At 41.9% G+C, this 57,671-nt stretch carries 49 protein-coding genes, 2 tRNA genes and 1 pseudogene (1 of these 52 running past the window's edge); 19 read left to right on the top strand and 33 right to left on the bottom strand.

Annotation, left to right across the window (positions count from 1 at the left end; translation table 11 throughout):
• The 18 genes from LZZ98_RS05805 to LZZ98_RS05710 all read right to left on the bottom strand — a co-directional run.
• Window positions 1–1,111 carry the 5' portion of a PglL family O-oligosaccharyltransferase gene (locus LZZ98_RS05805; protein WP_237787045.1) on the bottom strand. It extends 539 nt beyond the left edge of the window, so 1,111 of the gene's 1,650 nt are visible here — the first part of the coding sequence; the start codon lies at window positions 1,109–1,111; the stop codon falls past the left edge of the window.
• 75 nt (window positions 1,112–1,186) lie between these two features.
• Window positions 1,187–1,930 (bottom strand): TfpX/TfpZ family type IV pilin accessory protein, encoded by a 744-nt coding sequence (gene tfpZ, locus LZZ98_RS05800; RefSeq protein WP_237787044.1) that lies wholly within the window; start codon window positions 1,928–1,930, stop codon window positions 1,187–1,189.
• A gap of 25 nt (window positions 1,931–1,955) precedes the next feature.
• Entirely contained in the window at window positions 1,956–2,402 is a 447-nt protein-coding gene (locus tag LZZ98_RS05795) for a pilin (protein ID WP_330848192.1), read from the bottom strand.
• Between the two features lie 203 nt (window positions 2,403–2,605).
• The gene (locus LZZ98_RS05785; RefSeq protein ID WP_442862692.1) at window positions 2,606–3,070 is read right to left on the bottom strand and encodes a pilin; all 465 of its coding nucleotides are present in this window, start codon (window positions 3,068–3,070) and stop codon (window positions 2,606–2,608) included.
• Window positions 3,071–3,286: 216 nt separating this feature from the next.
• The gene (locus LZZ98_RS05775) at window positions 3,287–3,847 is read right to left on the bottom strand and encodes a TPM domain-containing protein (protein WP_237787043.1); all 561 of its coding nucleotides are present in this window, start codon (window positions 3,845–3,847) and stop codon (window positions 3,287–3,289) included.
• On the bottom strand, window positions 3,841–4,866 hold the full coding sequence (locus LZZ98_RS05770; protein ID WP_237787146.1) for a TPM domain-containing protein: 1,026 nt from the start codon (window positions 4,864–4,866) through the stop codon (window positions 3,841–3,843). Before LZZ98_RS05770 ends, LZZ98_RS05775 begins: the two co-directional genes overlap by 7 nt.
• 63 nt (window positions 4,867–4,929) lie before the next feature.
• Window positions 4,930–5,520, bottom strand: a complete 591-nt coding sequence (locus LZZ98_RS05765; protein ID WP_237787042.1) for a LemA family protein — start codon at window positions 5,518–5,520, stop codon at window positions 4,930–4,932.
• Window positions 5,521–5,684: 164 nt separating this feature from the next.
• Window positions 5,685–6,569 (bottom strand): metal-dependent hydrolase, encoded by an 885-nt coding sequence (locus tag LZZ98_RS05760; RefSeq protein ID WP_237787041.1) that lies wholly within the window; start codon window positions 6,567–6,569, stop codon window positions 5,685–5,687.
• A gap of 236 nt (window positions 6,570–6,805) precedes the next feature.
• Complete coding sequence (locus tag LZZ98_RS05755) at window positions 6,806–8,227, bottom strand: FAD-dependent oxidoreductase (protein WP_237787040.1); 1,422 nt, start codon at window positions 8,225–8,227, stop codon at window positions 6,806–6,808.
• Between the two features lie 74 nt (window positions 8,228–8,301).
• Complete coding sequence (gene gltB, locus LZZ98_RS05750) at window positions 8,302–12,777, bottom strand: glutamate synthase large subunit (protein WP_237787039.1); 4,476 nt, start codon at window positions 12,775–12,777, stop codon at window positions 8,302–8,304.
• Window positions 12,778–13,230: 453 nt separating this feature from the next.
• Window positions 13,231–14,076, bottom strand: a complete 846-nt coding sequence (locus LZZ98_RS05745; RefSeq protein WP_237787038.1) for a hypothetical protein — start codon at window positions 14,074–14,076, stop codon at window positions 13,231–13,233.
• A 3-nt stretch (window positions 14,077–14,079) separates the two neighbouring features.
• Window positions 14,080–15,165, bottom strand: coding sequence for a 3-dehydroquinate synthase (gene aroB / locus LZZ98_RS05740; RefSeq protein ID WP_237787037.1), 1,086 nt, complete (start codon window positions 15,163–15,165; stop codon window positions 14,080–14,082).
• Window positions 15,166–15,182: 17 nt separating this feature from the next.
• Window positions 15,183–15,731, bottom strand: a complete 549-nt coding sequence (aroK, locus tag LZZ98_RS05735; protein WP_086174554.1) for a shikimate kinase AroK — start codon at window positions 15,729–15,731, stop codon at window positions 15,183–15,185.
• Between the two features lie 36 nt (window positions 15,732–15,767).
• Entirely contained in the window at window positions 15,768–17,891 is a 2,124-nt protein-coding gene (pilQ, locus tag LZZ98_RS05730) for a type IV pilus secretin PilQ family protein (protein WP_237787036.1), read from the bottom strand.
• Window positions 17,892–17,953: 62 nt separating this feature from the next.
• The gene (locus tag LZZ98_RS05725) at window positions 17,954–18,481 is read right to left on the bottom strand and encodes a pilus assembly protein PilP (protein ID WP_237787035.1); all 528 of its coding nucleotides are present in this window, start codon (window positions 18,479–18,481) and stop codon (window positions 17,954–17,956) included.
• On the bottom strand, window positions 18,481–19,233 hold the full coding sequence (locus LZZ98_RS05720) for a type 4a pilus biogenesis protein PilO (protein WP_237787034.1): 753 nt from the start codon (window positions 19,231–19,233) through the stop codon (window positions 18,481–18,483). The genes LZZ98_RS05725 and LZZ98_RS05720 overlap by 1 nt, the downstream gene beginning before the upstream one ends.
• A complete protein-coding gene (locus tag LZZ98_RS05715) occupies window positions 19,230–19,883 on the bottom strand; it encodes a PilN domain-containing protein (RefSeq protein ID WP_237787033.1) in 654 nt (217 codons plus the stop codon). Before LZZ98_RS05715 ends, LZZ98_RS05720 begins: the two co-directional genes overlap by 4 nt.
• Window positions 19,883–20,944 carry a pilus assembly protein PilM gene (locus LZZ98_RS05710; protein ID WP_237787032.1) on the bottom strand — a complete coding sequence of 354 codons (1,062 nt, stop codon included), beginning with the start codon at window positions 20,942–20,944 and terminating at the stop codon, window positions 19,883–19,885. The genes LZZ98_RS05715 and LZZ98_RS05710 overlap by 1 nt, the downstream gene beginning before the upstream one ends.
• A 165-nt stretch (window positions 20,945–21,109) precedes the next feature.
• Here LZZ98_RS05710 and ponA point away from each other — a divergent pair, with 165 nt between their 5' ends.
• The gene (ponA, locus tag LZZ98_RS05705; protein WP_237787031.1) at window positions 21,110–23,638 is read left to right on the top strand and encodes a penicillin-binding protein PBP1a; all 2,529 of its coding nucleotides are present in this window, start codon (window positions 21,110–21,112) and stop codon (window positions 23,636–23,638) included.
• Between the two features lie 40 nt (window positions 23,639–23,678).
• On the opposite strand, the gene LZZ98_RS05700 is transcribed toward ponA, so the two are convergent.
• The 9 genes from LZZ98_RS05700 to LZZ98_RS05660 all read right to left on the bottom strand — a co-directional run bounded on the left by LZZ98_RS05700 (window position 23,679) and on the right by LZZ98_RS05660 (window position 34,399).
• Window positions 23,679–24,482: a putative RNA methyltransferase gene (locus LZZ98_RS05700; protein WP_237787030.1), complete on the bottom strand. Its 804-nt coding sequence runs from the start codon at window positions 24,480–24,482 to the stop codon at window positions 23,679–23,681.
• 80 nt (window positions 24,483–24,562) lie between these two features.
• The gene (mraY, locus tag LZZ98_RS05695; RefSeq protein WP_237787029.1) at window positions 24,563–25,681 is read right to left on the bottom strand and encodes a phospho-N-acetylmuramoyl-pentapeptide-transferase; all 1,119 of its coding nucleotides are present in this window, start codon (window positions 25,679–25,681) and stop codon (window positions 24,563–24,565) included.
• Window positions 25,681–27,090 (bottom strand): UDP-N-acetylmuramoyl-tripeptide--D-alanyl-D-alanine ligase, encoded by a 1,410-nt coding sequence (locus LZZ98_RS05690; RefSeq protein ID WP_237787028.1) that lies wholly within the window; start codon window positions 27,088–27,090, stop codon window positions 25,681–25,683. The genes mraY and LZZ98_RS05690 overlap by 1 nt, the downstream gene beginning before the upstream one ends.
• A gap of 9 nt (window positions 27,091–27,099) precedes the next feature.
• A complete protein-coding gene (locus LZZ98_RS05685) occupies window positions 27,100–28,596 on the bottom strand; it encodes a UDP-N-acetylmuramoyl-L-alanyl-D-glutamate--2,6-diaminopimelate ligase (RefSeq protein ID WP_237787027.1) in 1,497 nt (498 codons plus the stop codon).
• Between the two features lie 10 nt (window positions 28,597–28,606).
• Complete coding sequence (gene ftsI / locus LZZ98_RS05680) at window positions 28,607–30,433, bottom strand: penicillin-binding protein PBP3 (protein WP_237787026.1); 1,827 nt, start codon at window positions 30,431–30,433, stop codon at window positions 28,607–28,609.
• Between the two features lie 13 nt (window positions 30,434–30,446).
• On the bottom strand, window positions 30,447–30,779 hold the full coding sequence (ftsL, locus tag LZZ98_RS05675; protein WP_237787025.1) for a cell division protein FtsL: 333 nt from the start codon (window positions 30,777–30,779) through the stop codon (window positions 30,447–30,449).
• On the bottom strand, window positions 30,779–31,702 hold the full coding sequence (rsmH, locus tag LZZ98_RS05670; RefSeq protein ID WP_237787024.1) for a 16S rRNA (cytosine(1402)-N(4))-methyltransferase RsmH: 924 nt from the start codon (window positions 31,700–31,702) through the stop codon (window positions 30,779–30,781). Before rsmH ends, ftsL begins: the two co-directional genes overlap by 1 nt.
• Window positions 31,703–32,129: 427 nt before the next feature.
• Window positions 32,130–33,149: a sulfate ABC transporter substrate-binding protein gene (locus LZZ98_RS05665; RefSeq protein ID WP_237787023.1), complete on the bottom strand. Its 1,020-nt coding sequence runs from the start codon at window positions 33,147–33,149 to the stop codon at window positions 32,130–32,132.
• A gap of 248 nt (window positions 33,150–33,397) precedes the next feature.
• Window positions 33,398–34,399, bottom strand: coding sequence for a sulfate ABC transporter substrate-binding protein (locus LZZ98_RS05660; RefSeq protein WP_269091578.1), 1,002 nt, complete (start codon window positions 34,397–34,399; stop codon window positions 33,398–33,400).
• A 363-nt stretch (window positions 34,400–34,762) separates the two neighbouring features.
• Between LZZ98_RS05660 and LZZ98_RS05655 the strand changes: the two genes are divergently transcribed.
• The 5 genes from LZZ98_RS05655 to LZZ98_RS05635 all read left to right on the top strand — a co-directional run bounded on the left by LZZ98_RS05655 (window position 34,763) and on the right by LZZ98_RS05635 (window position 37,454).
• Window positions 34,763–35,065, top strand: coding sequence for a hypothetical protein (locus tag LZZ98_RS05655; RefSeq protein WP_237787022.1), 303 nt, complete (start codon window positions 34,763–34,765; stop codon window positions 35,063–35,065).
• 129 nt (window positions 35,066–35,194) lie between these two features.
• Entirely contained in the window at window positions 35,195–36,703 is a 1,509-nt protein-coding gene (gene gltX, locus LZZ98_RS05650; protein WP_237787021.1) for a glutamate--tRNA ligase, read from the top strand.
• A 57-nt stretch (window positions 36,704–36,760) separates the two neighbouring features.
• Window positions 36,761–36,836: transfer RNA gene (locus LZZ98_RS05645), tRNA-Ala, on the top strand.
• A 33-nt stretch (window positions 36,837–36,869) separates the two neighbouring features.
• Window positions 36,870–36,945 (top strand) — tRNA-Glu (locus LZZ98_RS05640).
• 167 nt (window positions 36,946–37,112) lie between these two features.
• Entirely contained in the window at window positions 37,113–37,454 is a 342-nt protein-coding gene (locus LZZ98_RS05635; RefSeq protein ID WP_237787020.1) for a zinc-ribbon domain-containing protein, read from the top strand.
• Window positions 37,455–37,478: 24 nt separating this feature from the next.
• Here LZZ98_RS05635 and LZZ98_RS05630 read toward each other — a convergent pair whose 3' ends face one another.
• Window positions 37,479–38,441: a cation diffusion facilitator family transporter gene (locus tag LZZ98_RS05630; protein ID WP_237787019.1), complete on the bottom strand. Its 963-nt coding sequence runs from the start codon at window positions 38,439–38,441 to the stop codon at window positions 37,479–37,481.
• A gap of 441 nt (window positions 38,442–38,882) precedes the next feature.
• Here LZZ98_RS05630 and LZZ98_RS05625 point away from each other — a divergent pair, with 441 nt between their 5' ends.
• Window positions 38,883–39,134, top strand: coding sequence for a hypothetical protein (locus tag LZZ98_RS05625; RefSeq protein ID WP_237787018.1), 252 nt, complete (start codon window positions 38,883–38,885; stop codon window positions 39,132–39,134).
• Between the two features lie 87 nt (window positions 39,135–39,221).
• Here the strand turns inward: LZZ98_RS05625 and ettA are convergent, their stop codons facing one another.
• Window positions 39,222–40,883: an energy-dependent translational throttle protein EttA gene (ettA, locus tag LZZ98_RS05620; protein ID WP_237787017.1), complete on the bottom strand. Its 1,662-nt coding sequence runs from the start codon at window positions 40,881–40,883 to the stop codon at window positions 39,222–39,224.
• Window positions 40,884–41,207: 324 nt separating this feature from the next.
• On the opposite strand from ettA, the gene LZZ98_RS05615 reads away from it, so the two are divergent.
• The 4 genes from LZZ98_RS05615 to LZZ98_RS05600 all read left to right on the top strand — a co-directional run bounded on the left by LZZ98_RS05615 (window position 41,208) and on the right by LZZ98_RS05600 (window position 45,145).
• Entirely contained in the window at window positions 41,208–42,485 is a 1,278-nt protein-coding gene (locus LZZ98_RS05615; RefSeq protein WP_237787016.1) for an O-acetylhomoserine aminocarboxypropyltransferase/cysteine synthase family protein, read from the top strand.
• 309 nt (window positions 42,486–42,794) lie between these two features.
• Window positions 42,795–43,682 carry an SDR family NAD(P)-dependent oxidoreductase gene (locus tag LZZ98_RS05610; RefSeq protein ID WP_086174580.1) on the top strand — a complete coding sequence of 296 codons (888 nt, stop codon included), beginning with the start codon at window positions 42,795–42,797 and terminating at the stop codon, window positions 43,680–43,682.
• Window positions 43,683–43,766: 84 nt separating this feature from the next.
• Window positions 43,767–44,084, top strand: coding sequence for a hypothetical protein (locus tag LZZ98_RS05605; RefSeq protein ID WP_237787015.1), 318 nt, complete (start codon window positions 43,767–43,769; stop codon window positions 44,082–44,084).
• Between the two features lie 68 nt (window positions 44,085–44,152).
• A complete protein-coding gene (locus LZZ98_RS05600; protein ID WP_237787014.1) occupies window positions 44,153–45,145 on the top strand; it encodes a DUF2806 domain-containing protein in 993 nt (330 codons plus the stop codon).
• 52 nt (window positions 45,146–45,197) lie between these two features.
• Here the strand turns inward: LZZ98_RS05600 and LZZ98_RS05595 are convergent, their stop codons facing one another.
• Complete coding sequence (locus LZZ98_RS05595) at window positions 45,198–47,567, bottom strand: Tex family protein (protein WP_237787013.1); 2,370 nt, start codon at window positions 47,565–47,567, stop codon at window positions 45,198–45,200.
• Window positions 47,568–47,902: 335 nt separating this feature from the next.
• Between LZZ98_RS05595 and ompR the strand changes: the two genes are divergently transcribed.
• The 3 genes from ompR (at window position 47,903) to LZZ98_RS05580 (ending at window position 52,105) form a co-directional block, all read left to right on the top strand.
• Complete coding sequence (ompR, locus tag LZZ98_RS05590; protein ID WP_086174583.1) at window positions 47,903–48,667, top strand: osmolarity response regulator transcription factor OmpR; 765 nt, start codon at window positions 47,903–47,905, stop codon at window positions 48,665–48,667.
• Window positions 48,668–48,921: 254 nt separating this feature from the next.
• On the top strand, window positions 48,922–50,382 hold the full coding sequence (locus LZZ98_RS05585; RefSeq protein ID WP_237787012.1) for an ATP-binding protein: 1,461 nt from the start codon (window positions 48,922–48,924) through the stop codon (window positions 50,380–50,382).
• 205 nt (window positions 50,383–50,587) lie between these two features.
• On the top strand, window positions 50,588–52,105 hold the full coding sequence (locus LZZ98_RS05580) for an acetyl-CoA hydrolase/transferase family protein (protein WP_237787011.1): 1,518 nt from the start codon (window positions 50,588–50,590) through the stop codon (window positions 52,103–52,105).
• A 107-nt stretch (window positions 52,106–52,212) separates the two neighbouring features.
• On the opposite strand, the gene LZZ98_RS05575 is transcribed toward LZZ98_RS05580, so the two are convergent.
• Both LZZ98_RS05575 and LZZ98_RS05570 read right to left on the bottom strand, forming a co-directional pair.
• Window positions 52,213–52,962 carry a hypothetical protein gene (locus tag LZZ98_RS05575; protein ID WP_237787010.1) on the bottom strand — a complete coding sequence of 250 codons (750 nt, stop codon included), beginning with the start codon at window positions 52,960–52,962 and terminating at the stop codon, window positions 52,213–52,215.
• Window positions 52,963–53,192: 230 nt separating this feature from the next.
• A complete protein-coding gene (locus LZZ98_RS05570) occupies window positions 53,193–54,452 on the bottom strand; it encodes an OmpP1/FadL family transporter (protein ID WP_237787009.1) in 1,260 nt (419 codons plus the stop codon).
• Window positions 54,453–54,696: 244 nt separating this feature from the next.
• Here LZZ98_RS05570 and LZZ98_RS05565 point away from each other — a divergent pair, with 244 nt between their 5' ends.
• Window positions 54,697–55,398, top strand: coding sequence for a DsbA family oxidoreductase (locus LZZ98_RS05565; protein ID WP_237787008.1), 702 nt, complete (start codon window positions 54,697–54,699; stop codon window positions 55,396–55,398).
• Between the two features lie 84 nt (window positions 55,399–55,482).
• Here the strand turns inward: LZZ98_RS05565 and LZZ98_RS05560 are convergent, their stop codons facing one another.
• Entirely contained in the window at window positions 55,483–55,683 is a 201-nt protein-coding gene (locus tag LZZ98_RS05560) for a dodecin family protein (RefSeq protein ID WP_086174588.1), read from the bottom strand.
• A 241-nt stretch (window positions 55,684–55,924) separates the two neighbouring features.
• Between LZZ98_RS05560 and LZZ98_RS05555 the strand changes: the two genes are divergently transcribed.
• From LZZ98_RS05555 to LZZ98_RS05540, 4 genes and pseudogenes are all read left to right on the top strand, one after another.
• Window positions 55,925–56,140 (top strand): glycine zipper domain-containing protein, encoded by a 216-nt coding sequence (locus tag LZZ98_RS05555; protein WP_086174589.1) that lies wholly within the window; start codon window positions 55,925–55,927, stop codon window positions 56,138–56,140.
• Window positions 56,141–56,383: 243 nt separating this feature from the next.
• On the top strand, window positions 56,384–56,572 hold the full coding sequence (locus tag LZZ98_RS05550; RefSeq protein WP_237787007.1) for a hypothetical protein: 189 nt from the start codon (window positions 56,384–56,386) through the stop codon (window positions 56,570–56,572).
• Between the two features lie 338 nt (window positions 56,573–56,910).
• Window positions 56,911–57,090 (top strand): hypothetical protein, encoded by a 180-nt coding sequence (locus LZZ98_RS05545; protein ID WP_237787006.1) that lies wholly within the window; start codon window positions 56,911–56,913, stop codon window positions 57,088–57,090.
• 10 nt (window positions 57,091–57,100) lie between these two features.
• Window positions 57,101–57,671: pseudogene (locus tag LZZ98_RS05540) on the top strand (hypothetical protein); the annotation flags it as partial.

Genomic DNA, 57,671 nt, shown 5'->3' with positions numbered 1-57,671 from the left:
TAGTACTTACCATAAGAATTGCTACAATAGATGCAATATCTTTGGCATTTTTATTAAGCCAAAAGAACCATATAACCATATAACCAATAATTAACAATCCCAATGGAATACCATTCCAAACTAATAAATCAAGCAAAACATTATGGGCACTTGCCACCCATGCATGTGTAGGATGCAGATGAAAAACTGACATTTGGGCAATGCTAGTTTGATTCCAACCATAACCAAACCAGCCCTGTTCTCTTAAAGCAAATAACATTTGGGTCCAAAAATCAAAACGCTCGTAACCAGAGCTAGCACGGTCAACAACAGATCGTACTTTAATCAGTTCTAGTTGCGTAAAATTATCTATTAAATACGTTAATATTTTTACTCCAGAAGCTGTAATTGCAAAGAACCCTAAACTCCAAGCAAATAATGTAGAGAATTTAAGTCGTGGGCTATTTTTATATTGTTTATAACCCCAATAAGCACAAATGAAGATACAAACTACCCAAGAGGTACGAGATTGACTTAATGCGATAGCAAATAGAATGAACAGATTTGAAGGAATAAGGATATACAAAGATATTTTATATTTTTCATATAAATACAATCCTCCAAGTATTCCCATTGTTAAAAATGTAGCCATATTATTAGGCTGACCAAAATTTGCATAAGGTCGACTACCTACAAGTTGCATGACCCCTTTAACTTCGATATTTAACCATTGAATGATTGCCATTAAACTACTTAATAAAGCAATACCAAATAGTAAATAACTAATATTTTGCATCAAACGTTCACGAGACTGTATTTGTAATGAAAGATTAAAACCCAATACAATCATTAACCAGAAACCTAATAGATATAAGGTACTTATTAATGCAACACTAAAATCAAATACTAACCCAAAAGCCCACTGTAATAATGGAATAAAGACAACTGGAAAAACCCATAATTGTATTTTTGGTATTTTTAATTGTTGGTTTAAAAATAAACCTAGCAATGCCAGCCCAGTACCAAAACTCAAAATTTCGCTAGAAAATGCAACCCATGGCTGATCATGAAATGGCGACAACCAAGCAAAACCCATCATAAATGCAGCAATAATAAAGTAAAATATTTTCATTTTTAAATAAGAAATAAAATAATTTCGATCAACTATACAGCTAAATCTCTATAAAATCTCCTACAAAACTGATGTTTATTTCCAAGGACGCAAATCAACAATTTTAATTATCTGACCACTTTCTTTATTTAAAAGAACCACCATATCAACTTCATTCGCCTTTAGCGGCAAAAAAGCATTCGCATTAGGATATTTTATTAAAGTCTTTTTTACTAAATTCTTCTCATTATAAGAAACTAATTCTGATAATGGACTGAGCTGTTTTTTTATTTGCTTTGATTGATTAAATATCGGTTCATATAGAGTCGGCTGCATACTTGGTGCAACCCCTGTTTGTAATTCCACAAAAGTACGATTTGACTTTTCTTTTTCATTTTTTGTTGGTATCACAGCAACAAATTGTGGTTTCCCCCAACTGAGAATATTGTAGGGTGCTTTTGCCTGTTTTAGATTCTCTATAGGAATGTTATTCGCCTGAGCCACATCAAACCTGAGCGTATCGAATGCAATCCATACTGGACGACCACTAGAAATACTATATAAGCCATAGGTTAATGCAGATATCTGAATTAAGAAAATAATCATCAAATCCAGTTTAAGTAATTTTTTCCCTTGTTCTGCGACAATTAAAGTTAATGTAGGACCTAGAATCACATCTACCACAAGCATAATAAAAAAGAGTGAGGTTACTCCCACAGCTTTTGCCAAAGGTGCTGGATACCAAATATAAAACACAAGAAATAGACAACAACAAGCAAGCAATAATGAAACACATAAATGTGCAATAAAATATTTTAATCTAAACTTAGTTAACCACATATAATACCGTTAATAAAATGATTCACTATTGACAAGAGGTCGGTAAAAATTTGGGTTCTATTGTACCACCACATTTCCATAATATAACTTGTTCATTATTTACCAAATTCAAAGTAGGCGTAAAAGTCATATTTGTGCCTGCTATATTGCCCGCGTCGAACAAAACTGTGATAACCCCAGTATCTGCCGCTACTGATACGCCATTCGTTTGAATATATTTACCATCAATGGTATTGGCAAAGCTACCAATATAGCCCGTTGTCGTAACCGCAGTTGCATCGGGGAATGCTTTATAATTAGCAAGCCAAATGGAAATTTCTGCACGAATCCCTTCAGTAGTTTTAAAACCTTCAGCTGCTTGCGCGCGCGCCATATAAGTCCTGTAAGCAGGAAGTGCAATAGACGCTAGAATACCAATAATTGCCACGACAATCATGAGTTCAACAAGTGTAAAACCTCGATTTTTTTTCATTGCACTTTATCCTTTTCTATATTTACATATAAATCAAAAATCATGCCATAAAAATTAAAGATAAAAATCAATTACTTATTTATTAAAATTAATTATTTTACATTTACACAGTCATTATATGACAATTTTTTGCATTAATTTACAAATTTCTAAAATAAAAAAAAGAGAGCCTAAACTCTCTTTTTTAAACCATCAATTAACTATTACTGACAGCTAGTTGGTAAACGTTTAGCCAAGATACCGTTACTAGTACCTGGAGCACATGTCCATTTCGAAATCTGACCTGTTGCTGCAACAATAGAAGGTGTTAAAGTCATTACTTTACCATTGTTTGTACCGTTGTTAAAAGTAACTTGAATAACTGAAGGTGTAGTCGGCGTAGTAATAGTAGAAGCATCACCACCCGTAATAACTACACCACCAGTAGTAAAATATTTACCTTGCAGTAATGCAGCAGCAACGCCTACATCATCAGAAGCTTTTGGCCAGCGGTTCTTATCAGCAACGAATGTACCGATATCCGACTGAACACCAGAAGTTGCTTTAAAACCTTCAGATGCTTGTGCACGTGCAGTATAATCTTGGTACGCAGGAAGTGCGATAGCAGCCAAAATACCGATAATCGCTACAACGATCATTAATTCAATAAGAGTAAAACCCTTTTGCATAGATTTCATAACATTCTCCACAAATGTTTTTGTTTATTTATAAGCTTTGTAAAGCTAAAGTAGCTTATTTTATATATAGCACTAAATGTGCCAAGACCGATTATAATAAAATTGACAGAAAAAACAGCACTTTAAAAAAATAAAATTGTTACAACGTAGTTTTAATGTTTTTTTTAGTAAAAAAGTGACAATTTATGTCATTATTCCACCTATTTTCTAACGCAAAATAATCGGACGATTGGCCAATTCATTATTTTTATCTTGAATTGATTGAGCATAAAACCGGTTGAGCACTTCACCAATGTTTATCACACCTGTCACTACCGCTTGCCTAAGCTGTTGTTTAACCAATTGCGTAATCATATTTTGACAAATTTCATCCCAAATCATTTGCTGAGTGGCTGTTTTTATTCCACGATCAATAATAATTTCAACTTTTCTTTCACATAAATTGATGTAAAGAAGCACACCACTATTATATTCCGTATCCCATACCCCAAGCTCTGCAAATAACTGACGCGCACGCATACGAGTTTCTTGGTAATATGCCTGATTTACAGGAAGATGACCTTCTATCACGACTTGAATTTCCCCGACATGTCCACACTCAGCCTCAGTCACTGCCTGGGCAATCGCAGCTTGATCGTGTTTGGAAAAATAGCGTTGTGTTGCAGGCATATATAGAAAATGCTTTAACCAACGCTTAAAACTGGGCTGACTTACTTCTGCTGTCTTAGGTTGTGTGACAATTTCTGTCGTATCTGTTGTTGTTACCATGATCCTGATGCCCCTCCTCCACCAAAGCCGCCACCGCCGCCACTAAATCCACCACCACCAAAGCCGCCACCGCGTCCACCACCACGACCAGCGGATGATAAAATCAATTGAAAAATGGTTTGCGCAATTGCAGTAATGAGTAAGAAAAAAATACCACCACCGATTAATAAACTGGTGAGCAGTCCGGCACCATTGACCAGACCAGCCACAGTTCCCGCAACAGCTGCTGTAGAAGCACTTAAAGGTTTACCTACAATAAATGAACCAATAATTCCTGCGATTAAAATAAATAAGGCTGTACTCAAGGTTTTCTCTTTCGCCTGTTGTTCATGCAAGGCTTTTTCCTGCCGTTCTTTCAACTCCTGCGCTGCATTCGCTGCAACTTCAGGATCCAGATTTAAAATCCGCTCAATTTCCGCAAGTCCAGCATCAATACCTTGTGCATATTGAGCCTGTTTAAAATAAGGTGTGATCTGATTACGAATGATTCGGCTTACGACAATATCAGGCAGTACACCTTCCAGACCATAGCCAGTTAAAATCTGGATACGCCGATCATTCACCGCAATCGCCATGAGCAGACCATTATCCTGTTTCGCAGATCCAAGTTGCCATTTCTCAGCCACCCGCATGGCGAAATCAAAAATATCTTCCTGTCCCGTCGTTGGCACGATCACTACACCAATTTGAGCCTTGCCCTGTTCATGCAAATTCAGAATCCGCTGACTTAACTCCTGCTTTTCACTGGCAGTTAATAGATTGGCCTGATCAACGATTGGCTCATTTAAAGTCGGCAGGCCGCGGATAGATTCGCCGTCCCCCATATCATTGGCAATTTTCGGCTGCTTAGCTTCTGCCTGTGCTGTCGGTTTTTGCTGAGTTTGATTTGCTTGTTGCTGCTCTTGAATCACCTTCCCTACGATAACCGCTTCTTCACGGTCACTGGCCGTGGCCACTTCACTCAAAGCAAATGAACTGGACAACATTGCAAAGCACAAGATCAGCACGTGTAAAATCATCGTGAACGTATTTTTATGTTCTGGAGCAAGCATATGCGCATCCTTTTTTATGCAGCCACCCGATTAATCAAATGAAACCTTAGGCGCTGTTTGTGCACCCTGTTCTGCACTGAAATTCGGTTTCGGATTCATGCCGATGACTTTAGCCGTCATCACTTGCGGGAACTGCCGTGAATAGGCATTAAAGTCTTGAACTGAGGCAATATAACGGTTACGGGCAACTGCAATGCGGTTTTCAGTCCCTTCCAGTTGTACCTGTAAATCACGGAACTGCTCATTGGCTTTTAAGTCCGGATAGTTTTCTGAAACCGCAATTAAACGGGATAATGCTGTAGTCATCTGTGCCTGAGCCTGCTGATATTTTTGGAATAAAGCAGGATCTTCCAGCACTTGTTTATCCACTTTTAGACCGGCAACATTGGCACGCGCCTGAGTCACTTCAGTCAATACCTGCTCTTCATGTTTTGCATAGCCTTTCACCACATTAACCAGATTAGGCACCAAATCTGCACGGCGTTGATACTGGTTTTGCACTTCTGCCCAAGAAGCTGTAACAGCCTCATCCTTCACCTGTAAAGTGTTATAGCCACAGCCGCTTAAGGTCAGCGTGCTCGCGAGTACGACTGTCGCTGCAGTTTTTTTCATAAAATTCATTCAGCTATTCCTCTATTATTTATTTGTATTTGTTTAACTAATTTTATTGTAAACATATTTAGCTGTAGTTTTGTTTAATTTATTTATTCAAGATGAAGTTCAATTTTTTGGAAGAAAATAAAAAAGCCCGATCATCAATCGAGCTTAATCCAGCAAAATTTCAATCAGCTATAAGCGACTATGGACAGCTCCTTTTGAAATTCCGGATGGAGATATTCGGCCGCCAGTCGCTGCTTCCACTCCTTGACGATCTCGCTATAGTCAATTTCAGAAGGATGAAAATCGGCTTTAAAATAAGATAAATATTCAGGCAATAACTGGACGAACATTTTCCCGATTAAATAGATTCCCAGAAGATTACCCGTCACTTTAGGCAAACTTTTTTTCTTATCTTGCCAAAATAACCGGGTGGCCGAATAGAAGGTCAAGCTGGCAAAACCTGTGGTCACACTACGCATAATCATACGCCGCACTTTATCATCCCCATATACATGCTGATAAACATCAAAGGCGACAGCGCGATGTTCAATTTCTTCAATGGCATGCCAGACCCAGAGTTTGATGGTATCTTCATCCAGGTTGGCCAATACTTCAGGATGTCGCAGAATATATCCTCCCAGCAAAGCGGTAAAATGCTCAAACGCACAGGTAATCGCCAGCTGGATTTTAGGATGCAGTCCTTTTATATAGCTGTCTTTACGTGCCAGCCAAGCCTGAAAACGGTCCAGATTATAGTCATCACGGCGCCAGGCAGCATTAAACTCGGCATGAGCTTTGGAATGCATGGCTTCCTGTCCAATAAAGGCTGCAATTTGAGCCTGCAATTTTTCATCTTTTACCTGATCACGAACATTACGCACGCTATGTACGAAAAACTGTTCTCCTACAGGAAATGTAGAAGATAGCGCGGTCAGCAAATGTGACATGATAGGGGAATTGGCGAAATAATGCCTGCGAATGGCTTGCGGATTAAATTGTGGTTTACGCACTGTAATCCCGATAGCCTTTGGACGATTTTGATATGATTTTTCTGTCGTCACTTGAGTCATCTGAGTATCTCTTAGCTAGAATACAGAAACTCAGTATGTGCAGGAATTCAGGCTTCACATATGGCAAAAATGCTTAGCCCATTTGCAAAATCAGCCATTTTTACAGCTAATTTACCTCTAAAATTATATATTTATCAGCAGATACACAAAACGTATCATTTCAGGCAATGCATAACGACAATAAAAAACCCGCCAAAGCGGGTTCTTAGAATGAATTCAATTCAGTTTATATCGAATTAAACATCCAAGTAATCTAGGATACCTTCTGCAGCTTGACGACCTTCCCAGATTGCAGTCACAACCAGGTCAGAACCGCGCACCATATCGCCACCAGCAAAGATTTTTGGATTTGAAGTCTGGAATTTAAACTCTTGCTGTTCCGGCGCAACAACACGGCCTGAACCATCCAAGTTAATTTTCACATTATTAAACCAATCAGCTGGGCTGGTACGGAAACCAAATGCAAGAAGTACGGCATCCGCTGGCAACACTTCTTCAGAACCTGGAATTGGCTCTGGGCTGCGGCGACCGCGGCTGTCTGGCTCGCTCAATTGTGTAGTCACAAATTTAACGCCAGTCACTTTGCCGTTTTCACCGACAATTTCAATTGGCTGACGGTTAAACTGGAATTCCACACCTTCTTCACGTGCGTTTTTCACTTCACGGCGAGAACCTGGCATGTTTTCTTCATCGCGACGGTAGGCACAGATCACTGATTCAGCACCCTGACGGATAGAAGTACGGTTACAGTCCATCGCAGTGTCACCACCACCCAGTACGATAACTTTTTGACCTTCTACACTGATGTATTCAGCCGCATCTTTTTCCCAGCCTTGGCAACGGTTGACGTTGGCAATCAGGAAATCAAGCGCGTCATAGACACCGTTCAGATCTTCACCGGCAAAACCGCCTTTCATGTAAGTGTATGTACCCATACCCATGAATACTGCATCGTAGTCTGCAAGTAGCTGATCAATCGTTACGTCTGTACCAATTTCAGTATTTAAACGGAATTCAACGCCCATACCGGTGAAAATTTCACGGCGACGTTTCATGACGTCTTTTTCCATTTTGAATTCAGGAATACCGAAAGTCAGCAAACCGCCAATTTCAGGACGCTTGTCAAATACCACCGGTTTTACACCATTACGTACCAGAATATCTGCACAACCTAGACCGGCAGGACCAGCACCAATGATTGCGACTTTTTTATCAGTCCATTTCACGTGTGACATGTCTGGACGCCAGCCCAAAGCAAAGGCGGTATCGTTAATGTATTTTTCTGCATTACCAATGGTCACTGCACCAAAACCATCATTCAGGGTACACGCCCCTTCACATAAACGGTCTTGCGGACATACACGGCCACAGACTTCCGGTAAAGTGTTGGTTTGATGGCACAGTTCTGCTGCCTGGAAAATACGGCCTTCAGCAATCAGTTTCAGCCAGTTTGGAATGTAGTTATGTACCGGACATTTCCATTCGCAATATGGGTTACCACAACCTAAACAACGGTGGGTTTGGTTAGCCGCAATTTCCGCTGTAAAAGGTTTATAAATTTCCACAAACTCTGCTTTGCGGACAGTTAGATCTTTTTTCTCTGGATCTTGGCGTGCTACATCCAGGAATTGAAAGTCATTGTTTAGGCGCTCTGCCATGTCTCTCTCCGTGGGTAGGTGTAACGGTTTCATCTTTTACCGCTACACCTGCCTATCAATCTGCAGTAGTGGAATTATTGTGGATCAGCTTTGGTTGTTTTCAAAAGCGTTTGCAAATTAGCAGCTTTTGGTTTTACAAGCCAGAATTTACGGCTGTAAAAATCAAACTCATTGCGGATCTTGTACGCCCAAGCACTACCTGTTTCAGCAATATGTTCATCTAAGATACGAAGCAAGAATTCTTGATGTTCTTCCATCGCCTCTGTAGAAATACGGTTCAATTCAATTAGCTCATGGTTGTAATGGTCAACGAAGTCGTTATCCAAATCAAGTACATAAGCAAAACCGCCCGTCATACCTGCACCGAAGTTATGACCCACTTTACCGAGTACAGTCACAATACCGCCGGTCATGTATTCACAGCAGTGATCGCCTGCACCTTCAATTACGGCAAAGGCACCTGAGTTACGTACCGCGAAACGCTCACCTGCAGTACCTGCAGCAAACAGTTTACCGCCAGTCGCACCATACAGACAGGTATTACCAATAATCGCCGTTTCTTGAGTTTGGAAAGGCGAACCTTTTGGTGGGAAGATCGATACGCGACCACCCGCCATACCTTTACCGACGTAATCGTTGGCATCGCCTTCAAGTTTGATATGCAAACCACCAGCATTCCAAACACCGAGTGACTGACCTGCAGTACCTTTCAAATTCATAACAACAGGATGTGCTTCCATGCTGAGGTTGCCATAACGGCGTGCAATTTCACCAGAAATACGTGCACCAATTGAACGGTCACAGTTCACCACATTAAAGCTAAACTCACCGCTCTTACCGGCTTCAATGGTCGGAAGCATCTCGAGAATCATTTTCTCTGCAAGCAGTCCTTTATCGAATGGCGCATTACCTTGTACTTGGCAATATTGCGCTTTACCTTCTGCAGATGGATGTGAAGTCAATAATGCACTTAAATCCAAGTGAGCATGTTTATCCGTTTCACCTGGCAATACTTCAAGCAGATCAGTACGGCCAATCAGGTCTTTCAGGCTTGATACACCAAGCGCGGCCAACCATTCACGTGTTTCTTCCGCAATAAAGTGGAAGAAATTGATCAGCATTTCAGGTTCACCGATGTAGTGTTCCTGACGTAAATGATCCTGTTGAGTTGCAACACCGGTCGCACAGTTGTTTAAGTGACAGATACGCAGGTATTTACAACCCAATGCAATCATTGGTGTTGAACCAAAACCGAAGCTTTCCGCACCAAGAATTGCCGCTTTCACCACGTCTAGACCAGTTTTCAAACCACCATCGGTTTGAACACGTACTTTGCCACGTAGGTCGTTCACACGAAGGGCTTGATGCGCTTCAGAAAGACCTAATTCCCAAGGCGAACCGGCATGGTGAATTGAAGATAATGGCGACGCTGCTGTACCGCCGTCATAACCTGAAATGGTAATGAAATCGGCATAAGCTTTCGCAACACCTGCAGCAATTGTACCCACACCCGGTTCAGATACCAGTTTCACTGATACCATCGCCTGAGGATTGACTTGTTTCAAGTCAAAGATCAGTTGTGACAAATCTTCAATTGAGTAGATGTCATGGTGCGGTGGAGGTGAAATTAAGGTCACACCTGGTACTGAATAACGTAAACGTGCAATTAAGCCATTCACTTTACCACCCGGTAACTGACCGCCTTCACCCGGTTTTGCACCTTGTGCGACTTTAATCTGCAACACTTCAGCAGAAGTTAAATACGCAGGCGTTACACCAAAACGACCAGAAGCGATCTGTTTGATTTTCGAATTACGGATTGTGCCATAACGCGCTGGATCTTCACCGCCCTCACCAGAGTTTGAACGACCACCGATGGTATTCATGGCAATGGCAATCGCTTCATGTGCTTCAGGAGACAATGCACCCAAAGACATCCCGGCAGAGTCGAAACGTGGCAGAATTTCTTCAACCGATTCCACTTGATCTAGTGCAATTGAATTGTCGGTTTTCAGCTTCAACAAGTCACGAATGGTAGCGACCGGACGGTTGTTTACCAGTTCAGCATATTCTTTAAAATCTGCATATTTGCCTGAACGAACTGATTTATGTAAGGCATTGATCACATCTGGGTTAAATGCATGATATTCCTTGTCGAATACAAATTTCAGCATGCCACCCTGATCGATTGGCTTACGTGATTTCCACGCTGTATCAGCCAGTTTTTTCAGATCATTTTCAAGATCAGCAAAAGTTGCACCTTTAATACGGCTTGGTACGCCAGTGAAGCATTTAGCAACCACTTCAGTCGACAGACCAACAGCTTCGAATAACTGGCCACCACGGTAAGAGGCAACAGTCGAAATACCCATTTTCGAAAGGACTTTCAATAAGCCTTTTTCAATCCCTTTACGGAAGTTGGCTTGTGCATGGATTGGGTCACCTAACAACTCGCCTTTCGCGATCAAGTCATTGATCACGTCATATGCCAAGTAAGGATAAATCGCAGTTGCACCAAAGCCCAATATCACCGCAAATTGGTGTGGATCACGTGCCAAACCTGTTTCAACAATAATGTTGGCATCAGTACGCAGACCCACATTGATTAAGTAGTGATGTACCGCACCTGTTGCCATGAGTGCATTAGCAGGCAAGAAACCTTGACGGATTTTCTTGTCTGAAAGCACCAATAAAGTTTTACCATCACGAATCGCTTGAGCAGCCTCGATGCAAATACGTGTAAGCGCAGCTTCCAGACCTTCAGTTTCTGCATAGTTCAAATCGATATCAGCAATTTCGTAACCCGGACGCCCAAGGGTACGAATCTGATGCATTTTTGAATTTGTAAGTACAGGACTAGAAATAATCAAGCGATCGGCATGTTCAGGGCTTTGCTCGAATACGTTTTGTTCGCGACCCAGGCAAGTTTCCAATGACATCACAATCGATTCACGCAATGGGTCGATTGGCGGATTAGTAACCTGTGCAAACTGTTGGCGGAAGTAATCTGACACATGGCGTACTTGACGAGACAATACTGCCATTGGCGTATCATCACCCATTGAACCTACTGCTTCCTGGCCACTTTCAGCGATTGGACGAAGCAACTGGTCACGCTCTTCAAAAGTCACCATGAACATTTTCTGTGATGCTTTCAGCTCATCGCCTTTCAAGCCTTGATCACATAAATATTCTTCCAGTTCCGGACTACCTTGAATGCGTACAGAATTCTCACGCAACCATTCACGGTAAGGACGCATTTTTTTCAAATGGTTGCTGACATCTTTGGTATCGAGCATTTTGCCAGTGAAAGTATCAATCACCAGAATTTGGCCCGGGCCAACACGACCTTTAGAAATCACATCTTCAGGCTGATAACCCCAAACCCCAATTTCTGATGCAAGCGTGATGTAGCCATTTTTAGTGATGACCCAACGTGCTGGACGCAAGCCATTACGATCCAGCATACAGATCGCATGACGACCATCTTGAATGACCAGACCCGCCGGACCATCCCAAGCTTCCATATGCTTAGAGTTGAATTCATAGAATGCACGAAGATCTGCATCTAAAGTTTCAACGTTTTGCCAAGCTGGTGGAACCAGCATACGCAGTGCACGGAACAGGTCCATGCCGCCACCGACAAGAATCTCAAGCATGTTATCCAAGCTTGAAGAGTCTGAACCGGTACGGTTCACAATCGGGTTAAGATCGGTTAATCCAGGTAATAGCGGGTTTTCGAATTTTGGTGTACGCGCCATTGCCCAGTTACGGTTTGCAGTAATGGTGTTGATTTCACCATTATGCGCCAGATAACGGAATGGCTGCGCTAAAGGCCAACGCGGTAAAGTGTTGGTCGAGAAACGTTGGTGGAACACTACAATATGAGATTCCAGGCGTTCATCTGCCAAATCGGTGTAAAAGTCAGCAATCGCTTCAGGCATCATCAGGCCTTTATAGCTAATCACTGTAGAACACAAAGTGGTCACATAGAATGATGGATCATTGGTTAACTGTTGTTCTGCACGACGACGTGCCAAGAACAATTTACGGTTAAACTCGACCTCAGTCACACCCATAGGGCAGTTGACAATAATCTGTTCGAATGCAGGTAAAGACTGCATTGCAATTTCACCAAGCACATCGTTATTGGTTGGAATAACACGCCAAGCGAGAACTTTAAGACCTTCAGATTCAATTTCTTTGGCCAACACTTGTTTAGAATGTGCAGCAATTGCTGGGTCTACATTTAAAAATACGGTACCGACAGCAAAAATTTCGCTTAAAGTGATATCACTGAGTTTTTTTGCTTCTTCACGGAAGAATTTCTTCGGCATTGCCAAGAGCAGACCACAACCATCCCCTGTCTTACCATCTGCGGCAATACCACCACGGTGTGTCATACAGCTAAGACTATGCATAGCGGTCTTGACGAGATCATGGCTGGCATCACCCTGCATATGGGCGATTAGACCGAAACCACAGTTATCTTTAAACTCATCCGGTTGGTATAAACCTTGAGCGGGAGCTACAGTATTAGGCGATGGCATGTGCATAGCGTACCCTTCTTTTCAACATGGCCCATAAAGCGGGCATCTAACAATCAAATATCTTCTTTGCGATTTAGTCCAATTTACTCACTTTAAGATCAATGATGAGTAAAATCTTTTCATCATGCTTAAGATAATCCGATTTTAATCTTTGTACATGAATTAATTGCAAAAATGTTTTGCTTCGTTCACGCACTCTTTTAAAGCAGGCAAATTTGACGATTTCGCACAATCATTGAATCTTTTCGCGCCAAAACAGGGACATCAACTCAATTCACGCACCAATTAAGCAAAAAATATGCCAATCACAAAAAGACAATGCTAAACGTTTTAAATATAAAAACATTAAAGTTTCGCGAGTTTTATCAAACTCTCAGTAAAACATTTTTTGCACTATATTTGTGCGTATTGTTATTTTTATAACCTAATTTGCTCTATTTTAGAACTATATTTTTAGTTAAATGGGTCATTAATTTCTTTTTCTGGAACTTTATTTCCGCCTTGTTTCGGTGCAGATTCGACAGCTGAATGTGACTGCTGCACATCCACTACATTGCCCTGTTCGTCGCGACGTGTCACAGTGGTGGTTGTAGTTGCTGTTTTAGCATCAGTTGCCGGCTCATTGGATTTTGGTTTCACAATTGCCAATATGCTTTCGTCAACTTTAGGTAAAGGCGCAGATTTTAGATTGACTGCATACAGCTTATTATTAGTACCCATTTCATCCGCGCCCATGTCATTTACTAAAGAGACATAATTTTCAATATCCTGTACTTTAGGCTGAACAGTCTTGGGAAATTGCAGCGGTAATTGCTCTAGCATACGTTGAGCTTCATCTTTATTTCTATATACCCCATAGAGAAGCACATATTGTTCAATCTGGTTCTCACCGCTTAAACGTATATAAAAAAAGTTCTTGCGATCGGATTGTTTTTTTAAAAAACTGCGAATCACATCATCCTTGGTTGTGCGAAACAATTCGATGGTACTTGCGTTCTTATTATCATTAATAAACTTGCTACCACGAAATTCCGGTTCATAACTTCCAGTAGTCACTACACGTGTGGTCATTTCTAAAGGACGAACTTCATCCTGTAGCGCACCAAGCAAGTTCGTTGCAGCAACTTTTTCGGGTTGAATTTGTAGCTCAGACTCCGTTTCCGCAGATTTTTCCACTTCAACTAAAGCATCGCTATCCGTGATTGCCCAAAAAACAAGCGCTGCAAACAAACACACCACCCCACACACCAGCCAGATATAATTTTGAATACGTTGCCATTGTGTACGGAGGGTTGCCATGAGTTATGCCTTTTCTTGATTCGCTAAAATCGCTTGTTTCATCAATTCCACATCAAATTCTTTGCTAATTACGGCTTGTCCCAGTGCTTTCATCAGGACCAGACGCAACTGCCCATTCAGCACTTTTTTATCATGTGACATATAGGCAAGAAATTCTTCCAGTGGAATAGCTGGGCATTTTACGGGTAAATGAGCACGTTGAATGATTTTTTTTGTACGTTCTAGATCTTCACGTGAAATCCAGCCCATCCGTTGTGACAAATCAGCCGCCATCACCATCCCTGTAGCAACCGCTTCCCCATGTAGCCAAACGCCATAACCCAAATAGGATTCGATTGCATGGCCAAAAGTATGACCTAAATTCAGTAAGGCACGTTCGCCTTGTTCTTTTTCATCATTGGCGACAATGCGTGCTTTATGAGCGCAAGATTTATATACAGCTTCAGCGAGCAGTCCGGGATCGCGCGCAACCAGCCCATCCATATTTTGTTCAAGCCAGACCAAGAAATCACGATCTCCCAGTAAGGCATATTTAATCACTTCTGCCAAACCCGCAGATAACTCGCGGTCTGGCAAGGTCGAAAGCTGTGACATATCAGCAAGCACAACTTGAGGTTGCTGAAAAGCCCCAATCATGTTTTTACCGAGTGGATGATTGATACCAGTTTTCCCGCCCACACTTGAATCGACTTGTGACAAAAGTGTCGTCGGTACCTGAATGAAATATACCCCACGCTGGAAACATGCAGATGCAAAACCTGCCATATCCCCAATAACTCCACCACCCAAAGCCAATACTGTCGCATCCCGGTTAAAACCCGCTTCCAGCAAAGCATTAAAAATGAGATTTAAATGCTCAATATTTTTATACTTTTCGCCATCAGGCAAAATACATGTCGCAACCGTTTTACCCAAACCTTCAATCGCACTAAGGTAATGCTCTAGATATAAAGGAGCAACCGTCGTATTGGTTACCACCATCACCTGCTTTCCGTGAATATAAGATTCAAGTAAAGATTGGGGATTGAGATCACTGCCAATAAAGATAGGATAGCGACGATCACCGAGTTCAACATGTAAAGTTTGCATGAAATTAAAACCGTTAATTAGACTAGCTTTGCTTCTTGAGAAACAATCATATGTAAGATTTTTTGCGCTAAATCACGAGCAGCGCCCTGATTTGTTTCGATAATATAATCTGCAACTTCACGATATAAGGGATCGCGAACAGCCAATAAATCACGTAACTTTTGTTCAGGATTTTCAACTTGCAGTAAAGGACGGTTTTTATCCCGATAAGTGCGCTGTAATTGAATTTCGACAGGAGTATAAAGGTAAACCACAATTCCACGTTGTTTTAAGAATTCACGATTAGGTGACTGGGTCACTGCTCCACCACCAGTTGCAATAACCAGCTGTGAACGGGCAGTAAGTTCATCAATCACCATTGTTTCACGATTACGAAATCCCTTTTCACCTTCTTTTTCAAAGATCCAAGGAATTGTCGCACCTGTTTTACGTTCAATTTCTTGATCACTATCAAGAAATTCTCGTCCCAACAGTTCCGCTAAATGACGACCAACAGTTGTTTTTCCAGCCCCCATTGGCCCTACCAAATAGACATTTGGCAGGGTTTCAAACTCATTGCTTGGCAAGGAGTCACCTATTTATTTTGCTAAATTCAAAATATATTAATGATTTCTTGAAACACTGTCATTAACAATTCGTGGTGTAACAAAAATCAATAGCTCTCGCTTATTATCAGATTTCAAATCTTTACGGAATAAACGACCTAAGTAAGGAATATCACCTAAGAATGGTACTTTTGTTTGTGTATTCTGTGTTACTTGCTCGAAGATACCACCCAATACCACAGTTTCACCATTATCTACCAATACATTAGTATTAATTTCATTCTTGTTTAAAGTAAATTCACCATTTGGTGCAACTCCACCAATTGAATCACTTGAGATATCAAGATTCATTTGAACCTTGCCATCCGGTGTAATACTTGGGGTAACATCCAGACTCAATAAAACATCTTTAAATTGAGTGCTTGCAGTTGCATTGGAACCCGTTCCACTGACAGATTGATAAGGAACCTGTGTACCCGATGCAACTTTAGCTTTCTGTTTATCCGCCGTTAATACTTTAGGGGTAGAAACAACTTCACCATAACCATCGGCCTGCAACGCTGAAAGTTCTAAATCCAGCATAAAATCAGACAAGCTAATCAAACCAAAAGCAATTCGGCTTGCACCTTGACTGGTTACACCTAAATCCACATTTAAGTTCTGTGGACGTTGAATCGTATATTTACCGTCATCATCAGGTGTTTTTAAATCCCATAAGGTTGTATCACTACCACCGACCAACAGGTCACTATTCTGGTTAATCCCCTGTGACAAGATACCCCACTTCACGCCCATCTCTTTACTAAACTCTGTTGAAGCACGAACAATACGCGCCTCCACCATCACTTGTTTCACGGGAATATCAAGTAAATCCACCATTTTGCGAACTTTATCGATATTTTGTGCAGTATCATTAATAATCAAGGTATTGGTACGTGCATCAACCGAAATTGAACCACGGGGACTTAAGAGGGTTTCACCTGAATTATCATTTGATCTACCGCCACTACTCCCACCACCCGAATTATTCGACTGTTTAGTTTCAGTAATTAACTTTTCAATATCAGTGACTTTAGCGTAACTTAATTTTAAATACTCAGTTTGAATCGGCGCCAATTTTACACTTTGTGCTATAGCTTTAGCTTCTTCTTCTTCCGCCTTGATCAGTTCTGATACCGGTGCAATCCAGATCACATTGCCATTACGGCGCTTATCCAGATTTTTGGTTTTTAAAATAATATCAAGAGCCTGATCCCATGGGACATCTTTTAAACGCAGGGTAATATTGCCTTGTACACTATCTGCAGTCACCATATTGATACCGGTGAAATCTGCCAATAATTGCAGTACACGACGTACTTCAATATCCTGGAAATCCAAAGAAATCTTTTTCCCTGTATAAGCATTCGCTGCTTTAGGTTTTAATGGATTTTTATCTTCAGGACGTTTTAAGCTGATGGTTAGTTTATTATCAGTCTGATAAGCCATATATTCATAGCTACCAGAAGTCTGAATGGTAATCACGCCATTACCGCCGTCATTGGTAGCATCGACCGTGGATACCGGAGTTGCAAAATCATTGACATTTAAACGACGTGCCAAGTGTGCAGGAACTTTGTTACCCAAAGTTCGTACTACTACTTTACTGCCTTGCTGTTGTACATCTACCGGAGTATTACTACCTAATAAATCAACAATAATTTGGCCTTCACCCTGACTGCTACGCTGGAAACCAATATTGGAAATGCCTTGCGCAGTTTTTTGAGCCATAACTTGCTGTGAGGCAAATGTATTTCCAGCAACAGAATTAATTTTTAATATAAAGGTATTGCCTTCAATACGTGTGGTAAAGGCACCCGCATCAGCCAAGTTCACAGTTAAACGTGAACGTTGCACATCTGAACTCACATCGACCGAAGTTGCCTCTTTCGTTGCGACAGGTATGCTATTCTGTTTTAAATTTTGTTGCGCTTTATCAAAATCAAGAATCAAACGTGATGGTTGCTCAAGTTGATAAGCTTGAGGTTGTGGTGGTAAACCATTAAACATCACACGGATTTCTGTACCTTGACCTGCAATCTGCATCGGCACAATATTTGTAATACTGACTTGTGCATTTGCAACCTGCATGATCGCGATCGCAACAGCACCCATAGAAAATTGACGAAACAAATGGTTCATTGTATTGCCATCCCCAAATATAAAATCTTTAAAACTATTATTCATTTTTATTCCTTTTAAACTTAAGGCGCTGGTCCAAGTAATACTAGACTTCTTGGACGTTCCACGTATCCTTCTCGCCCATCTGGAATAATTTCCACGAGATCAATCTGTGTAGGCGTGATGTTGACCACACGACCATGATTCATGCCCATATAACTGCCGCGCTGTATCCGCTCAATTTCACCATCCGGGGTTTGAATCAATGCCAGTATCTGTCCAGACTGGCTACGCATGCTTCCCTTCATATTTAACGATTCAATTGCATAACTTTCTAAAGGCTGCAGTTGACGTGATAAATTAGGATAGACCCGCTTTCCTGACATAATTTTTAATTCAGCAGCCAGCGAACTCGGTAAAAAAGGACTCTTCAACTGGTGTGCCGCATAATTAAATGTCGGTACAGGAGGAAAAACCGGAGCGGGTTCAATCGCTAATGGGGGTTGATTACGGATATTGGCCATTTGTTCATTCACGGCATCAATACGCGAGTCACAGCCCACTAACATTAAACCCAACATCAAGCTGAGAGAGATTTTTTGCATTTTCATTACTTTGCCCCTCCAGTTGTAGCCGTTGAGTTAGCATCCGTAGCCTGAGTACCGGTAGCTGGAGTAGCCGTAGCCTGAGCATCCGTAACCCCAATATAACGGTATGTTTTTGCTTTAACGTTATAGTTCACTTGAGGAATGTCAGATTTTTTCTCTTTATTTTCCGATGCTGTAATCTCAAAATCATGTAAGGTTACAATACGTGGCAGTGCAGCAATCCCACTCACAAAAGAACCAAAGGCATGATAATCACCTGTTGCTGTGATTGAAATTGGCTGTTCAATAAAAAATTCTTGTTTAACCTCTGGATCCAAACTAATGTTTTTAAATTTCAAGCCAGAACTTACACCCGTCACGTTGATATCTTCAACCAGACCTGGAATTTCAGTTTCTTTCGGCAATTGCTCTAATTGCTGATTAAAATTCGCTTCCATTTCTTGTAACTGCGCTTGCAACAACTGCAGATTACGAAGCTTGGAATCTTTTTCACGAAATTCATTAAGTAGGTTTTGTTCTTGAGCAGCAGCATTGGAAATATCGTCCAATTTGCTTTTAATGGTTAAAAAATAACCAAGAACACCAATCGCCAATACAATCACAATCCAGCAGGTAATTTTGACGGACAATGGCCAACTGCCATAGTTATTCATATCCAAAGTATTGAACTGCTGAAGGAACTTATCCAGCGTCATCTTCTTTTTAGTGACCACAGCTTCATTTGGATTTAATTCATCTAGTTCATCGAGACTCATTTTGCTGCCTCCACGGTTGAATTAGCTGTATTGGATGGTGCTTGTTGTTGTGCTTCTGGTGCAGCTGGTTGTGCGATTTCGTCTAAGTCAGCAGTCACCACAAATGAACCATAACCTTCTTCAACACGCGGAACGACTGAACTAGGCGCTTTATCTTTTTGCTCTTCAACTGCTAAAAAAGAATTCATAAAAGCGTTGCGATACCAGGCAGATGACTCCAAATTACGTAAAAACTCTGCAACAGTATTCGGGCTTTCCGCCTTCCCCTCGATAGTAAATTTATCGCCGGAACGCACAAATTTGGTAATATACAAATTAGTTGGCGTTACTCGTACCAATTCGTCAATCAGACGTACTGCAATTGGACGTTGCCCTTGCAAGCCTTGAATCAGTTTCATACGCTCAATAATAGCATTGCGCTGCGCTTCCAAACCTTCCAGAGATTTTAATTGCACATCCAGATTTTGATTGGTGCTGGTAATGAGTTGATTGGCCTGTTCCTGGTCTTCAAGTTTTTGATCATAATAAAACCATGATGATGTAACCGCCAAAGCGCCAATGAATGCAGCCCCAATACAAATTGCTATAAATTCTTTTTTTCGTTTCTCTCTCAGCTCATCACGCCAAGGGAGCAAGTTAATTCTTGCCATTAATCAAAACTCCTCAATGCCAGACCACATGCCACCATGAGCGAGGAAGCATCATTCTCTATTTTTTTAATATCGATTTGTGGAGAAAACCCCATTTGCAAAAATGGGTTGGCAATCGTGACGCGATAACCCAGTTTTTGTTGTAGTAATTTCGCGAGTCCTGGAATATTAGCATTCCCCCCCGCCAATAAAATGTGGTCAATCTCATTAAACTGTGAAGATGAGAAGAAGAACTGCAGTGATCTTGCTGCCTGTTGAACTACAGCTTCCAAGAACGGCTCTAAGACTTCAACATCATAGTCATCGGGCAATGAACGGGTTTTCTTGGCACGGCCCGCTTCTTCAAAAGACAGACCATAGCGATTTTGAATTTCTTGAGTCAGCTGTTTACCGCCAAACACCTGCTCTCTTGTATAAATCACTTTATTATTTTGCATCACAGATAAGGTGGTCATGGTATGACCTATATCTAAAACACCAACCGTATTCACACCTATTGGTAAAGTATCGGAAAATACTTTATAGGCATTTTCTATCGCAAAACTTTCAACATCGGCAATTTTTGGTGTCAGGTTAGCCAATTCCAGCACTTCAGCACGTGCTTCTACATTTTCAAGACGCGTTGCAACTAAAAGCACATTCACCCGATTCGGATTGGCTAAACGATCCGGCAATACTTCAAAATCCAGACTGGCTTCATCCAGAGGAAAGGGAATGTATTGCTCTGCATCCATACGGATCTGAACTTCACGTTCGTCATCCGTCATATCGGCATCCATTTCAATGGTTTTGGTAATCACCAATGAAGTTGGGATGGCAAGGGCTGCAGCTTTAGATTGCGTATTGGCAAGATTAAGCGCTCGCTCTAGTGCATCTCCGACAGCTTCTGGATTTAAAATATTTTTTTCAACAACACTACCTTCAGGTAAGGGAACCAGTGCATAGCTCTCAACCCAGTACCTGTTACCGCTCTTAACAGAAAGTTCTAACAATTTAACAGAAGTAGAACTAATATCTACTCCTACTAACCCCTTATTCGGCTTACGATATAACCTGAGCACAATATACTTCCTATTATTTTTTTATCCCCAATAAAAGTAACCTACTAATCAGTGCTGGTCTATAATTTTATACAGATACAATAACTCATCTAACAATCTGCATGTGTAAAGGCTATACTGACCGCTAATTAGTTTGCCATTAGCTCTTATTAAAACTTACTTGTTATGAAAAAGCTATCACGTTCGGGCCATGTTCATCCATTTTTTTTGATCATAATTATAGTTTTGGTCTCAATTCCGATGGGATTTTATGGCATGTATCTCTATATTGCCCCATCCTTACCCAAAATGACCACCTTAAAAAAGGCGCCGTTATTAAAACCTTTACAAGTATATAGTGCTGATAATGAGCTTATTGCTGAGTATGGCGGGAAATTGTCTGTCCCTGTGGAATACAAACAGATTCCAAAACCCTTTATCTCGGCTTTCCTTGCTGCAGAGGATTCATCCTTCTTTGAACATAGCGGAATTAGCTTTAAAGGTTTAGGACGTGCGGTGAGTGAAACCATCACCGGTTCCAACGTACAAACCGGCGGTTCTACCATCACCATGCAGGTAGCTAAAAATTATTATTTGACACCAGAACGCACGCTAAAACGCAAACTGACTGAAATTTTCTTAGCACGTAAAATTGAACAGAACCTGACCAAAGAAGAAATTCTCACCTTATATGTGAATAAAATTTTCTTGGGTAAAAATGCCTATGGCATTGCTGCAGCTGCAAAAATTTACTACAACAAAAACCTGGATCAGCTCAGTATTGCTCAGATGGCCATGATTGCAGGGCTGCCCAAAGCACCTTCAAAATACAATCCGGTGGTCAATCCTACCCGTGCCTTAGAACGTCGCAACTGGATTCTGGGACGTATGCTACAGCTGGGTTATATCAATCAGACTCAGTATAAACAGGCCATTGCTGAACCGATTAACCTCGATATGCCTGAACGTGGCATCAATAATAAATTCCCCTATGTGGGCGAAATGGTACGTTCAGAATTGATGGAAAAGTTTGGTGAACAAGCAATTGATTCTGGATACAAAGTCTATACCACCATCAATAGCCAACGTCAGGCCTTCGCAGAACAATCGGTACAAGAAGGTCTCGAAGCCTATGACCGTCGACATGGCTGGAGAGGTGCTGAAGCACATGACAAACCCTTGAGTGAATTCATAGCGTATGCAAATACCTATCCTGCCAAGGTGATTAAAGTCGATAAAAATGCTTTTGAAGCATTGATGCAAGATGGCTCTAGCGTGACTGTACCTTGGTCAGGCATGTCGTGGGCTTCACCTTACAGAAATGCCAACAGCGTGGGTCCTGCTCCGCGCACAGCTTCCCAAATTGTTAAAGTAAACGATATTATTCGGTTACGCCCGAATGACAATAAATCCTCTTGGGCACTGGTACAAATTCCTAAAGCTCAAGGCCAGCTGATTGCATTAAACCCGAACAATGGCGCAATTGAAGCCATTGTTGGTGGATACAATTTTTATCAGTCCAAATTTAACCGTGCCCTACAAGGCTGGCGTCAACCAGGTTCAACCATCAAACCCTTTGTCTATGCATTGGCACTTGAACGCGGTATGACACCCTACAGCATGGTCAATGACAGTCCGATCACCATTGGCAAATGGTCACCGAAAAACTCGGATGGTCGTTATCTTGGCATGATTCCATTACGTCGCGCCTTGTATTTATCACGGAATACCGTGTCCGTTCGCCTGCTGCAAACGGTGGGCATTGAGCGTACCCGACAATTACTGATGGATTTTGGTTTGCATGAAAATCAGATCCCACGAAATTACACTATTGCCTTAGGTACACCACAAGTTCTTCCGATTCAAATGGCCACAGGCTATGCCACCTTCGCCAATGGCGGTTACCGCATTCAGCCGCACTTTATTGACCGTATTGAAGATGCGTATGGCAAAGTGATTTATCAAAGCAATCCTGACTATGCATGTATTTCCTGCATCAACCAAACTGATGAAGAAACTACCTCTGCAGAACCGGTAACCCCTGATGATGAAGTAATTGATGTCACCAATCAGACATTACCAGAAGAAAAAGAACTGGCCAAACTTGAACTTGATGAAACAAAAAGCCAGTACCGTCAGGCACAGCGTGTCTTGAAATCAAGCTCTGCATATGACATGGCCAATATTCTGCGTGATGTGATTCAGCATGGTACCGGACGTGCCGCATTAAGAATTGGCCGTGATGATCTTGGCGGTAAAACCGGAACAACCAATGATGCCAAAGATGCCTGGTTTGCCGGTTTTAATGGCAAACTGGTGACGGTTGCCTGGGTCGGTTTTGACCAGCCTACTACGTTGGGTCGCCTTGAGTATGGCGGTGTTGCCGCCTTGCCAATCTGGACCAACTTTATGGGCAATGCCTTAAAAGGCACACCGGCAGCCTGGGTGCATTTTGACAAAAATGCCAAAGCGCCAACCAATCATAACCAGACGATTACTGTCGGTGAACCTGTTCAAACAGATCGTTCATCTCCACCTTTGGCTCGTCCATTGTATCGTCCGGCACCTGTTGCTCCAGCACGGGCACCGGAACGTGACTTTGATGATCTTCCTGGAGAGAAAATCCTGGTTCCGGATAATGCCAACCCGCCAGACATGCAAAAACAAAATCACAAACCGGATGCACTTGATCATCTGATTGATGTATTTGAATAGCATGCTAAAAAGCCCTCGAATGAGGGCTTTTTTATTGGGCTTATTTCTTTTTGAATAAATAAATCTGGAATTGGGCTTTTAACTCAAACTGATCTTTCTGTTCTAAAGCCTGACGTCGCTCTGGCTTGGCTTTATAGGCATAAGGCGTCATGGCAAGCAGATGCTTTAAATCCGCTTGTGACAAGATAAAGGGCGCATCTACGATACTCTCCCCTACCAGCTCAAAAGCATCTTCCAGCTGAGCGACAAACTTATGCGGTTCATGCGGATTCACTTCTTCAAAAAGCACCTCACGCATGGCATAGAGATGCTCTTTCGCCGGCGTAACCACCATCAAATAGGCATGCGGTTTCAGTATCCGTAATATCTCCTGTTTTGGAATTGGGCTAAACAAGCTGGTACACAAGTCGATTGATGCATCTAAAACAGGTAATGTTGCACCCGTTCCAACCACCCAGGTCACATTTTTATTCAGCTTGGCTGCAACCTGAACTGCATTTTTGGCAATATCTACACCCACACATTGCAGCACTTCCGCCTGCATAGCATTGGTGTAATAACCTTCACCACAACCGATATCCAGCAGATTTTCAATGCGTAATTCGCGAATTTTTTCAACCACGGCCTGTTGTAAAGGTGCATAAAAACCTGCACTTAAAAATGCACGACGCGCCTGTACCGATTCAGGCGTATCACCCGGATTTTTACTGTGCTTATGCTGCACCACATGCAGGTTCACATAGCCTTGTTTTGCCACGTCATAACTGTGGTTATTCACACAGTGCCATGTTTTTTCGGTCAGTTTCAATGCTTCATGACAGACAGGACACATCAGAAGATTCATATTTTTCTCCAGTACCTGAAATCAGGCGATAAAAAAGCCGGCAGATGTGGGAGCAAATGCCGGCTCTTTCGAATATTTGCTTAACGCAATTTTAAGGTCATTAAGCCTAAAACTACCAGCATAATTGTGATAATCCAGAAACGAATCACCACTTGGGTTTCACGCCAGCCTTTTTTCTCATAATGATGATGCAGCGGCGCCATCAGGAATACCCGCTTGTTACGCATGCGCAGTGAACCGATCTGCAAGAATACTGAAATGGCTTCTACCACAAAAACACCACCCATAATGGCAAAAACAATTTCCTGACGAACCATGACTGCAATGGTACCTAGCATTGCACCTAAGGATAAGGCACCGACATCACCCATGAACACTTGCGCAGGATGGGCGTTATACCAAAGGAAAGCCAAGCCCGCACCAATCATTGCAGCGCAGATCACCACCAATTCGGATGAATATTTCACATATGGCATGTGTAGATAATTAGCAAAACGAACATCCCCTGCAAGGTAGGCAAACACGCCCAAACCTGCTGCAACCAGAACGATTGGCATAATTGCCAGACCATCCAGACCATCGGTCAGGTTGACCGCATTGGAGGCACCGTTAATCACCAGATAAGTAAAGATAATAAAACCAATTCCCAAAGGAATAACCGAGAATGGAATAGACAGATTTTTAAAGAACGGAATCAACAAATCTAGCATGTTGCTGGTATGCACAGGATTGACCTGCTGAGTCGCAATCACATACAGGGCAATACCGGCACCCAGAGAAGCCACTGAAGTCCAGAAGAATTTTTTTCGTGCAGGCAAGCCGGCATTGTCTTTATAACGGACTTTAATCCAGTCATCTGCCCAACCTACGGCACCAAAGATCACCATTACCCCAAGCACAATCCAGACATAAGGATTAGATAAATCGGCCCAAAGCAAGGTTGATATCCCAATCGAGAGTAGGATCAAAATCCCGCCCATGGTGGGTGTACCCATTTTTTTGGCATGACCTTCAGGAGCAAACGAACTGACTGCTTGGCCATATTTGAGTGCTTGTAGCTTACGGATCATCACTGGCCCTAAGACCAGTCCAATGGTTAATGCAGTTAATACACTGAGCAAAGCACGTAATGTTAAATAACGAACCACCTGAAACGAGCTGTTATAGCCCGCCAGTTGTTCAAATAGCCATAACAGCATTAAAGTTTCTCCATCAAATCAGCCATCAATGTTTCCATGTGGGTATAGCGAGAACCTTTAAACAGGAAACTCATGGATTGAGGTTGATGTGTTTCAATTAAACCAAGTAAGAAAGGAAGAGCTTGTGCCTGAGTCAAAAAGGCCTGCAATTTTTTTCCATACTGGGTACTGCGCGCCCCTTCTTGGGTGGCTGGAGCAAATTCACCCACGGCAACCACGAAGTGAACGCCCTGTACCGAAACCAGGTCACGGCCCAGCATATAGTGTTGCTGTGCTGCACTTGTGCCCAATTCACCAATATCGCCAATCACCATCACCTTGACACCTTCCTGCTGGGCAAGCACTTCTGCCGCTGCGCGCATGGAAGTCGGATTGGCATTGTAAGTATCATCAATAAACAGATGCTTTTCAGTATGGATAAAGTTCAAACGACCTTTGGCACCCGTCGCCTGTTCCAGACCAATCACAATATCATCCAGAGCAATGCTGATGGCAAGAGCAAAAGCAGCTGCCGCCGTGGCATTCTGCACATTATGTTCACCGGCAAATGGCAGCTTGATCTGGCGCTGAGCTTGTGGGGTATTTAACGTAAAGCGAGAAGATTGTGCATGCAATTCAATGTCAGTTGCAAACACATCTCCACCGGGCCCAAAACTCAATACTTTCTCGGTTTTCACGGCTTGGCGAATCGTATCTGCAAAATCATCGGCCGCAGGAACGATAGACGTTCCTGTTGCGGCAATATGTGCATAAATTTCCGATTTGGCACGACAGATACCATCGCGTCCGCCAAATTCACCCAAATGTGCCGTACCAATGTTGATAATCCCGGCGACATGCGGTTGCACCAGATTTGAAGTGTAATCAATCTCACCCTGATGGCTCGCGCCAAGTTCCATGACCGCAAACTGATGTTCGGCACGCAGCTCGAGCAACATCATTGGCACACCCAAATCGTTATTCAGGTTACCGCGGGTAATGAGGGTCGGTGCCAGACGCGATAAAATACTGCCTAGCATTTCCTTAGTAGTGGTTTTACCACTGCTACCGGTCAGCGCAATCACTTTCAATTGTGAGTTCTGCGTACGGCGATAAGCACCTAAATGACCAAGAGCCAAACGCGTATCTGCAACCACGAGTTGACAAATATCTGCGTCGACCGGATGACTGACAATCGCAATTTCACAGCCATTTGCTGCAACATGAGCAACAAAATCGTGCGCATCAAAACGCTCACCTTTCAGGGCAAGAAATGTATCGCCTTGTTCGGCATAACGTGAATCTGTCAAAATTCGTTTGATTTCGCCTTGAGGCACTTTCTCATTCAACCAGTAACCCTGGGTGGCTTCAGCAAGCTGCGCTGCTGTCCACGGTTCTAAAGGCACTGTACTGGTAGTCGATGTATGCATGATGGTTTCCTATTGCGCAGGATAAGCTGAATCTGGAGTGTGAGGTTGTGCATCAATAGCTGCCTGCACTTCGATCACATCATCAAACCAATGACGTACGCCATCAATTTCCTGATAGTTTTCATGCCCCTTGCCGGCAATGACCACAATGTCACCCGCCTGAGCCTGTTTCACTGCAAATTTAATCGCTTCACGGCGGTCATGAATTTCATGCACTGTATGCGCTGAAAAATCGATTCCCGCTTTCATGTCGGCAAAAATCTGTTCCGGATTTTCAGTGCGCGGATTGTCTGAAGTGATCAGTGCGACATCGGTATGATCCAAGGCAGCCCGGGTCATCAGCGGACGCTTGCCACGGTCACGGTCGCCACCACAGCCAAAGACTGCCCATAAATTTTTCGCTACATGGCGTTTTAAGGTGGTCAGCACCTGAATCAAGGCATCTGGCGTATGTGCATAATCCACCACAAACAGACGCTCGCCATCACGGATCACCTGCATACGACCCGGCGCACCTTTCAGTTGTGCTGCAACGGCAATCGAATCCGCCAGCTTAAAGCCTGCCTGCTCTGCAGCAATCAGACTCGCGACAAGATTTTCAACATTGAAGTGACCGAGCAATGGGCTATGCACTTCAAATTCACCCTGTGCCGTGCACAGTGTAAAGCAGGCACCACTTAAGCTATATTGAATATTTTCAACTTGATAGTCAGCTTTGTGAGTGATTGAGTAAGTGAGGATTTTTGGTCGGGCCGGATTTGATTGTGCCGCCTCAATCATGATATGCGCATGCTCATCATCAATATTGATAATCACCACTTTTAAACTGGAAAATTTGAATAATCGCGACTTGGCTTCAGCATAGGCTTCAAGTGTACCGTGATAATCCAGATGATCACGGCTTAAGTTGCTATACGCCGCAATTTCGATATCGCAGCCATTCAAACGACCCTGTTCCAGACCGTGTGAGCTGGCTTCAATCGCAGCAAATTCAGCACCGGCCTGCGCATATTCATGTAATGCATTTTGCAGCTGCAAAGCATCCAAAGTCGTATGCGAAGAGGCTTCAAGATTCGGCAAAATACCGTTACCGGTAGTTCCCATCACGGCGCATTTCTTGCCTTGCAACATCAACAGTTCAGCAATTAAACGCGAGATGGTAGTTTTACCGTTGGTCCCTGTCACCGCAATAATCTGTGCCGCCTGCACCGGCTGGCTGGCCTGCAAATACTGTTTTTGCCATTGTCCCATCAGCTGGCGAACTGTAGGCACCACAATACTGTTTTCCAGGCCTAAATCCGTTTCACTCACCACCGCCAAGGCACCACGTGCCAAAGCCGATTGTGCAAACTGCAGCGTTTTTTCAGGCTGAGAAAAACTAGTCAGGGCAATAAAAATTTGCCCTGCTTCAACTTTACGACTATCTAAACTAAAGCCACCGAATGGCTTGCTTATCCATCCAGCGGTTTTCTCAGTACTGTAAATATCTTGAAATGTAATCGACATTCATCACCTGTTACTGGATTTTGGGAGTATCTAAAGGTTTATCTAAAGGCACGTTCATCAAACGTAATGATTCTTGCATCACCCGTGCAAATACAGGAGCTGCGACCAAACCACCGTAATATTGCCCTTTCGGATTTTCCACCACAATGACCATGGCCAAGCGCGGATCACTTACCGGTGCCATACCGGCAAACAGTGCACGGTATTCCGAGTCTGAATAGCCTTTACGGTCTGCACGTAATTTATGCGCGGTACCGGTCTTACCCGCCACACGATAACCTGGAATATTGGCCTGCTGTGCTGTACCACCCGGCAAGGTCACCGCTTCCATCATCAACAAAACCTGTTCGGCAATTTTTGCATCGACAATTTGCTCACCCTTCGGTGGCTGATCCAGTTTATACAGGCTTAAAGGCACCTTCACGCCTTTATTGGCAATCATGGCATAGGCATCGGCAATTTGCAGTACCGTCGCATTCAGACCATAACCATAGGCCATGGTACCCACTTCCGATACATTCCATTTGCTTGGCGGCAAAATCAAACCCGCACTTTCACCCGGGAATTTAACTGCGGAACGCTGTCCCATCCCCACACGTTTATAGAATGTAGGCAAGGTTGCATAAGGCAGTGATAAGGCAATTTTTGCCACACCAACGTTGGAAGATTTCTGGATAATCCCGCCGAGGGTAAGTACGCCATAGTTATGGGTATCACGAATGGTATGGTTACCAATACGCATACTGCCCGGCGATGTATTGACGATAGAGTTCGCGGTATATTTGCCACTTTCCAGTGCCATCGCCACAGTCAGCGGTTTCATGGTAGAACCCGGTTCGAATGAATCGACTGCACCGCGGTTACGCATGGCATCTTTATTGGTTAAACTTTTCTTATCGTTCGGGTTATAAGATGGCCAGCTGGTCATTGCCAGGATTTCACCAGTTTTGACATCTACAGCAATCGCAGTGGCAGAACGTGCATTATTGGCCACACCGGCAGCGGTCAATTCACGGTACAGAATATATTGCAGGCGCGAATCGATACTTAAGGTGATATTTTCCCCTGCTTCCACTTCTTTGATAACTTCAGGATCTTTAAAACGGTTGCCTTTTTTATCGCGCACAATTTGCTGTTCGCCATCATGACCAGATAAAGCACTATTCAGCTGCATCTCCAGACCTTCAATCCCGGTCCCTTCACTATTGGTTAAACCAATAATCTGGGCATTCGGCTGCGGCTGCGGATAGTAACGCTTATAGTTTTTCTCGGTATAAACAGCCTGAAACTCACGTTTTGCGATCAGTTCAGCTTGCTGGGGTGGAATTTCTTTTTGCAGGACCAGATAACGTGAACGAGGTTTGTCGTTCATCTTCTTTTTCAATTCTGCACGATCAATGCCTACCGCATCGGCAAGCTCATCCAGATTGAGGTTTTTATCGGGTAACTGGCGTTTCAGTTTGCGGTTATGAGGATCTTTAGCCAGCTCAGCCGTAATCTCATCAAACAGTTTTTTGGTTTCAAAATAGTCGCGCGGATCAATCACCACTTTCATGACCGGCGTACTAATGGCCAAGGGCACGCCATGACGGTCATAGATCACGCCACGCATCGCCTTGACTTTTTCCGTTCTTAAAATGTTGGCATTGGCCTTGTTTTGCAAAAAGTCCTTGTTGATGACCTGTACATAGAATGCACGGCTCACCAAAGCTAAAAAGCATAGTAAAACCACACTCCACATCAGATAAAAACGCCACATATCTACGCTAAGGGCATTTTTCTCGGTAATCGGCTGCTGCTTTTTGCGTGTTGCCTGACTTGTTCTCTTGTCCACCATATTACAGCTAGCCTTATTTTTTATCTTCTGGAGTCATTGGTAAAGAAATTACAACCGTCTGCGCGGCAGGTGGCGAGTACATGCGCAATTGCGTTACCGCACGCGTGCCAATTTGCGCCGTTGCACCAAAGGTTTGTTGCTCAATCAGCAAACGCCCCCACTCTGCATTCAGATCATCCCTTTCCCGCATAAAAGAACTTAACTCGCGATAATCATGACGATATTCAAATACCTGGAATACCACCATCAATGCGCTAACAAAGACCAATAGCAGCAAAACGATATAACTGATGATTTTTTTCATCGGCTTTTTACCGGCTTTCTTTTCAACAACTTCAGTTTTCATTATTCGCCTTTTGAAGCTAAGCGTTCTGCAACTCTAAGCCATGCACTACGAGAACGAGGGTTGGCTTTGACCTCTTCTTCACTGGCACGAACTCGGGAAATTTTCTTTAAACGACGGGTATCTTCCCGTTTTTGTGGCAACCCCCAACTGGTGTCTTCCGCTAAAGTCGATTCTTTTTGAATAAATTGTTTAATTAGACGGTCTTCCAGTGAATGGAAACTGATCACCGCCAAACGTCCCTCTGATTTTAAAACTTCCACAGCCTGTGGCAAGAAAGCTTCAATATCATCTAATTCTTTATTAATGGCAATACGGATAGCCTGAAAAGTTCGGGTTGCAGCATGTTTATTTTTTTCCCATTTCGGATGGGCAACTTTTACAATTTCAGCCAGTTGAGCGGTGGTTTCAATATAACCTGCCGCTTTAATGGCTTTGGCAATACGGCGGCTATAACGCTCTTCACCATACTTGAAAATCACATTGGCCAAAGCTTCTTCTTCAATATTGACTAACCATTCAGCCGCCGTTGGACCTTGCGAGTTATCCATACGCATATCTAGCGGTCCATCTTTCATAAAACTAAAACCACGTTCTGCCTGATCAAGCTGTGGCGAAGACACCCCTAAATCCGCCATTACCCCATCAACCTTGTCGATGCCCAAAGCTTCCAGTTCCTGTTTTAAATCGGCAAAGCTGGCATGGATAATTTTAAAACGTGAATCTTCCTGTTCTAATACAGCTGCGGTTTCCAAAGCTTGCGGATCTTTATCAAAGGCATAGACGCGGGCATTTTCATCTAATTTAGACAGCAATAAACGGGTATGACCACCTCGACCAAAAGTGCCATCGACATAAATTCCTGTATTGCGATCTGCCAATAAGGCATCAACAGTTTCGTGAAGTAATACAGAAATATGCGACATAAGGGTTCAATCAATACTAGGAAAAATGTAACTGCACATTATTACCTTGTTTTAACAAAGCTCCAAACGACTTTTTGTAGGGAAATATTAATTTTCATAGAGAAAACCGTTTTTAGTGATATTGCAGCAAGTTTTGCGCGATCTTTGCTGGGAAGGTATATTATTTTAAAAACTCCATTGTTCTATTTATTATTTGTTAAAATTTGCCGCTCTAGTCATCAATTGATCAGCAGCTAAATAGAAATTTTTCTACTGTTCATTTCTTTGATCTAGCTTAGCGATTTGTTCTTTATTTAGGTCAAAATTACCGTTACTGCTCAGGGGCAGTTGCCTTGCCCTGCTGGCCTTGATTTATCTATGGATCATGAGCCCAAATCACAATAAAAAAGCCAATCACAACGGATTGGCTTTTTTAGATCACGCAGAATTAACGCTTGCTATTGTAAATCTGGTCGAAAATCGCACCATTCACAAAATGGGTCTGTTGCGCTTTAGCCCAGCCACCAAATACTTCATCAATGGTAAACGTTTTTATTTTCGGGAATTGAGCAGAATATTTAGCCAGCACGTCCGGATTACGTGGACGGTAGTAGTATTTTGCCGCCATTTCCTGACCCAATGGTGAGTACAAGTAGTTGATATAACCTTTGGCTAACCACTTGTTACCATCTTTCTCCACGTTTTTATCCACGATTGCAACTGATGGTTCAGTTAAGATAGACATGGATGGATAAACAATTTCAAATTTGTTTTTACCCAGGCTTTTTTGAGTGACCAAGGCTTCATTTTCCCAAGTCAATAACACATCGCCAATACCGCGTTCTGCAAAGGTGGTCATTGAAGCACGAGCAGCCGAGTCCATCACTTTGACATTGTGGTACATCTTGCCCACAAACTCTTTAGCTTTGGCATCGTTACCACCCGGTTGTTTCAGCGCATAACCCCAAGCAGATAAGTATACCCAACGTGGTAAACCACCTGTTTTAGGATTCGGGGTAATAATTTGCACGCCCGGTTTAGTTAAATCAGACCAGTCTTTAATATGCTTGGGATTGCCTTTACGTACCATAAATACGATGGTTGAAGTATAAGGTGCAGAGTTATGCGGGAATTCTTTTTGCCAGCCCGGCTGGATTTGACCCGATTTGACGATTTCTTCAATATCATTTGCTAATGCCAAAGTCACCACATCAGCTTTTAAGCCATCAACCACAGAACGCGCCTGCTTGCCTGAGCCACCATGAGATTGCTTGAAATTCACACTACGCCCAGTGCGCTCTTTCCAGTAAGCACCAAAAGACTTGTTGAATTCATCATAAAATTCACGTGTTGCATCATAAGAGACATTTAGGAATTCACGGTCTGCCGCCTGAGCAGAAGTTGCAGTAAAAGCAATGCTCGTAGCAAGCAATGCTGCACTGAGTAACGCTTTAAATTGAGTTTTCATTGCAATACAGATCAATTATCTTCATTAATGCTAACTATATGAAATAAAGTCATAATTCGCAATTCATCCAATTTAGACATAACAGATTAAGATAAAAGGTTTTTCTACTTAATTCACTGTTTTAGATACAAAAATAGTGAAAACATTATACTTATTTCATATATATAGATTTTTATGGATTAGATATAAAAAAAACGGATAATCTAGTTATCCGTTTTCTATTTTAATGCTTGATAATTTTTAGAATATTAATTCTTTTCACTATAGATCTGGTCGAAGATGGCACCATTCACAAAATGAGTTTTCTGTGCCTTAGCCCAGCCACCAAACACATCTCCAATGGTAAACAGTTTGATTTTTGGAAATTGTGCTGCATATTTCGCGGCCGCTTTTGAATCACGTGGACGGAAATAATATTGTGCTGCCAAATCCTGCCCTTTGGGTGAATATAGATAGTTGAGATAACCTTTGGCTAAATTACGGTTACCATCCTTATCAACATTTTTATCGACAATTGCCACCGATGGCTCAGCCAAAATTGAAATGGAAGGATAGACAATCTGATATTTGTCTTTGCCCAGGCCTTGAGTTGCCAATAAGGCTTCATTTTCCCAAGACAACAGCACATCGCCAATACCACGCTCAGCAAAAGTGGTTAAAGAACCGCGTGCACCGGAATCCAGTACTTTCACATTGCCATAAAGCTTTTTAACCAGCTCACGGGCTTTGCTATCGTTACCACCCGGCTGTTTTAATGCATAGCCCCAAGCCGACAGGTAAATCCAGCGCGGTGCGCCACCGGTTTTTGGATTTGGCGTAATAATTTCCACACCCGGTTTGGTTAAATCGTTCCAGTCTTTAATATTTTTAGGATTACCCTTTCGTACCAAAAAAACCACGGTCGAGGTGTAAGGTGCAGAATTGTTCGGAAACTGCTTTTGCCAGTTTTTATGAATCAGGCCCGCTTTCACAATTTCATCAATATCGTTGGCCAGCGCCAAAGTCACCACATCAGCCTGCAAACCATCAATCACGGAACGTGCCTGTTTACCTGAACCGCCATGGGATTGCTTGAAATTGATTTCCTGTCCGGTACGATGTTTCCAATACGCCCCAAAGGCCTGATTATATTCCTGATAAAATTCACGGGTCGGATCATAAGAGACATTCAGGAAATCTTTGGCGGCGAAACTCTGTGTGCCCATGCTCCCCAGCAAGGCCAAAAAAGTAGAGACGATTATTTTTTTCATGTGTAACACTCTTCTTTAAGAATAAGGACACTATATGAATCGAGAATATTTTTAACAATCATAAACTTATAATATTTTATTGATTAAAAATCGGTTTTAAAGATATCTATAAAAATGCTTTAAAATGCACTTTTAGCACTAAAACCATCCCTAAAAAATCTCAAACTTGTTGTTTTTCATCATTCTTCATGTTGTCTCCATATTTTTTTGATACAAAGTGCCCAAGCTTTATAGGTATTTTATCATTTTGTAAAAAAGTGTGACCTAGTTCTACTTTTGTATTTTTTTGTGTGGTTAAATGGTGTCACACCACAGGATTAAAACAATATATAAAATTCCAGCACCAGAAGGGGAGATGTGGAAATGCGATATACAGCAATTATACAGGCGTTAAGTTTAAGTTTAAGTTTAGGGTTTATGGCTCAGCTGGGACATGCAGCGGCAATCAAAAGTAGCGAAGCCAAAGTGACTTTAAGCCCTGAAAAATCTTCATTGATTGAAAAAGCCTTGCAACAGCAAAAGCATGGGGGCAATACTTTACGTGCCGATAACGATTTAAAAATTCTGACCGAAATTAAAGTTGCACCGACTCAAAGCTTCTTTGCTGCCCAAAACCAGAAATTCAGCCGTTTTGTACAAGCGCTGTTCCCACAAAACAACTCTTAATTCAGCAGCGAACTTCTTGCCCCTTTAGTGGTTCCCATCTAGCCTGATCATTTCAATGTTGAATTTAACATTAAGTGATTGGGCTTTTTCGTTATAATAGCTTCCATTCACATTCTGAAAATATTGGTTATGACTGTTCGTACTCGTATTGCACCTTCTCCTACTGGCTTTCCACACGTAGGCACTGCTTATATTGCCTTGTTTAACTTATGTTTTGCTAAACAGCATGGCGGTGAATTTATTCTTCGTATTGAAGATACCGATCAACTGCGCTCAACTCCTGAATCTGAAAAAATGATTTTAGATTCATTGCGCTGGTTAGGCTTAAATTGGTCAGAAGGTCCGGATGTGGGCGGTCCACATGCACCCTACCGTCAATCTGAACGTATGGGCATTTATAAGCAATATGCGTTAGAACTTGTAGAAAAAGGGCATGCTTTTTACTGCTTCGCAACACCAGAAGAACTGGATCAAATGCGTGCTGAACAACAGGCACGTGGTGAAACACCGCGTTATGATGGTCGTGGTTTAAAGCTGTCGACAGAGGAAGTGCAGCATCGCCTTGCCGCAGGTGAGCCCCACGTGATTCGTATGAAAGTACCTGAAGAAGGGATTTGTAAAGTCAATGATTTACTGCGTGGGGTAGTTGAAATTCCTTGGGCTCAAGTCGACATGCAAGTCTTGCTTAAAACCGATGGTTTACCGACTTACCATCTTGCCAATGTCGTCGATGACCATCTGATGCAAATCACTCACGTTTTCCGTGGCGAGGAATGGTTACCATCTGCACCAAAACATCAGTTGCTCTACCAATACTTTGGCTGGGAAATGCCGGTACTGGGTCATATGCCATTGCTTCGTAATCCGGACAAATCAAAACTGTCTAAACGTAAAAACCCGACTTCAATCAATTACTACAGGGACATCGGCGTATTACCGGAAGCATTGTTGAACTATTTAGGCCGTATGGGCTGGTCAATGCCAGATGAACGTGAAAAATTCACGTTGGCAGAGATGATTGAGCACTTCGACATTAAACGTGTGTCTTTAGGTGGCCCAATCTTTGATGTGGAAAAACTCAACTGGCTGAATGGTCAATGGATTAAAGCACTCTCTCCTGCCGAATTGTTAAATACTTTATTGGCGTGGAAATCTGACCGCAATACCCTGGAAGAAATTGCCGCTGCCATTCAGCCGCGTATTAATCTGCTTTCTGAAGCAGTGAACTGGGCTGGTTTCTATTTCAACCAGTTCCCAAGCATCAGCAAAGAGCAGTTTGAAAGCAAGAAATTGTCTGATGAACAGATTCGTCAAAGCTTGCAGTTCGCCATTTGGCGTCTGGAAAGTTTGTTCACTTGGAATAATGATACGGTGAGTCAAACCTTAATGGACTTGGCCAACCAGATGGAAGTGAAACTTCGTGACTTTATGCCCACCTTCTTTATTGCCATTGCCGGTTCAACCAGTTCAACCCCAGTCATGCAATCGATGGTGACCATTGGTCCCGATTTAACTTTCGCACGTTTACGTCATGCACTTGAAATTGTCGGCGGGCCGAGTAAAAAAGAAGCAAAAGTATGGGAAAAACTCAATGAAAGCTTAAAATTGCCGAAAAATGATGCAGTTGATAAAGCATAATTGATTTTATAGTTGACGTGTAAGCGCAATACCCCTAATATTGCGCTCACACAAACTGGGGTCATAGCTCAGTTGGTAGAGCGCTACAATGGCATTGTAGAGGTCAGGAGTTCGATCCTCCTTGACTCCACCAAAGTTTGCTGTTTTTACCTGTGTTGCCTCAATTGTCCCTATCGTCTAGAGGCCTAGGACATCGCCCTTTCACGGCGGTAACCGGGGTTCGAATCCCCGTAGGGACGCCATATTCAAGATCACTATAATATATTTATAGTGATCTGATAAAAAACCCAAGCATTGTGACTTGGGTTTTTTATTGCCTCAATTTTATCTAAACTTTTATTTGCGCTGTTTTTTGCTTTCTGTGTCATTCCGATTAAAATAAGCAATAGATTAAAATTATGGAGTTGTAATGCAATACCGTTGCCCCAAATGCCAAAGCCCTAAAATTATGCCTGTCGCTCAAGCCGGTAGCCCTGCAGTACGACCTGTAGTTCCTAAAAGTCTGGTGTTTCTTATTCCTGCTGTATTCATCTTATTACTGCTGGTTTTAATTAGCATTGCCATGTGGATTTTTGGCAATGGCGCAGGCTCTACCCTACAAATTGCCACTGTGGTGGTCTTTATTATCTGCGTCATCGCCGGGTTCTTGTTTTACCGTGACCTGCCTGATTTTAAAATTTCCATGCAAGGCTTTATGCAGTCACAAAAAAAATGGAAATGTCGTGAATGTAATCACGAATGGGAAATCTAAAACAGATTTGATTTCACATCAGCTTCAATGTTGGTGCTGATGTGAATCTTCCTGATGATCTGAATGTTGCACTGGATCACTCGCATTATGGCAATGTGAATGCGCCATACATTCGGTATCTTCAATCTGTAAAGTCATTTCTGTAATGCCATGTTGATGGCTTAACATCTCCAGAGCTTGCTGATATAAGGCGTGATGATCTGCCTGTGGTGCATAAAGATGTACGGTCAGATGGAGATTTTTGGAAGTAATAGCCCAAACTTTCAGCTGATGAATACTTTCTACATCCTGTAGGCTCAAAAGATCATTACGCAACTGTTCAATATCAATTTCCTCTGGCACCCCTTCCAGCAGAATATTGATACTTTGTTTGAGTAAAATCCAGGTTCTCGGCAATACCCAAAAACCAATCAGCACCGCAATGAGGGTATCTACCCACATCCAGCCGGTGAAATAGATCACGGCCGCGCCAATAATCACCCCGATCGAACCCACTGCATCGCTTAAAACTTCCAGATAAGCACCTTTAACATTCAGGCTTTCTGCCGAGCTGGAAAACAGGATTTTCATGGCAATCAGGTTAATCACCAGACCAATCACAGCCACGCCCAGCATGCCCAGACTCTGGATTTCAGGGGGATGGCTAAAACGTTGATAAGCTTCGAATAGAATATACATCGCTACGACAAACAGCATCGAGGCATTAAACAGTGCCGCCAGAATTTCAAAACGCTGGTAACCAAAAGTTCTTTTATCATCCGCTGGCATTTTGCCAATTTTGATCGCGACCAAGGCAATGGCTAAGGCTGCTGCATCGGTAAACATGTGTGCCGCATCGGAAAGCAGCGCCAAACTTTGGGTGATAAAACCAGCAATGACTTCAATAATTAAAAAGGTGCTGGTGAGTGCCAGGGCAAAGGTCAGCTTTTTGGCATTGCCCTCTGTGACGATTGCATGGCTGTGATCATGCCCATGATGTTCACCCATACACACTCCCTTTTCTATAAATTTTTGCTTTTCTTCTGGGTCAGCATAGCAAGGAATTATAAAGTTATAAAATTACATTATTATCTCAGCATCATGAGTGCTGAGACCAAATCTCAATATAGGAATTAATTTGTTATAATTCATATTCAAAATTTTAAATTCAAAAAAATTAATAACTTAATTAAAACCAACACACAATTGATCTCAAATGAAAAAGCAAATTACAAATAAAAAGTGCTTAATTATAAAAAAGCATATAAATTAATAATATTGGATAAAAATCATTTAATTTTGATGATAAGGAGCTGAACATGATCATACATACATTAAAACAGATCGTGTACGCTTGGCTTCCTCCATTTGACTCTTAAAATATCCGCAAAGCAAAATCCACCTTCCGAGGTGCAGTTAGCATATACGCAAGGTCTATATTAGGAAAAGTTGGCAATAGAACATAATCAAATCTTTGCAAGCCTGCACGCCAATCACACAACACCAGAAAAAAATCCCGTCACACAAGATCACCGAAATGCAATATGGAACTTTTTAAGTGCAGCATTAAAAGGGCATCGTGACGCCCAGTATAAACTCGGCCTATGTTATTTAAACGGTAACTTAGGTTTAGATAAAAATTACACTCGTGCCCAAGAATGGTTAAAAAAGCAGCCAAGCAAGGTCACCCGGAAGCCATAAAGACTTTAATGTATAGTTATTCGCAAAGTGCATTTTAATAAAAAAAACCAGCCCGAAGGCTGGTTTTTTAATACATCAAATCAGAGATTAACCACCGATTTTTTTGTATTTAGTACGTTTTTGTACAGCAGCATCACCTAAACGCGACTGGCGATATGCTTCATATTCCGCATAGTTACCTTCATAGAATTCAGGCTGTTCATTTTCAAATGACAAGATGTGCGTTGCGATACGGTCCAGGAACCAACGGTCATGCGACACCACCATTACAGTACCCGGGAATACAAGAATTGCATCCTCAAGTGCACGTAAGGTTTCGATATCCAAGTCGTTCGATGGCTCATCGAGTAAGATTACGTTTGCACCCATTTGCAGGATCTTCGCAAGTTGTAAACGGTTACGCTCACCACCTGACAATTCGCCGACACGTTTTTGCTGATCTTGACCTTTAAAGTTAAAGCGACCGATATAGGCACGAGAGGCAATTTCGTAATCGCCAATGCGTAAAATATCCAGGCCGCCAGACACTTCTTCCCAAACAGTTTTATTGTTGTCTAATGTGTCACGGATCTGACCTACATAAGCCACTTTAACCGACTCACCTAAGGTCACCGTACCAGTATCCGGTTGCTGTTCTCCAGTCATCATACGGAACAATGTGGTTTTACCTGCACCGTTCGGACCCACGATACCGACAATTGCTGTTGGTGGTACTGTGAAGGTTAAGTCTTTATACAGCAGACGACCATCAAATGATTTGCTAATCCCTTCAACTTCAACCACCTTGTTGCCCAAACGTGGACCAGGTGGAATGTAGATTTCAGACGTTTCATTACGCTGCTGGAATTCGCGTGAGTTAAGCTCTTCAAAACGCTCCATACGCGCTTTGTTTTTCTTTTGCTGACCTTTGGCATTTGAACGAACCCATTCAAGTTCTTTTTTCAATGCCTTGGCAAAAGATTCTTCTTGTTTGTTTTCTTGCTCTAAACGGGCATTTTTCTGCTCAAGCCAAGAAGAGTAGTTACCTTGGTAAGGAATACCCATGCCACGGTCAAGCTCAAGAATCCATTCCGCAACGTTATCCAGGAAGTAACGGTCATGGGTAATCGCCACGATGGTACCCGGGAAATCTTTCAAGAAACGTTCCAACCAAGATACAGATTCTGCATCCAAATGGTTAGTCGGTTCATCGAGAAGCAACATGTCCGGTTTAGACAATAGCAAACGGCAAAGTGCAACACGACGGCGTTCACCACCTGAAAGCAAGGTTACGTCTGCATCCCAAGCTGGTAAGTTTAACGCAGCAGCAGCTTGATCCATCTGGTTGCTTAGGTTATGTGCATCCCAAGAGTGGATAATTGCTTCCAGCTTTTCTTGCTCTTTTGCAAGAGCATCAAAGTCTGCATCTTCAGCTGCGTATTCAGCAAAAACTTCATCCAAACGTGCCAAGGCATCTAGTGGTTCACGCAAACCATCTTCAATGTTGCCACGGACGTCTTTATTTGGATCAAGTGGTGGTTCTTGCTCAAGATAGCCGATTTTAATACCCGGTTGAGCACGTGCTTCACCTGAGAAATCTTTATCTACGCCAGCCATAATACGAAGCAAGGTAGATTTACCTGCACCGTTTAAACCAAGCACACCAATTTTTGCGCCTGGAAAGAATGATAAAGAGATGTCTTTCAGGATTTCGCGCTTAGGCGGAACCATCTTCGACACACGGTTCATCGTGTAAATATATTGGGCCACGTAGGACTCCTCTATAGAAAAAGCAACATTCGCACTCTAACCAAAGCAGAATGCGAACAAATATTTGGCCGGCATTATACGATGAATGTACAAAAAAAATAAGGCATAGCATGCATCTTCAATAGAATGTTACAACTAATGGCGTGTTGGTTTTTTAAACACAATCATAGACACTAGGTTGTATTCAAATCTGACTGAATAAAATCCGTATATATAAGAAAATTAGATATTCTTTTCTACAATATGCACTTTTATTCATATTCGCAGATGATAGACTAATTAAATAACCAACCGAAACAATTAACTCACTTAGATGACGTAAACATGACTTATAAAGACGAAACACTTGCCATTCATGCCGGATATAGCCCTGAACCGACAACAAAAGCTGTAGCTGTACCCATTTATCAAACGACTTCATATGCTTTTGACAATACCCAACATGGGGCGGATTTATTCGATTTAAAGGTTCAGGGCAATATCTATACCCGGATTATGAATCCCACCACCGCTGTTTTAGAACAACGTCTGGCTGCACTGGAAGGTGGAATTGGCGCTTTGGCTCTAGCCTCCGGCATGTCTGCGATTACCTATTCCATCCAGACCATTGCTGAAGCAGGTGACAATATTGCCTCGGTTTCAACGCTCTATGGCGGTACATACAACCTGTTTGCCCATACCTTACCGAAGCAAGGCATTGAAGTTCGTTTCTTTGATTATCAAAAACCTGAAAGCTTACGCGACTTGATTGATGACAAAACCAAGCTGGTCTTTGTCGAATCGATTGGTAATCCACTAGGTAATATCATTGACCTGGAAGCCATTGCAAAAATTGCCCATGAATACGGCGTACCGGTGATTGTGGACAATACCGTGGCCACTCCTGCTCTGCTTAAGCCTTTCGAATATGGCGCCGACATTGTGGTGCATTCACTCACTAAATATATCGGCGGACATGGCAATTCCATCGGCGGTGCCATTGTCGATAGCGGTAAATTCCCTTGGGGCAAATATCCTGAACGCTTCAAGGTATTGAACACGCCTGATCCAAGTTATCATGGGGTTAATTATGTCGAAGCTTTGGGTGAAGCAGCGTATATCGCCCGCGCACGTGTGGTGCCATTACGCAACACCGGTGCTGCCATTAGCCCACTCAGTGTATTCCTGATTTTGCAAGGTCTGGAAACGCTTAACCTCCGCATGGAACGTCATACTGAAAATGCGCAAAAAGTTGCTGAATATTTACAGCAACATGCCAAAGTAAATTGGGTGAACTATGCAGGTCTAAAAGACCATCCTCAACATGCCTTGGCACAAAAATATGTGAAAGGTAAACCATCTGCAATCCTGTCTTTTGGGGTGCAAGATGGTCTTGATGGCGGCACCCGCTTTATTGATGCACTGCAACTCTTTACCCGCTTGGTCAATATTGGCGATGCCAAAAGCCTGGCCTGCCATCCTGCCACTACCACCCATCGTCAGCTCAATGAAGAAGAATTGAAGTCTGCAGGGGTGAGTATTGATATGGTCCGTTTATCTGTGGGTATTGAACATATTGATGATTTAATTGCCGATTTGGAACAGGCATTGGCTCAAGTTTAAAGCCTTTGATTTCAATACAATGTGGCCTTCTTTCTGAACGGAGGAAGGCTTTTTTATTTGCTTGTAATTTTCTGGTTATTTCTCTTTGCTTTGCTTTAAATTCATGGTAAAAATTAAATTAATATTAGAACAATAATAGAGCAATTACTCTAATTATATTTGTAAATTCAATAACTTATTTCTAGATTTTTTTTTTACATTCGTTATTATAGTCGACTCGAGAATAGCTCAACTTCCCCAAATTTTGAGCGCTAGAATCAACTAAAAAAATAATCCAAATTTTTATTCTATTGAAACCAGGAAAATATTGTGAATTCAAGACTAGAGAAACTCTTTCAGAATCGAGTCAACGGCAAAGTTGTTTTAATCACAGGTGCATCAAGTGGTATTGGTTTAACCGCTGCGTATAAACTTGCCGATGCTGGTGCACATGTTCTGTTGGTGGCTCGTACCAAAGAAACATTAGATCAAGTTAAAGAAGAAATAGAAGCCAAAGGCGGCAAAGCCTCTGTTTTCCCATGTGATTTAAACGACATGGACTCTATTGATGAAGTATCAAAACAAATTTTAGCCTCTGTAGACCATATTGATATCCTGATCAATAATGCCGGACGCTCAATTCGTCGTGCGGTTCATGAATCAACAGACCGTTTCCATGATTTTGAACGTACCATGCAACTCAATTACTTTGGTGCAGTGCGTTTGGTGATGAATATCCTGCCGCAAATGATGATCCGCCGCGATGGTCATATCATCAACATCAGCTCGATTGGTGTCTTGGCCAATGCGACACGCTTTTCCGCTTATGTGGCTTCTAAAGCTGCACTGGATGCGTTTAGCCGCTGTCTGTCTGCCGAAGTTCATTCACATAAAATTGCCATTACTTCAGTTTACATGCCATTGGTTCGTACCCCAATGATTGCACCAACCAAAATCTATAAATATGTACCCACCCTGTCTCCTGAACAGGCAGCAGATTTAATTGCTTATGCAATTGTGAAGCGTCCGAAGAAAGTAGCAACCAATTTAGGTCGTTTAGCATCAATCACCTATTCAATTGCGCCAGACATCAATAATAAATTGATGTCGATTGGTTATAACCTGTTCCCAAGCTCTTCCGCTTCGGTAGGTCAGCCACAGAAATTAAACTGGGTACAAAAAGCGTATGCACGCCTGTTCCCAGGTGAACATTGGTAAGATTCTGCAATATGAAAGCCAGCCACTAGACTGGCTTTTTTTATGCTATAAACCAGCATCATTTTTTTGCTTTTTAGATGTTTTATGCGGATCGCTGCTGTTATTTTTCAATATGGCTGTTTTGCTTTTGCTCTTTTTCTTTGCTATCAGGTCGGTACTTCTCTATACCTGCAAGATTATAAATTGATGGATATCGTCAGCGATATCGGTACTATTTTAATTTGTATCGATTTAAGCGTGTTCCTGCATTTCAATAAGTCTCTGGCATCGCTAAAAATGAAAAACGCTTCTCAGCAGCCTGCTGTTCAGGTTTCAAGGATAGAAAAAATCACGCGTAAGTTGGGTCATTTGGGGATTATTCTAATTATCTGTAGCTGGATTGTGCCAATCATTAATTCGTAAAAATCAAACAAAAAACCTCCCGATGGGGAGGTTTTTCGTTAAGATAATAGCAATTAAATCAAATAACTATGAATATGGAACAAGAAGTTATTAAAGCTGCTACAGGTGTGGCAACTACAGCGGCAAATAAAGGTATAGGTAAACTAACAGATTTAGTCTTTTCTAAACAAATTCGACAGCAAAGAAGATTAGATCATCTTTCATCAGTTCAAGATCAAAAAGATGCAGCGTTTATTCAAAAAGGTCTTGCTGAATTCAGAGATGGGAAATTCATTCTTATAGAAGATCAAATTGGGAATCCTACATCACCTTTAGGTCTAATCCTTTCTCAAAATCATCACAACCAATCTGAAAACTTAGGTAAATGTCTAAATAAAACTTATGAGCATTTATCTGAAAAAACTGACGAAGAAATTAGTGATGAACAGATCTCAGAGACATTTTTTAATAAATGGATGAACTACGGGAAAGAAGTTTCTGAAAATGAATTACAAGATTTATGGGGTAGCATTCTCGCAAAAGAAATTTCAGAGCCAAACTCAATTAACTATTTAGTTTTAAATACGCTTTCTTTAATGAGCAAAAGACACCTAGAAGCCTTTCATGATCTTTTGCCTTTTATCTGCCAAACTTGTTTATTTTGTATTCCTAGCCAAGATTTTCATACGAATTATCCTTTCATGGATCCTCAAATAATTGATGAATTAATGGATTTAAACATTATCAAAAGTATATATCCTTCAGATATATTTACCGTAACGTTTGATTTACAAGATTCCGAAAGTAATGGTCTTCATTCATGTTTAAAACTCAACCAATCCAATCTTCTCTGCTTTAAAACAGTGGATGACCAACCTATCAAACCTACCTTCTTTGGATTAAGTACGATTGCATCAAAGCTTCATCAGATTGCTCTTTCCAAAATACCAATACAGGATTACTGTTCTAAATTAATAGCAAACCTAATGAAAATGCCAAGTTTTTCAAATGTTACAAGTATCGCTCTATATCAAAAAAATGAACTGAACGAACTAGTGCTAAAACAGACGTGGGATATATAAAATTAAATAAAAAAACCTCCCTATTGGGAGGTTTTCTTTTAGCAATTAAAAATTATTTAGAACCTTTAATCCCTGCTTGTAATAACAATGCACCTAGACCACCAATTTTATTTTCTTGCGGTTTAGCAGATTGAGGTTTCTTCGCTTGAGGGCGGTCGCCTTGAGGACGTGCATGTTGTGGACGTTTGCCTTGTGGCTTACGTTCACCGCGTTGTTCCTGATTTTGACCATGAGTTTGCTCACGGCGTGGCTGACGTGGCGCTTTAGCAGGTGCTTCAGAACCTTCAGGACGCATCGACAAATTCACACGGTTACGTTCAGCATCTACAGTTAACACACGAACTTGCACGATTTGACCCGGTTTTACTACTTTGTGCGGATCGGATACAAACTCGTTCGCCAGTTCAGAAATATGGACTAAACCATCTTGGTGTACGCCTACATCCACAAATGCACCGAAGTTGGTGACATTGGTAATCACGCCTTCAAGCTGCATGCCTTCAGTCAATTGTGACACTTCAGTAATGTCTTCACGGAATTTGGCAGTACGGAATTCCGGACGTGGGTCACGACCCGGTTTTTCAAGTTCAGACAATACATCTTGAATGGTTGGCAAACCAAATTGCTCATCTGCAAATTCTTCTGCATTCACTTGGCGGATGATTTCAGAATTGCCAATAATGTCTTTTACCGTAGTGGCTTTTGCTGCAACAATTTTGCTCACCAAAGCATAAGATTCAGGGTGAACCGCAGATGCATCCAGTGGTTCAGAACCATCTTGAATACGCAAGAAACCTGCAGCCTGCTCAAAAGTACGTTCGCCTAAACGTGGCACTTTTTTCAGACTTTGACGGTTATCAAAACGGCCATTTTCTTTACGGAAATCGACAATCTGTTGTGCAATTGATTTATTTAAACCTGCGATATAACCCAGAATTGCTGAAGATGCGGTATTGACATCTACCCCGACCGAGTTCACACAGTCTTCTACTACAGCTTCAAGAGTTTTTGCCAAGCCCGCTTGGTTCACATCGTGTTGGTACTGACCTACACCAATTGATTTCGGATCAATTTTCACAAGTTCTGCTAGTGGATCTTGTAAACGGCGTGCAATTGAAACTGCGCCACGAATGGTAACGTCTAATTCAGGAAGCTCTTGTGAAGCCAGTTCAGAAGCTGAATAAACCGATGCCCCAGCTTCACTCACTGAAACACGCGTTAGATTAAGATCAGCATTTTGAGCCATCATTTCAGCTACAACTGCTTCAGTTTCACGGCTTGCAGTACCATTACCAATAGCAATCAGGTCAACATTGAATTCGCGGCACAGACGTGCAAGTTCAGCAATTGAGCCTTCTTTATCTTCTTTGGGTGCAAACGGGTAAATGGTGCTATGCGCAACCACATCACCAGACTGGTTTACCACCGCCAGTTTCACACCAGTACGGATGCCTGGATCTACACCTAAAGTGCAACGCGCGCCTGCAGGAGCAGAAAGCAATAAATGACGTAAGTTTTCTGCAAATACGTCCATTGCTTCAGCTTCAGCAGCAAGACGTTTTTCAGTCAACAATGAATGTTCGATTTGTGGACGAACCTTGCCTAACCAGAACAGTTTTGCAATTTGTTTCAAGTAGTCTTGACGTGCTTGCGGTTGTACTGTTTCCAGATTGTATTCAGTTTCAATACGCGCAAGGGGTGCATCATCTTCACCATCCACTTTTAAGCCCAAGACATTTTCTTGACGGCCGCGAAGCATTGCAAGCAAGCGATGTGAAGGCACCTTATTGAAGTTTTCTGAAAAATCAAAGTAATCACGGAATTTTTTGCCGACTTCTTTTTTCTCATCACTTGCAACTGCGCTTTTTAAAACTGCTGTTTTAGCAAATGCCGCTTTTAATTCAGTGGTTAAAGCAATGTTTTGTGCCCAGTCATCAAGCAGAATATGCTGGATCGCATCGAGCTGACTTTCTAAATCTGGATAATCTTCATGGCTAAAGCCAGCTAAAGCTTCTGCTGGATCAACTTGTTCGCTAAAGATTTTTTCAGCAATTGGTCCCAAACCTGCTTCTTTGGCTTTAAAAGATTTGCTGGTACGTTTTGGACGGTACGGCGCATAAATCTCTTCTAAGGCATTCTTGGTTTCAGCAGCATTTACACGTGCCAACAAATCATCTGACAATTTATTTTGTTCTTTCAGAGAGTCGATTACTTTTTCACGGCGTTCAAATAAATCACGTAAATACGATAAACGGTTGTCGAGTTGGCGTAACTGGGTATCGTCCAAGCCTTGCGTTACTTCTTTACGGTAACGTGCGATAAATGGAACGCTGGCACCTTCATCAATCAGCTTGATGGCAGCTTCTACTTGATTTGGACGTACGGCAATTTCTTTTGCTAACTGCTGAACTAAGTCAGTCATCGTGTTTGATCCCACAAGGATAAGTACTAAATGGCATGATTATAAAGACCAAGCCCATAAAATCCACAATTGTTTTGATTAAATTTATAAGTGGTTCATATTGCCAATTGATGTCTTTTTCAGAATTTCTCACAAAATTAAGTGACAAGTAGATTTTTACTCTACATATTCAGCAAGATGAACGATAATTTAGATGTATACATTTGGTATCTATGTCTTGATTTTATCTGCAATATTTGTTGCTTTAGAGCATAGCAAACAGATACAAATGAATCGTATACTCAAGGCTATCCGAACTTTTGTTTACGATGACAATAAAGAATAAGGAGCACATCATGAGTTTAGTGGTACCTGCTGAAAAAACAGATCCAGTACAAACTGAAACTGATCGCGTCGAACGCATTCTCGTTGTAGATGACGATGTGCGTTTACGTACGTTGTTACAGCGTTTTCTAGAAGATAAAGGCTTCGTGGTCAAAACCGCTCACGATGCAACGCAAATGGATCGTTTATTGCAGCGCGAACTTTTCTCCTTGATCGTGCTCGATTTTATGCTTCCGGTTGAAGATGGCTTAAGTATTTGCCGTCGTTTACGCCAATCGAATATTGATACACCGATTATCATGCTGACTGCACGTGGTAGCGATTCTGACCGTATTGCCGGGCTAGAAGCGGGTGCCGACGATTACTTGCCTAAGCCTTTTAACCCCAATGAACTGCTGGCGCGTATTCGTGCCGTGTTACGTCGTCAGGTACGTGAAGTTCCGGGTGCACCAAGCCAGCAAATGGAAGTAGTCAGCTTTGGCCCATGGTCACTGGATTTATCTACCCGCACCCTGACTCGTGAAGGTCAAGTGGTAACGTTGACCACAGGTGAGTTCGCGGTACTGAAAGCGTTAGTGCAACATCCACGTGAACCTTTAACCCGTGACAAGTTGATGAATTTGGCGCGTGGTCGTGAATGGGGGGCAATGGAACGCTCGATTGACGTTCAGGTGTCTCGTTTACGTCGTCTGGTTGAAGAAAACCCTGCCCGTGCGCGCTACATTCAAACGGTTTGGGGTGTAGGTTATGTGTTTGTTCCAGATGGTGCTGAATAAGCCAATTTTTATCGGATAAGATAAACTCAAATACTTGTCCGGAAAAGCCATTCGCTGCTGTTCGAAGCATCCTTCAACAGAATTTATAGATGAATGATGGCGAGTTCAGCGAATGGCAAAAGTTTTCTTGCGTAACGGTGTTACTTTTTTAAAAAAGTAACACAACGAGCTCCTTCCATCGAAGGTACAAGCAGTAAGATTCCACCGCGAATAAAATAACTGCAATTTTTAGAATACGCCCACAGGAATCCGGTGTGAAACTCGAACCCATCGACCCGCAAAAATTTACTGATTACGAAGCTTATTCTGAAAAGAAGCGAACCTCATGGAATCGCTTTCTCGACAAAATAAAGCCCCGTTCAGCCGCAATGCGTACCACCGTGCTCGTGTTATTCATTGTATTTTTCAGCTTATTTATGTCGTTGTGGTTCTTCTGGCGTACCCTTTACCTTCCTGAAATTCAACAGCATGCCCGCTATTTAGGGGTCGAACTGGAAATTCTGAATAATCCTGAGTTACGGATTTTTCATAATGATGCCGAAGTGGATGTCGACACCTGGCTAAAAAACCGGGTTGGGATTGAATATGTCACCAACCCCAAAGAATATCCCAATGTAAAGGACAAGGTGATTGCCGAGTTTTTTACCAATCAGATAGAAAAAAAACTGGCGAAAGAACTAAAAATTGAAAATGTCACGGTCTATTTCCAGTTTAAACCCAGTCCGCGTATTTGGATTCAAACCCCGGAAATGAACGGACATTGGGTACGTGAACCCTTAAAAACCTATGCCAACTATAGTCCTGAACTGGTCTATGGCTGGTTATTTGGTGTGCCACTGATTGCCGCTGCCATCATTTTAACCCTGGTTCGCCAGCTAAACCGGCCCTTGCGCCGTTTGCAAAATGCGGCTAACAGCTACAGTAAAACCGGCTCGGCGCCCTATCTTGAAACCAATCATGGGCCACAAGAAATTCGTGAAGTGAACCGGGCTTTCAACCATATGATTTATACCCTGGATCAGACTGAACGCGACCGCCGTATCATGTTGGCAGGGATTTCTCATGACTTGCGTACTCCCCTCACCCGCATCCGCTTAAGTGCAGAAATGATGCCCGATGATGACTTTCTGAAAGAAGGCTTCATTTATGATGTTGAAGATATGGATGCCATTCTGAACCAGTTTATCTCCTACATGCGCGATGGCTCCGATGAAGAACTCCAGGACACTGACATTAATATGCTGTTACAAGAATTAGTGATTCAGTTCAAACCCCTGGATGTGCGTTTTGAAGCGCAAGAAGTGCCGATCATTCAAGCACGTAGCCAGTCTTTAAAGCGCCTGATTGGCAATCTGATTAACAACTCCAAACGCTATGGCGCAGAACCGATCGAGTTATCCGCCAAAGTGGAAAACAATCACCTGCTGATTCGTGTTGCCGACCATGGCGAAGGCATTCCTGAAGACCAAATTGAAGATTTAATGCAACCTTTTGTGCGCGGTAATGAAGCCCGTACCATACAAGGCAGTGGTTTAGGTTTGGCCATAGTGAAACGCATTGTTGATCTTCATCAAGGCAAGCTCACGATCCATAATCGTCCTCAGGGTGGTTTAGAAGCACTTATTTCTTTACCTCTACTACACGATGAAGTTGAGGAAAATATCCCGCAAGGCGCCTTAGGAAAAATTAAACAAACAATCACTGGGCATTTTTAAGGTTTGGTTAATTAACCAACAAACAGTTTTGCTCAGCTATTAATCTATTGGTTTTTAACTACTATAAATCAATAGATTAAAAACCATAAAAAATCGTTATACCCACATTTTTTCAAAAAATTAGACCTTAGCCTAACAGGCATGCACAATTTGTTTTTTGGACGGTACAATCCGTCTAGTTTTGAACAAGAATTGAGCGTAAACCATGTCTTTAGATCGTATTCGTTTAGCGTCACTTCATGACAAAGTCATGAGCGCAGAACAAGCTGCTACTTTTATCCAAGATGGTATGACTGTAGGTATGAGTGGATTTACTCGTGCAGGTGAAGCAAAAGCTGTACCTTTAGCGCTTGTAAAACAAGCTCAAAGTAATCCTTTAAAAATTACTTTAATCACAGGTGCAAGCCTGGGTAACGACCTAGATAAACAATTAACTGAAGCTGGTGTACTTGCTCGTCGTTTACCGTTCCAAGTAGATAATACTTTACGTAAAGCCATTAACAAAGGCGAAGTGATGTTCATCGATCAGCATTTGTCTGAAACGGTTGAGCAAATGCGTAACCTTCAGTTAAAAAAACCTGATGTAGCAGTGATTGAAGCTGTTGCAATCACTGAAGATGGTGGCATCATCCCAACGACTTCTGTAGGTAACTCTGCAAGCTTTGCAATCTTTGCTGAAAAAGTGATTGTAGAAATCAACACCAACTTAAGCCCTGCTTTTGAAGGCTTACACGACATCTACATTCCAACGTATCGTCCAACCCGTCAGCCAATTCCTTTGACCAAGGTTGATGAGCGTATTGGTACACATGCGATCAATATTGATCCGTCTAAGATTGTAGGTATTGTATTTAATGGTGAATATCATGACTCACCATCAACTGTGACTGAGCCAGATGATGAAACTCAAGGTATTGCGAACCACTTGATCGCATTCTTTGAAAAAGAAGTGGCTGAAGGCCGTCTTCCATCTAACCTTGGCCCATTACAAGCAGGTATTGGTTCAATTGCCAACGCTGTATTGACCGGTTTGAAAGATTCAAACTTCGAAGACTTGGTGATGTACTCTGAAGTACTTCAAGACTGTACTTTTGAATTGATTGATGCAGGCAAAATGAAATTTGCTTCAGGTTCATCTATTACCCTTTCTGCTAAATATGGCGAAAAAGTATTTAACAACCTGGAAGCATACAAAGACAAACTTGTGCTTCGTCCACAGGAAATTTCGAACCACCCTGAATTAGTTCGCCGTCTAGGTATTATCGGTATCAATACTGCGCTCGAGTTTGATATTTACGGTAACGTAAACTCAACTCACGTTTGCGGTACTAAAATGATGAACGGTATTGGTGGTTCAGGTGACTTCGCACGTAATGCACACTTGGCAATCTTCGTGACTAAATCGATTGCAAAAGGTGGCGATATTTCTTCTATCGTTCCGTTCGCATCTCACGTAGACCATGCTGAACACGACGTAGACATTCTGGTGACTGAACAGGGTCTTGCTGACTTACGTGGTCTTGCTCCACGTGAACGTGCTCGTGCGATTATCGACAACTGTGCACACCCGATGTACCGTGATGCATTAAATGATTATTTTGATCGTGCATGTGCCAAAGGGGGTCATACTCCACATCTTCTTCGTGAAGCTTTGTCTTGGCATTCTAACTTTGAAGAAACCGGTCACATGTTGGCTGCTTCAGCGGAAGCTAAAAGCGCTTAATCACGCTGCTACATCGCATTAAAAAAAAAAGCGTACTCCGGTACGCTTTTTTATTTTATAGGCAGCTTATCAAACTGAGCCAGCCAACCACGATAAAAACTTAAAGACTATAAGCGCTGCTCAACCGCCTGACGGTTTTGTTTTTTAATTTTTTCCATTTCTGCATTTAACTGCAAAATCTGCTTGTACAAATCATTAAACTGCTTGATCGGTTGATCCTGATAAAACATAAAGGTCTTGTTCTTTTTTTCCCATTGATTATTTTTTAAAACCTGAAATAAAGCATCGGCCTTATTGAGTACTTGCAGTTCTAAGGCAAATAAAGCCTGGCTCTGGTCACTCTCGTGGCTTTCACGCAGGCTATCAGCTAATTGCTGGCGCAGATGTGCCTTGATTGACAACTGTTTGGCTCGAGCCAAGGTATTATCGTGGCGTTGCTGGCTTTGCTGTTGATACTGTGCAGCCAGAAGATGGGCTTGCCGTAGCATCTGCTCTGTTTCTGCAAACTTGTGTGTTCGATCCTGCTCCAAACGGTCAATATTTAAAAATTGATCCCAATGAATCGCTTTAAGATCACGCAAATATTTATTTCTGGCTTCAGCATTCTGAATCATCTGGCTCAGGACGAAGTCTGCCATCACCTTATAATCGCCCTGTAAACGCGGATCTGAAACTTGGATATTGATTGGCTTGGACCAGTCTTGCGCCTGCTGATAAATCAGTTCAGCTTTTTCATACAATACCGTCTGGTAGCTGTGCAGTTGGCTGAGTTCTTTTTGCTGGACCGAATATTGATAAAACATCCAGCCAAATACACTGCATGTTGCCAATGCCAAGATGAGAAAAATTCTGGGCATACCAGACTCCTCTATACCGCCTTTTTTCCATCATAACTTGATTCAGGCTTAAATCGTTCATTTATTAAACAATAAGCACACAAAGTATGCAGGACAACAAATGAGTTAAAACCTAGTCCATGTGCCTTGTTTAAGAAAATGGCTTATTGAAGATTAAACTGCAGGCCTAAAAAAAGCCCTATGAAAAGGGCTTTAAAGAGCTTTATATTACGTCTTTTAAAATCCAGAAGTTAGAACTTATAACCATAAGCCAAGCCTAAAATGTTCTGACTCATTGTCAAATTCGCTTCACCACCACCAAAGTTTGCAGGAATGGACTGGTTACCCTTTACTTCTTTTTCTAAAGCATGGGTATATGCAATGCTGAGCTCTTGATGAGCATCTACATTCCATGTTGTGCCTACGCTCAGATGATCTTGTACGACCCCGGGTGCCAAGATATTCAAGAAGGTTTGATCCGCCGAAATTGGCTGATCGTTATGGCTATACCCGGCACGTAATGTTAATTTTGGATGCACCTGATAGCTTGCTGCAACTTTATACACGTTAATGTCATTCCAGCCAAAGCCCGGACCTTGATCAGAACCAAAGGCATGCCCTTGGAACAGTGGGTTAATCGCATGTCCAACCGAACCTACATCTGAATAGTTAATACGTTCCACATCTGCAGCCACATTCAACTTTGCTGTCAGCTGATAAGCTGCACCAATACCGTAACTTTCAGGTACATCAAAATCACCTTGTTCTGCAAATAAGCCACTGTATTGATCAAAGCGGTCTGCATCAATTTTAGACGCATAATTTGCACCTAGAGTTAAACGCTCATCCAAAAACTTCCCGGCCCAACCCACACGCACGCCCACGCCTGTGGCGGAGTCTTTACCCTTATTACTGAGCTGATCGCCATCAACAGAAAAACCCGCAAAGCCGCTAATACCTTTTGCTTCAAAACGTTGATACAAGATGTTGGTTGCAACACCAATCGATTGATTTTTTGCATAGTGCCAAGAGACAGCAGGAGAAATAAAGATCTGTGACAAATCCACCCCCGCACTCCCTTGATTCCCAAACGCAGCAAATGGATTTTGCTTATAGCTGGTATTCATACCGCCATTGCCATAAATAGCAATCCCCAAATTAACTTGATCATTCACTTGATGGTTATAGGCAAATTCAGGCAGTACGAAATACTTGCGACCATTGCCGTCATAATGACCATTGGCACCCGGTACAGCATTCCCGACTATTTCTGATGAGCGATCAGGTGCAAAAATTGTTGCGCCAATATCGATTCTCGAGCCTATCCAGCTCAACCCTGCCGGGTTATTCGCAATGGTCAATGCATCTTGAAAATGTGCAATCGAGGTCCCGGCATTGCCCTGAGCCTTAATGCCATAACCATGCATAAAATATCCAGTCGTTGCAAATACAGGAGTACTGATCAGCGGCAATAAAACAGTTAATAAACGGATAGAAGTTGGAGTATTCATATTAACAATTAATAAAATAATAATATATTTTTAAGCATATTATTTATTGCTATTCTTGTAATCTAATTAAATTGGAAATGCTTATTTGATATTTTCATAATCATTACAATGCTTAAAGTTTCACTTTGTCTTTAGACCTATATTTTTATGTCATTTGATAAAGTCCTCATTTTTCATTTTTAGATGCTTTAAATTTTAATCTCTACCCCCATCAATAGAATCAAGAAAAGATAAGAGAACTCTCATGCGTGTAGATATTTGGTCAGATGTGGTTTGTCCATTTTGTTATATTGGTAAAAAACGTCTGGAAGCTGCTGCTGAACAAGCAGGTGTAGAACTTGAAGTGCATTGGCATAGCTATGAGCTTGATCCGGAAGCACCCGTTCGTCAGGAAATATCCAACTCTGAGCGTCTCGCACAAAAATATGGCCGCACCCTGGCCGAAGTTGAAGAAATGCAGCGTAATATTGCTGCCATGGCAGCCGAAGAAGGTATTCAGTTCAACTGGGAAAATGCCAACTCGGGTAATACTTTCAATGCCCACCGCATTATTCATTTAGCCCAAAGCAAAGGTTTGGGATCGGAAGCCAAAGAAGCCTTTTTTTACAGCTATATGACTCAAGGATTACCGATCGGCGAGCGCGAAACACTGGAAGATGTCGCAGCACGCATTGGCTTAAATCCGGTTGAAGTGGATGATCTGCTCAATTCAGAAGAATATGCCGACTTTGTTAAATTCGATGAAGAAGTAGCCCGTGATCAGCTCAAAGTGACCGGTGTACCATTCTTTGTTTTTGATCAACGTATCGCGCTAGCGGGTGCACAGCCACGTGAAGTGTTTTTACAGGTGATGGAAAAAGCACAGCAAGCTCCTCAACAAGCCAATATACCAGCTGAAGATACGGCAGTCTGTAAAGAAGATAACTGTGACCTGCCAGAAAAATAAGCTTAAGTCTTATTCTTAGGCAAAGCAAGCAAATGAAAATCCCCAGATAGTGGGGATTTTTTATCTTAAGATTTATTTATCTATTCAATCAACCAAGAAACTAATTTTTAAATTCACCCGATATTCTGTAATTTTTTTATCCTTAATCACCACCTTTTGTTCATTAATCCATGCACCTTGCACATTTTTAACTGTTTCGGTGACTTTCTCGATTCCAGTTTGAATAGCATCTTCAAAACTTTTATTACTGCTTGAATTAACCTCAACCACTTTTGCTATAGCCATTGTTTTCACCTCAGGTTTTATTATTTTGAGCCCTGATCATAGGATATTTTTTAAACAAAAAAGTAAGTTTTAACATTACAGCGCAAAAACTTACATCCAGGTCACATTATCTGTTTTTGCTGCGTGCTTATTACAAAAGACAACTTATCTATACAAGGCTTGGACACAATAAAAAGTGCAATTCGCTAGGCTAGTATGCGGAATATCTCGGTTCCAAATCATGAAATTTATAGAGGTAAATATGAACACTGAAACACAAAATGCTGCTGTTGATGCTACCCCTGAACAACGTCCATGTGCAAAATCCCGTTTTTCCCCGACAGTAACAGGTGCACTGATTGGCGCAGTTGCTGGTAGCGTATTACCTGTTTTTGGCACTTTCAGCGGGGCCATTATTGGAGGTGTGGCTGGCAAGGTTTATGAGAAAAAATGCCAGAATTCATGCCATAAAATGTAGAATTTATTTATATTTTTAAAAGATTTAAGGCAGATTGCTAAAGAACGATCTGCCTTAGAGCAAAGACTCTAAACATATGATATATATAATTTTTTAAACTCGCCATTCATCTTTTTTAGCCCTTAAACCCTTACTTAATTTGATCATTTATTGATATTATTCATGTGAAGTTTATTTTTACCCATCTCCTTGCCTGGTTTATTTTTTTAATATTCCAGACATCCTTGCATCTAAAGGAAAAAAATGATGAACGTGATTAAATCGTTTTTGGCTGTAGCTGTTGTGGCTTACTCTGCCCATGTATCTGCTCAAATTGTTTATATTCCAGATTTCCCTGTTAAAAAAGCGGTTGAAACAATGAATGCTGAACAAAAAGCACCTGCTACTGATGCTGTCGAGCACAGTGTAACTGGATCTAAAAAAGCTGCTTAACCAGCGCTACAAATAAAAACCAGACTGCGTGATCTCCGTCTGGTTTTTTTATGTCCATTAATCAGCAGCTTATTTTTCAGCTTTTATTCAGACAAAATTTCTTCTTTGTCGCAATTTCATCCCTTTCTTTTCAAAACTATTCAACAACTACAAACTTATTGCAGGATTTGTCTCGACCTCGCCAAAAAAAGTTGCTTGTTTTTTATTTAAAATTTACATTTTTTGCAAATTATGTCTATAAATGCTCAAAAACTGACAATTTTTTTCATGCTTTTTCTTGCTAAATACATATAATCAAAACAATTAAACAAATAATTCACTCTATCAAAAGTGTTCATATGCAAGAACTTCAAGCGCTGATTCAAGGGAAGATTCCTCCGCAAACGGTCAACATCGACAAGTTGGTCGTGCTTGCTGAGCATTACCCTCAGCCCACGTCTGCAGAATACAAATTACTTGAACTTGCGATTAATATCGTATTGGCAAGTTATCTAGAAAAAGCACAAAAGCATCTCTAGAGGTCAGCGCATGAATGTATTGGAAAAAGCCAAGCTGATTAAAGAATTAAATCAACTCCTCGATGGATTGGAGCAACGTTCCTTATCTTTTTTTGAAATTGCCCGATCAAAAGCACGGGTAAAAGAAATCTTTGCTTTATGCGATGAACCCATTTTTAAAAAACAGATCTTAAAATTTAAATCACACATCCAGCCTGAAAAAGCAGCCAAAGATTTTGCTGCTCAAACCTTGTTTCAGCTCTCTTTTCGTGGCGTATTTCAGCAAGATAGTGCGCTAGAAAAAGCCCTTTATCTGCATCCGGATTTTGGTTGGGCGATTCTGTATGACCCACACCAAGGTTGGCAAATCTGGTTAATTCCCGCAGCAAACCGTACCGCCTTAATCAGCGAATGGGGAAATCTGGATGACACTTATCATTGGATGCTGGAACAACAGCAGAGCTATCGCTGCCTAAAAACCGACCATGAACTCAAGCAAATCCAGAGTTTTGTTGCGCAACAGATAGCCAAGGCTTTAACCGAGACCGAGACCGAGACCGAGACCGAGACCGAGACCGAGACCGAGACCGAGACCGAGACCG

The organism is Acinetobacter sp. SM34 (genome assembly GCF_022012365.1).
Lineage (GTDB): Bacteria > Pseudomonadota > Gammaproteobacteria > Pseudomonadales > Moraxellaceae > Acinetobacter.
The sequence above is the reverse complement of the archived record's forward strand: the minus strand, read 5'-3'. Positions and strand labels throughout refer to the sequence as shown.

Excerpts from the sequence above, each read along its gene's own strand:
- LZZ98_RS05655 (WP_237787022.1), top strand. The coding sequence starts at position 34,763 with ATGCGATATACAGCAATTATACAGGCGTTAAGTTTAAGTTTAAGTTTA.
- LZZ98_RS05715 (WP_237787033.1), bottom strand. The coding sequence starts at position 19,883 with ATGGCAAGAATTAACTTGCTCCCTTGGCGTGATGAGCTGAGAGAGAAA.
- LZZ98_RS05660 (WP_269091578.1), bottom strand. The coding sequence starts at position 34,399 with ATGAAAAAAATAATCGTCTCTACTTTTTTGGCCTTGCTGGGGAGCATG.
- LZZ98_RS05630 (WP_237787019.1), bottom strand. The coding sequence starts at position 38,441 with ATGGGTGAACATCATGGGCATGATCACAGCCATGCAATCGTCACAGAG.
- LZZ98_RS05785 (WP_442862692.1), bottom strand. The coding sequence starts at position 3,070 with ATGCAAAAGGGTTTTACTCTTATTGAATTAATGATCGTTGTAGCGATT.
- LZZ98_RS05615 (WP_237787016.1), top strand. The coding sequence starts at position 41,208 with ATGACTTATAAAGACGAAACACTTGCCATTCATGCCGGATATAGCCCT.
- gltB (WP_237787039.1), bottom strand. The coding sequence starts at position 12,777 with ATGCCATCGCCTAATACTGTAGCTCCCGCTCAAGGTTTATACCAACCG.
- LZZ98_RS05700 (WP_237787030.1), bottom strand. The coding sequence starts at position 24,482 with ATGAATCTTCTGATGTGTCCTGTCTGTCATGAAGCATTGAAACTGACC.
- LZZ98_RS05545 (WP_237787006.1), top strand. The coding sequence starts at position 56,911 with ATGCAAGAACTTCAAGCGCTGATTCAAGGGAAGATTCCTCCGCAAACG.
- LZZ98_RS05580 (WP_237787011.1), top strand. The coding sequence starts at position 50,588 with ATGTCTTTAGATCGTATTCGTTTAGCGTCACTTCATGACAAAGTCATG.
- LZZ98_RS05770 (WP_237787146.1), bottom strand. The coding sequence starts at position 4,866 with ATGATTTTACACGTGCTGATCTTGTGCTTTGCAATGTTGTCCAGTTCA.
- LZZ98_RS05755 (WP_237787040.1), bottom strand. The coding sequence starts at position 8,227 with ATGGCAGAGCGCCTAAACAATGACTTTCAATTCCTGGATGTAGCACGC.
- mraY (WP_237787029.1), bottom strand. The coding sequence starts at position 25,681 with ATGCTGTTATGGCTATTTGAACAACTGGCGGGCTATAACAGCTCGTTT.
- rsmH (WP_237787024.1), bottom strand. The coding sequence starts at position 31,702 with ATGTCGCATATTTCTGTATTACTTCACGAAACTGTTGATGCCTTATTG.
- LZZ98_RS05745 (WP_237787038.1), bottom strand. The coding sequence starts at position 14,076 with ATGGCAACCCTCCGTACACAATGGCAACGTATTCAAAATTATATCTGG.
- LZZ98_RS05565 (WP_237787008.1), top strand. The coding sequence starts at position 54,697 with ATGCGTGTAGATATTTGGTCAGATGTGGTTTGTCCATTTTGTTATATT.
- ftsI (WP_237787026.1), bottom strand. The coding sequence starts at position 30,433 with ATGGTGGACAAGAGAACAAGTCAGGCAACACGCAAAAAGCAGCAGCCG.
- LZZ98_RS05760 (WP_237787041.1), bottom strand. The coding sequence starts at position 6,569 with ATGACTCAAGTGACGACAGAAAAATCATATCAAAATCGTCCAAAGGCT.
- LZZ98_RS05775 (WP_237787043.1), bottom strand. The coding sequence starts at position 3,847 with ATGGTAACAACAACAGATACGACAGAAATTGTCACACAACCTAAGACA.
- LZZ98_RS05600 (WP_237787014.1), top strand. The coding sequence starts at position 44,153 with ATGAATATGGAACAAGAAGTTATTAAAGCTGCTACAGGTGTGGCAACT.
- LZZ98_RS05595 (WP_237787013.1), bottom strand. The coding sequence starts at position 47,567 with ATGACTGACTTAGTTCAGCAGTTAGCAAAAGAAATTGCCGTACGTCCA.
- gltX (WP_237787021.1), top strand. The coding sequence starts at position 35,195 with ATGACTGTTCGTACTCGTATTGCACCTTCTCCTACTGGCTTTCCACAC.
- LZZ98_RS05555 (WP_086174589.1), top strand. The coding sequence starts at position 55,925 with ATGAACACTGAAACACAAAATGCTGCTGTTGATGCTACCCCTGAACAA.
- LZZ98_RS05725 (WP_237787035.1), bottom strand. The coding sequence starts at position 18,481 with ATGAAAATGCAAAAAATCTCTCTCAGCTTGATGTTGGGTTTAATGTTA.
- LZZ98_RS05765 (WP_237787042.1), bottom strand. The coding sequence starts at position 5,520 with ATGAATTTTATGAAAAAAACTGCAGCGACAGTCGTACTCGCGAGCACG.
- LZZ98_RS05795 (WP_330848192.1), bottom strand. The coding sequence starts at position 2,402 with ATGAAAAAAAATCGAGGTTTTACACTTGTTGAACTCATGATTGTCGTG.
- aroB (WP_237787037.1), bottom strand. The coding sequence starts at position 15,165 with ATGCAAACTTTACATGTTGAACTCGGTGATCGTCGCTATCCTATCTTT.
- LZZ98_RS05720 (WP_237787034.1), bottom strand. The coding sequence starts at position 19,233 with ATGAGTCTCGATGAACTAGATGAATTAAATCCAAATGAAGCTGTGGTC.
- ftsL (WP_237787025.1), bottom strand. The coding sequence starts at position 30,779 with ATGAAAACTGAAGTTGTTGAAAAGAAAGCCGGTAAAAAGCCGATGAAA.
- LZZ98_RS05665 (WP_237787023.1), bottom strand. The coding sequence starts at position 33,149 with ATGAAAACTCAATTTAAAGCGTTACTCAGTGCAGCATTGCTTGCTACG.
- pilQ (WP_237787036.1), bottom strand. The coding sequence starts at position 17,891 with ATGAACCATTTGTTTCGTCAATTTTCTATGGGTGCTGTTGCGATCGCG.
- LZZ98_RS05575 (WP_237787010.1), bottom strand. The coding sequence starts at position 52,962 with ATGCCCAGAATTTTTCTCATCTTGGCATTGGCAACATGCAGTGTATTT.
- LZZ98_RS05605 (WP_237787015.1), top strand. The coding sequence starts at position 43,767 with ATGCGGATCGCTGCTGTTATTTTTCAATATGGCTGTTTTGCTTTTGCT.
- LZZ98_RS05685 (WP_237787027.1), bottom strand. The coding sequence starts at position 28,596 with ATGTCGATTACATTTCAAGATATTTACAGTACTGAGAAAACCGCTGGA.
- LZZ98_RS05560 (WP_086174588.1), bottom strand. The coding sequence starts at position 55,683 with ATGGCTATAGCAAAAGTGGTTGAGGTTAATTCAAGCAGTAATAAAAGT.
- LZZ98_RS05690 (WP_237787028.1), bottom strand. The coding sequence starts at position 27,090 with ATGCATACATCGACTACCAGTACAGTGCCTTTAGAACCGTGGACAGCA.
- LZZ98_RS05635 (WP_237787020.1), top strand. The coding sequence starts at position 37,113 with ATGCAATACCGTTGCCCCAAATGCCAAAGCCCTAAAATTATGCCTGTC.
- LZZ98_RS05550 (WP_237787007.1), top strand. The coding sequence starts at position 56,384 with ATGATGAACGTGATTAAATCGTTTTTGGCTGTAGCTGTTGTGGCTTAC.
- ompR (WP_086174583.1), top strand. The coding sequence starts at position 47,903 with ATGAGTTTAGTGGTACCTGCTGAAAAAACAGATCCAGTACAAACTGAA.
- tfpZ (WP_237787044.1), bottom strand. The coding sequence starts at position 1,930 with ATGTGGTTAACTAAGTTTAGATTAAAATATTTTATTGCACATTTATGT.
- LZZ98_RS05570 (WP_237787009.1), bottom strand. The coding sequence starts at position 54,452 with ATGAATACTCCAACTTCTATCCGTTTATTAACTGTTTTATTGCCGCTG.
- ponA (WP_237787031.1), top strand. The coding sequence starts at position 21,110 with ATGAAAAAGCTATCACGTTCGGGCCATGTTCATCCATTTTTTTTGATC.